We start from the raw sequence: 56,835 nt of genomic DNA on the forward strand, positions 1-56,835 counted from the left end.
CATCTCTGCTGAATGACACTGCGCATTCGCGAGCAAGCCCGCTCCCACATTTGGTTGGTGGTGTTCTTGAGGGGTTAGAAGAATCCAAGCGGATTGATGTCGTAGCTCACCAGCAGGTTCTTGGTCTGCTGATAATGATCGAGCATCATCTTGTGGTTCTCCCGACCGACGCCGGACTTCTTGTAGCCGCCGAACGCGGCATGCGCCGGGTACAGGTGGTAGCAGTTGGTCCAAACACGTCCGGCCTTGATCGCCCGGCCCATGCGATAGGCGCGGTTGATGTCGCGGGTCCACAGGCCGGCGCCGAGACCGAACTCGGTGTCGTTGGCAATCGCCAGGGCTTCGGCTTCGTCCTTGAAGGTGGTGACACCCACCACCGGGCCGAAGATTTCTTCCTGGAACACGCGCATGTTGTTGGTACCCTTGAGCAGGGTCGGCTGGATGTAATAGCCGCTGGACAGGTCACCCTCCAGGCGCTCGGCCGCGCCGCCGGTGAGCAACTGGGCGCCCTCTTCCTGGGCGATGTTCAGGTACGAGAGGATCTTGTCGTATTGCTGCTCCGACGCCTGGGCGCCGACCATGGTGTCGGTGTCCAGCGGGTTGCCGCGCTTGATCTTGACGATCTTCTTCATCACCTCGGCCATGAACGGCTCATAGATCGATTCCTGCACCAGTGCCCGGGACGGACAGGTGCAGACTTCACCCTGGTTGAAGAACGCCAGCACCAGGCCCTCGGCGGCTTTCTCGATGAACGCGGGCTCGGCCTGCATGATGTCTTCGAAGAAGATGTTCGGCGACTTGCCGCCCAGTTCAACGGTGCTCGGGATGATGTTCTCGGCGGCGCAATGCAGGATGTGCGCACCCACCGGAGTCGAGCCGGTGAAGGCGATCTTGGCGATGCGTTTGCTGGTGGCCAGCGCCTCGCCGGCTTCGCGACCGAAACCCTGGACGATGTTCAGCACGCCCGCTGGCAGCAGGTCGGCGATCAGTTCGGCGAAGATCATGATCGACAGCGGCGTCTGCTCCGCCGGCTTGAGTACGATGCAGTTGCCGGCGGCCAGGGCGGGTGCGAGTTTCCAGGCGGCCATCAGCAACGGGAAGTTCCACGGAATGATTTGCCCGACCACGCCCAACGGCTCGTGGAAGTGATAGGCGGTGGTCAGCTCGTTGATTTCGGCGGCGCCGCCTTCCTGGGCGCGGATGCAGCCGGCGAAATAACGGAAATGGTCGGCCGCCAGCGGCACGTCGGCGTTGAGGGTTTCGCGCACGGCCTTGCCGTTGTCCCAAGTCTCGGTGACGGCGAGGATTTCCAGGTTCTGTTCGATGCGGTCGGCGATTTTCAGCAACACCAGGGAGCGATCCTGGGCCGAGGTCTTGCCCCAGGCGTCAGCGGCGGCATGGGCGGCGTCAAGGGCCTTGTCGATGTCGGCGGCGCTGGAGCGCGGGAACTCGGCAATCACTTCGCCGTTCACCGGCGAGGTGTTGGTGAAGTACTCGCCATTGACCGGCGCGACGAATTGACCGCCGATGAAGTTGCCGTAGCGAGGCTTGAAGGAAACGACGGCGCCAGGTGTTCCGGGTTGGGCGTAGATCATGATGAGGCCTCTGTCTGGGTCTGTGCCTGCCGTGGCGACAGGCGATGAACCGATACTAGAGAGCCCCGCGCGCCGCACGAATGCATCGTTGGCAGGAGGGGCTCTCGTTATTTGGTAGTAGGTCCTGCGCAAATCCAAATATGGGAACAATCCTTGTGGGAGCGAGCCTGCTCGCGATGACGGTATGTCAGTCGACAACTTTGTTGACTGTGCCGGCCCCTTCGCGGGCAAGCCACGCTCCCACAGGGTTTGGTGTCGATTGCATGATTCGAGAACGGCACAAGAACCTGTGGGAGCGAGCTTGCTCGCGATGGCGGTGTGTCAGGCGACATCATTGTTGGATGTGCTGGCCTCATCGCGAGCAGGCTCGCTCCCACAGGGGGCAGGTGTTGGGCTCGGGATCAGTGCTTGGCCACCAGATCCTTCGGCAACTTGAAGGTCCAGAGCATGCCGCCCTGGTTGAAGTCCTTCACCCGCTTGGCCACTTCGCCGCCCCACAGCGGTACGGCGCCGCCCCAGCCGGAGAGCACCGAGACGTACTGCTCGCCGTCCATTTCCCAGGTCACGGGCGAGCCCAGTACGCCGGAGCCGGTCTGGAATTCCCAGACCTTCTCGCCGGTCTTGGCATTGAACGCCTGCAGGAAACCTTCCGGCGTGCCGGTGAACACCAGGTTGCCCTTGGTGGTGAGCACCCCGCCCCACAGTGGCGCGAAGTTCTTGTGCCGCCAGACTTCCTTGCCGGTTTTCGGGTCGATGGCGCGCAATACGCCGATGTAGTCTTCATTCAATGGCTTGATGGTGAAGCCCGCACCGAGGAACGCCGCGCCCTTCTTGTAGGCGATGCCCTCGTTCCAGATGTCCATGCCCCACTCGTTGGACGGCACGTAGAACAGGCCGGTGTCCCTGTTGTAGGCCATCGGCATCCAGTTTTTCGCGCCCAGGAACGCCGGCGCCACGAACACCGAACTGCCCTTGGCTTCGGTACCCGGTGCCCCGGGGCGGCTGGCTTCGTTGTAGATCGGACGGCCGTCTTTATCCAGGCCGGTGGCCCAAGTGATTTTGTCCACGAACGGGAAGCCACGGATGAATTTGCCGTTGGTGCGATCCAGCACGTAGAAGAAGCCGTTACGATCGGCGGTGGCCGCCGCTTTGATTTCCTTGCCGCCTTCGCTGTAGTTGAACGACACCAGTTCGTTCACGCCGTCAAAGTCCCAACCGTCGTGGGGTGTGCTCTGGAAGTGCCATTTGATGGTGCCGTCGTCCGGGTTGAGCGCCAGGCGCGACGACGAGTAGAGGTTGTCGCCCGGCCGCAGGTGCGAGTTCCACGGTGCCGGGTTGCCGGTGCCGAACAGCAGCAGGTTGGTTTCCGGGTCGTAGTAGCCGCCCAGCCAGGGCGCCGCACCGCCGGTCTTCCACAGGTCGCCCGGCCAGGTCTTGCCCGCCTCGCCACCGGAGATGCCGTTTTCAACGGCCTTGCCGTCCTTGTACACGTAGCCCATATGGCCTTCGACCGTCGGCCGGGTCCACAGCAGGTCACCGTTTTTCGGGTCGTAGGCCTCGATCTTGCCCACCACGCCGAACTCGCCACCGGCCACGCCGGTAATCAGCTTGCCGTTGATCACCAGCGGCGCGGCGCTGATCGAATAGCCTTCCTTGTGGTCGGCGACTTTCTTGCTCCAGACCACCTTGCCGGTGTCCTTGTTCAGCGCCACGAGCTTGGCGTCGAGGGTGCCGAAGATCACCAGGTCGCCGTACAGCGCGACGCCTCGGTTGATCACGTCGCAGCAAGGGCGAATGTCATCCGGCAGGCGCGCATCGTATTGCCAGAGCTTCTTGCCGGTGCGCGCATCCACGGCGAACACCCGCGAGTAGGAGCCGGTCATGTACATCACGCCGTCCTTGACCATCGGCTGCGCCTGCTGGCCACGCTGCTTTTCGCCGCCGAACGAGAACGCCCACGCCGGGCGCAGCTCCTTGACGTTATCGACGTTGAGAATGTCCAGCGGGCTGTAGCGCTGACCCTGAACGCCCAGGCCGTTGGTCACGACCTGCTCGGGGTTCTTCGGGTCCTGGAGAATGTCCTGGTCGGAAACCCCGGCCAATGCCTGGCCGGACAACAGCATGGCACTGAGCAACAGGCTCAGGACGAAGGGCTGGCGACGTGCGGGTTGAGTCATGACGGCTTCCTCTGCGGTTTTTGTTGTATTCGCGGGAAATTTCCCGGTCTGGTGCAGATTCTTGGGCGCCGGCGCCTGGACAACAATTGGCCGCAATGTGGAGATTTCTAGTTCCTTGGTACAGGGTTGGGTGTGGATCGCGCGACTCCCCCTGTAGGAGCGAGCCTGCTCGCGATGGTGGTCAACGATAACGCTGGAGGCCTGACACCCCGCGGTGTTCTCGGGTTCATCGCGAGCAGGCTCGCTCCTACAGGGGGGCGGTGTTGATTATTGCTGCGCGTTGGAATCGACTCGCGTCATCTGCGCCCGCTCATAGCGCGGATACAAATGGCTCACGCTGCGAATCAGTTCATAGCGACTCAAACTGATCCCGGCGAATCGCTCGGGGATGGGGCTGCGGATCATCTCGGCCATGTCGCTGCCATTGGCCGCGCCCTCGCGCATCAGCTGGTCGAGCCAGCCCAGGTAGTCGCGCATCTGCACCAAGGGCTGCGGGTCGCTTGCGATGGGGCCGTGGCCGGGCACGATCAGCGTCCAGGGCAAAGCCTGCAGGGTCGCAATGTCGGCCAGCCACACCGACAGGCCCGGACTGTTGGGCGTGGTCAGGGCCCGTTGATAAAACACCAGGTCCCCGGCGAACAGCACGCCGGTTTGCTGGTCGAGAATAGCCAGATCCGCGCCCGTATGCCCACCCAGACCTATCAGGCGCAAATCGTGATTCCCAAAACTTTTCACCCCGGGGGCCAGGGTTTCGCTCGGCAACAGCACTTCGGTGCCGCGCATCCAGTCCCCCACCAGCCGGTACATGTTTTCGGCCATGGCATCGCCCTGCTGTTGCAGCAATTCGGCAGTACCGGCCAGTGCGCCAATCGGCACATCGCTGAACGCCTGGTTGCCCAGCACATGGTCGGGGTGATGGTGGGTCAGCAGGACCTCGATCACCGGTTTGTCGGTGGTGGCGGCAATCGCCCGGCGCATGGCCTCGCCATAACGCTTCGACGACCCGGTATCGATCACCACCACGCCGCGCTCGGTGACGATGAACGCGGTGTTGACGATATTGCCGCCGTTGTCCTTGGCGAAATTATCGGTGCTGCCCTCCAGCAGCCAGGTGTCTTCGGCGATCTGCCTGGGCTTGAGCGAGTATTCGAGGTCGGCCATGGCCGGCAGGCCGAGGGCGACGAACAACAGCAGCATCCAGCGCATGTCAGGCTCCTGTTTCAGGAAATGGGGCTCGGAAATGGGGGCTCAGGGAATGGCCGCATCGAATTGATTGCCGCTGTTATCGCGCAACAACAGGTGCGTCTGCCCTGCCCCCTCCAGATCAAAGGCCAGGCTGGGGTTTTCGCTGACGGCGGGGAACAGTTCGAGGCGGGCCAACAGTTGATCCTGCTGATCGCGCAGCTCGGCATGATTGATAAAGAACTCCGGGATGCCACTGACCATGCCGTTGTCCATCGGATGCGCCACCTGCAAGCGCAGGCGACTGAAGTCCTGGCGCGGATAACGGCCGCCCAGCACCTCACCCATGCGCTCCTCCCAACCCGGCTGGGTGCGCACCACGCTCGGCGCGGTGCAGCCGCCGCCCGCCGCATCGATCAGGGTTGAACCGACATGCCACAACCCGTCACGGGTCAGCACCGCCGCGCGCAAGGGTGTGGCCTGCTCGACACGGATGCGGATCGACAGCCACGGCAACACACCGGCCAAGGGTTCGAAATCGACGATTTTCGGCAAGGGGTTGAGTTCCGCCCAAGCGAGGATTCTCACCACGTCGCCCTCGAACGCCCGGGCGTCGATCTCCAGCGGCACTTGCCGCGCGTCTTCGGCGAACGGTGGTGCCAGCAGCTTGACCCGTTCATCGAACACGAACGGCCCATCGCCCAGCATTTGCTTGTGGTAGAACCCCCACATCACCGACGGCACCGGGTCTTTACCCGGATCGACAGCGGCGGCATGGGCCGCCAGGCTCAAGCAGCAGACCAACAGACAATTCCTTTGCCATTTCATCGCCGGCTCCTATTGATACATCTCGGGCACGTCGTAGCGCAGGCCGTAATGGCCGTAGATGGTTTTCACCGCGCCCTCGCGGATCAACCCTTCAAGCGCCTCCTCCACCGCATAGGCCAGTTGCCGGTTGCTCTCGTGCACCGCCATGCCGATCTCCCAGAGCTGCTTGCCCATGTTCGGGTAGGCGTTCTCCGCCAATGCCAGTTGTGGGTCGGCGGCTTCATGCACCTGCCAGTCGATCTCGCCGCGCATGGCCATGACCGCGTCGACTTCGCCGGCCTTCATCGCGGCAAATGCCTGGGACACGCCCGGGTAGTGATGGGTCTTGCCGGCGAGCATGCCGTTGAACACCGACGTCAGGTAGAACGACGGCACGCTGTCGACTTCGACGCCGATCGGGTGCTGCTCGAACACCGCGACGCTGGCGACCTTGTCCAGGCGGCGACGGTCATAGGCGACTTGCCATTGCTCGTTCTGGTACGGGCCGAACATCACCACATGGCCGTTCTCCAGTTCGCCGAATTCATTGCGCTTTTGCGCGTAATCGCGGTCGTAGGGCACGCGCATCATCAGGTCGGCCAGTTGCTGGTTGTGCAAGGCACTGGCGCGCCAGATGTAATCGCGCAGGTCGTCGTCGAGCTTTTCACCGGGCGGCGCCCAGATCAGCGTCAGGCGCACGCCCAACGCCTTGGCCAGGGCCTCGGCCAGCTCCACATCGACGCCCCGGGGCTGACCGGCCTGCTCGAAACTGTAGGGGGCGAAGTCCTTGTAGACCGCCACCTTCAGCTCCCCGGCGGCGATCATCTCGTCGTAGTTGCGCACCTGCGCCTGCACCGACTGGCAGCACAGCCACACCGCGCCGAGCAACATCGCAAGCAGGCGCATGGCGTCACTCCTCGACGTGCACGGTGTCCAGATAAGTGCGAACCGCCCACAACGCTTCCTGACTCAGGTAGTCGGCCATTTTCGGCATGTACACCCGGCCGTCGCGCACTGCGCCATTGCGCACCCGCTCGACGAACCATTCATCGCCGGCGTCAGCGGCATCGAGCATGCGCAAATCGGGGGCGATGCCACCGGACTTGGCTTCCAGGCCATGACAGGCCGCGCAGTTCTGGTTGTAGGCCGACGCGCCGATTTCCACCGCCTTATCGTGTTCCGGGGAGGTACGGTACGGGTTCACCGACGCCCAGCCATCGGCATCGAGCTTCACGCCGGCATCCTTGATGGGCGTCAGGCCTTTGGTTTCCACAGCCTGCGGCACCACATTGCCGTGGGCCCAGGCGGAACCGGCACTGATAAGTCCGGCCAGCAGTGCGGTGACGATCAAGGCGTTGCGTTTGTTTGTCATTGTTATGCCCTCAGGTTGCACGCAAAACCTCTTGGCAGAGGCTATGGCGGCCATCTTAGAAACCCGGGCGCTGCGGCCCCATGCTGCTTTGGTGGCCGGCGTCTAATTCCTTGGTAGTAAGGCGTTTGGCGGGACGCCCGGATCATGTGGGCGCGGACCGTGAAGCCGGTCGACGCCGATCAGGGTCAGGATCAGCAAAAATGGCAAAAGCAGTGCCTTGACGATGCGCATGGTCAGTCCCCCTGGAGTCATGGCCGCAGGAACCCATGCTAGAACCGCGCCGACCGCCCGCAGCTACTACCTTGGTACTGGCTCGTCGGTACTTTCTGCATATTTCCACGATGCCTGGGGCTTCCTATGCTGGCGCTACCTGTAATGGAGTGCCCTATGCGCCAGCTTGCCCCTTACGCCCTGATCTACCTGTTGGCGATTGCCTGTGCCGCCGGGCTGGCGACCCAAAGCCAGGCCGCGGACGCGCCCTTGCAGGTACGGATCGGCTACCTGGGCTATCGCCTCGACCCCGGCCCGCTGCTGTCCAACGTCATTCCCGAACCCACCGACGCCGGACTGCGCGGCGCTGAACTGGCGATCATCGACAGCAACAGCACCGGGCGTTTTCTCAATCACAGCTACAGCCTGGAAAGCGCCAGCGTCGACAGCCCCGAAGCCTTGCTCAGCGCGGCGAAGACCCAACACGAACAGGGCCTGCGCCTGTTCGTGGTGAATGCCCCTGCCAGCAGCCTGCGCCAACTCAGTGCGGCCCTGCCCGACAGCCTGCTGTTCAATGCCGGCAGCGCCGACGACAGCCTGCGCACCACCGATTGCCTGCCGAACGTGCTGCACAGCCTGCCGAGCCGGGCGATGCTGGCCGATGCGCTGGCGCAGTTCCTGGTGGTGCGCAAGTGGCAACGGGCGCTACTGATCGTCGGCCCGACGCCGGACGATCAGGCCTATGCCGCGGCCCTGCGTCGCGCAACCAAGCGCTTCGGCCTGCAACTGGTGGCGGAGAAACCCTGGAGCTTCGATAACGATCAACGGCGCAGCGCCCAGGCCGACATACCGCTGTTCACCCAGACCGCCGAATACGACGTGGTGCTGGTGGCGGACGAGCGCGGCGACTTCGGCGAATACGTGCCCTACCAGACCTGGTACCCGCGCCCGGTCGCCGGCACCCAGGGCCTGACCCCGGTGGGTTGGCACAAGACCGTGGAAACCTACGGCGCTGCCCAGTTGCAAAAGCGCTTCGAGGCCCTCGCCGGACGCTGGATGAACGACCGCGACTTCGCTGCGTGGATCGCCGTGCGCAGCGTCGCCAGCGCCGTGAGCAAACTGCGCCAGACCGATCCGATGGCCATCCGCGCCCTGGAAATCAGCGATCAGTTGCCGCTGGACGGGTTCAAGGGACGCAAGCTCAGTTACCGCCCGTGGAACGGCCAATTGCGCCAGCCGATCCCCATCGTGCAACCCCGGGCACTGGTCAGCACTTCGCCCCAGGACGGTTTTTTGCACCCTTTCAACGAGATGGACAGCCTGGGTTACGACAAGCCCGAGGTCAGCTGCCGCTTTCCCTGAACAACAACGACAACAAGGACACTGCCATGCGCCGCACTCTCTCTTGCCGCAGCCTGCTCACTTGCGCCCTGCTCCTCGCGGCTGGCCACGCCGCCGCCAGCACCGCCTGGGTCTCCAATGAAAAGGACAACAACCTGAGCCTGATCGACATGCAGACCCTGCAAGTCACCGAGACCCTGCCCGTCGGCCAGCGCCCCCGTGGCCTGCTGCTGTCCCATGACAACAAGTTGCTGTACATCTGCGCCAGCGACTCGGACCGGGTCCAGGTGATGGACGTGGCCACCCGCAAGATCATCAAGGAACTGCCGTCGGGCAAAGACCCCGAGCAATTCGCCCTGCACCCCAACAACCGCTGGCTGTACGTCTCCAACGAAGACGATGCGCTGGTGACAGTGATCGACACCGAGACCTCCAAGGTCCTCGGCCAGATCAACGTCGGCGTCGAGCCCGAAGGCATGGCCGTCAGCCCCGACGGCAAATGGGCGGTCAACACCAGTGAAACCACCAACATGCTGCACTGGATCGACACCAGCACCCAGTCCCTGGCCGACAGCACCCTGGTGGATCAGCGCCCGCGTTTCGTCGAGTTCAGCAATGACGGCAAGCAGCTCTGGGCCTCGGCGGAAATCGGCGGCACGGTGACGATCCTCGACGTCGCCAACCGCAACGTCCTCAAGACCCTGAACTTCCAGATCAAGGGCGTGCACCCGGACAAAGTGCAGCCGGTAGGCATCAAGCTCAGCGCCGACGGCAAATACGCCTTCGTGGCCCTGGGCCCGGCCAATCACGTGGCGGTGATCGACGCCAAGACCTTCGAGATACTCGACTACCTGCTGGTGGGCCGGCGCGTCTGGCAACTGGCGTTCACCCCTGACCAGAAACAGCTGCTCGCCACCAATGGGGTCAGCGGCGATGTGTCGGTGATCGACGTCGACAGCCTCAAGGTCAGCAAGTCGGTGAAGGTCGGACGCTATCCATGGGGCGTGGTGGTGACGCCATGAACGCCCTGGAAGTCAGCGACCTGAGTTTCTCCTATGGCGCCCGGGAGGCCTTGCGCCAGGTGAGTTTCAGCCTGGCACCCGGGCGATTTGCTGCGTTGCTGGGACCCAACGGCGCGGGCAAGTCAACGCTGATCGCCCTGCTGACCCGGCTCTATGATCTGCAGCACGGCGATATCCGGGTGGGCGGCTGTTCATTACGCAAAGCGCCGCGCCCGGCGCTCAAACAGCTGGGCGTGGTGTTCCAGCAAAGCACGCTGGACCTGGACCTCAGCGTCGAGCAGAACCTGCGTTATCACGCAGCCCTGCATGGCTTGTCGCGACGTGAGACCGGCCTGCGCGTCGACGCCGAACTGGCCCGCCAGGGCCTGGATGAGCGTCGTGCCGAGCGGGTGCGCAACCTCAATGGCGGCCATCGCCGCAGGGTGGAAATCGCCCGCGCCCTGCTGCATCAACCGCGCCTGTTGTTGCTGGATGAAGCCAGCGCCGGCCTCGATCCGGCCAGTCGCCTGGCGCTCAATCGGCATATTCGCAGCCTGTGCCGCGAACAGCAGATCAGCGTGCTCTGGACCACCCATTTGCTCGATGAAGTACAGCCCAGCGACGACTTGCTGATACTCCATCAGGGCCGGCTGGTCGCCAGCGGGCAGGCCGATGCGCTGAGCCTGGAACACGGCGGCGACCTCGATTCGGCGTTCACTCGCCTGACCACCACCGGAGCTGCCCGATGAACGCTTACTGGCAATGTTTCAGCGGTATCGTCCTGCGCGAGTGGCTGCGCTTTGTGCTGCAACGCACACGGTTTCTCAGCGCCCTGGTGCGGCCGCTGCTGTGGCTGCTGGTGTTCGCCGCCGGTTTTCGCGCAGCCCTGGGCATCGCCATCATCGAGCCCTACGACACCTACATTCCCTACGAGGTCTACATCATTCCGGGCCTGGCCTGCATGATCCTGCTGTTTAACGGCATGCAGGGGTCGCTGTCGATGGTCTACGACCGGGAAATGGGCAGCATGCGCGTGCTGCTGACCAGCCCCCTGCCCCGGACATTCCTGCTCTGCAGCAAACTACTGGCGACGTCGCTGATCTCGCTGCTGCAGGTGTATGCCTTCCTGGCGATTGCCTGGGTCTACGGCGTGCAGCCACCGGCCATGGGCCTGTTGCTGGCCCTGCCCGCCCTGTTGCTGGTGGCATTGATGCTCAGCGCCCTGGGGTTGTTGCTGTCCAACGCCATCCGCCAGCTGGAGAACTTCGCCGGGGTGATGAATTTCGTGATCTTCCCGCTGTTCTTCTTGTCCTCGGCGCTGTATCCGCTATGGAAAATGCGCGAGGCCAGCGAATGGTTGTATTGGCTGTGCGCGGTGAACCCGTTCAGCCATGCGGTGGAGCTGGTGCGTTTTGCCCTGTATGAGCGGTTCAATCCGCTGGCGTTGGGAGTTTGTGCGGGGCTGACGCTGGTATTCGCACTGCTCGCCGTGCTGACCTTCAACCCCCAACATGCGGCGTTACGCAAATCCAGCTAACAACACCAATCCCCTGTAGGAGCGAGCCTGCTCGCGATTGCGATCTGTCAGCCACATCAGTGTTTGATGTGCCACCAAAATCGCGAGCAGGCTCGCTCCTACAGGGGTTCTTCATTGAACGGGGGAAATTTACTACTTTAGTACTGGTTCCACCTGCCTATCGTCGCATTCCCAACGCACCGCCACTGGCATGTAATGGGCGCATAACGATAAGGATCAATCCCCATGCCGCGTGCCCGACGTCGCCTGTTGCGTCCAACTCTCGCTGCGTTGTCGCTCAGCCTGTGGCTGGCGGGCGCGCAGGCGCAAACGCCGTTGTTTTCCCCCGATGGCTATCGCATCGACCTGTACCGCAGCCCCACGCCGGACCTCATGCAGGACGCGACCATCATCGATACACCGGTCCTGCAAACCCTGCTTGAGCAAAACCCGCGCCCGGTGCTGATCGATGTCTATCGCCGCCAATGGCTGCAAGGTCGCTTCATCGAAGACCAGCCCCACGAAAACCTGCCCGGCAGCCATTGGCTGGCCAACACCGGCGACGGCGAGCTGACGCCACAATGGCAGGACTACTTTGCGGGCAACCTGCAAAAGCTGACCGGCGGCGACCTGACGCAACCGCTGGTCTTCTACTGCCGCGCCGACTGCTGGTTGAGCTGGAACGCGGTCAGGCGCGCCGCGCGCCTGGGCTATAAATCACTGTATTGGTACCGCGATGGCCTGGATGCCTGGCAAGCGGCCAACCTGCCGGTGACCCCGGCCCAGCCCGAACCCTTTCCCTGAGCTTTACGCGTGCACGTTGTTGCCACACCATAATCAAAATAATGAGGTGAAAGGCCATGTACAAAATTCTGATTGCCGACGATCACCCGCTGTTTCGCGAAGCCATTCACAACGTCATCAGCGATGGTTTTTCCGGCAGCGAGGTCATGGAAACCGCCGACCTCGACAGCGCCCTGGCGCTGACCCAGGAACACGACGACCTGGACCTGATCCTCCTCGACCTGAACATGCCCGGCATGCACGGGCTCAATGGCCTGATCAACCTGCGTAACGAAGCACCGACCATTCCGGTGGTGATCGTCTCCGCCGAACAGGACAAGCAGATCGTCCTGCAGGCCATCACTTACGGGGCGGTGGGTTTCATCACCAAGTCCTCGCCCCGCACACAGATGACCGATGCGATCCAGCAGATTCTCAACGGCAACGTCTACCTGCCTCCAGACATCATCCGTACGGGCAACAGCAGTTCGCACCGGCGCATGAACGACACCCCGAGCATCCCGCCGGAATTGCTACAGGCCCTGACCCGCAAGCAGTTGCAGGTGCTGGAACGGATGACCAAGGGCGAATCGAACAAACAGATTGCCTACACCCTGGAAATCGCCGAAACCACAGTCAAGGCCCATGTCTCGGCGATCCTGCGCAAGCTCAACGTGCACAACCGCGTGCAGGCGATCCTGAGTGCCGGGGATATTGATTTCGGGTCTTATTTGCGCCGTTGACCGCCCCTGCTGATCGTTCCCACGCTCTGCGTGGGAATGCCTCAACGGACGCTCCGCGTTCGGCTCTGGAAGGGACGCGGAGCGTCCCGGGCTGCATTCCCACGCAGAGCGTGGGAACGATCAGGCTCAAGGCCTGCCGAGCAAGTGACTCATCGCCGTCTTGAGCTTCATCGGCCGCACGGGCTTGTGCATCAGGGTATGGCCCAGTTCGCGGATCTTCTGCTTGAGGTCGTTGCTGTAATTGGCGGTGATCATCATCACCGGAATCGCACTGGCCCGACGGGCATTGATCCGGGCCACGGCATCGACGCCGTTGCGGTCGTTGTCCAAGTGGTAATCGGCAATCAGCAAATCCGCCTCGGCATGGTAATTGTCCACCTGCCGCGCCAGGTCCTCCTCCGACAGCGCCGTCACCACCACGCAACCCCAGCCCTCCAGCAAGGTACGCATGCCGGCGCAGATGGTCGCGTCGTTGTCCAGCACCCAGACCTTCGCACCGCGCAGCCGTTCGAGCATGGGCTCGGTCATCGGCGGGCTCGGCATTGGCTTGGGGGCCGTGGCACTCAACGGCACTTCCACCGAGAACAGCGAGCCCTTGCCCGGCCAGGAACGCACCTGGATGCGGTGCCCAAGAATGCCGGCAATCTTTTCGACGATCGCCAGACCCAGGCCCAGCCCACGATCCTGGTCCGGGCGTTGTACATCACCGCGCTTGAACTCCTGGAAAATTTCTTCCAGGCGATCCTCGGCGATGCCCATGCCGGTGTCCCAGACCTGAATCGACAGGCGCTGGCGATGCCGACGGCACCCCAGCACCACGCGGCCGCTGTAGGTGTAGCGAATGGCGTTGCTCAACAGGTTGCGCAGGATCCGCGCCAGCAACTGGATGTCGCTGCGCACCAGTGCCGAACAGCCGATGAAATGCAGTTGCAGGCCTTCGCTGCGCGCCACCTGGGTGTACTCGGCGGCGAGGTTTTCCAGCAGTTCGCTCAAGGCGAACGGGGCTATGTCGGCCTTGATCACCCCGGCATCGAGCTTGGAAATGTCCACCAGCGTACCCAGCAGGGTCTCCACGTCTTCCAGGGAATTGCTGACATTGCGCACCAGGATGTCGTTGCAGATCGGCTCGCGACGTTCAAGCAAGGCGCTGGTGAACAGTCTCGCGGCGTTCAGCGGCTGCAACAGGTCGTGGCTGACGGCGGCGAGAAACTTGGTCTTCGACAGGTTGGCCTGTTCCGCTTCCAGCTTGGCCTCGCGCAAGCGTGATTCGACCCGGCGACGCTCGTCGATTTCCCGCAGCAGCTGGCCATTGAGGTCGGTCAGTTCGGCGGTGCGTTCGCGCACCCGCAGTTCAAGGTTCTGATAGGCCTGATGCAAGGCTTCGGCGGTACGGCGGCGCTCGGTGATGTCGCGAATCAGCACGAAAATCCCCACCACCTCGCCGCTGGCCAGGCGGTTGGGCACATAGGAACGCAGCATGTAGCGCTCCTGATTGTTGACGTTGGTCTCGGCGAACTCGAAGGTCACGCTCTCCCCGGCCAGCGCCCTGGCCACGTAGGCCTCCAGGCGCTGGTAGTGCTGTTCGCTGTGCACTTCGCGCAGGCTCTGGCCGAGCATCACCCCGCGCGGCCAGCAGTACCATTCTTCGTAGACCTTGTTGGTGAATTCGTAGACCAGATCGGCATTGAGGTAGGCGATCAACGCCGGCACATGGTCGGTGATCAGGCGAATCCAGCGCTCGCTCTCACTCAGGGCTTCGGCGTGCTGGTAGCGTTCGGTGATGTCGGTGAAGGTGTTGACGAAACCGCCGGTAGGTAACGGATGGGTACGGATCTCCAGGACCCGGCCATCTTCCAGGCGCTGTTCGCATTCCTGCACCGGCCGGCCATTGGCGCCACGGCTGGCCGGGGTCAGCAGGGTCAACTCGCTGTCGGCGATCACTTCGGCAAACGGCCGATGGGCCGCCACCGGCGCCAGGCCACTGAGTTCGAGAAACCGCCGGTTCCACAACTCCAGAATGCCTTCGGCGTTGACCATCGCCACCCCCTGGGACAGGTTGTCGACCGCCCGTTGCAACAGGTGCGACTTCTGCGCCAACGCCTGCTCGCGGCGCACGGTTTCGCTGAGCTTGACGTCGGTAATGTCGGTGAACAGGATCACCCGCCCGCCTTCCTGGGTCGGCCGTTCGCTGACTTGCAGCCAGCGACCGTCCTGCAGGCGGTACAGCAGGTTTTCCTCGGCATGCCCGCGGGGTTCTTCGGCAAACATCCCGTTGTTGAGCATCAGGCGCTTGACCTCGACCAGGCGCATACCGGCGTGGATCCGCACCCGGCTGTTGCTCCAGAACGCCTTGAAGCGACTGTTGAACAGGACAATGCGCTGCTCGGCGTCGAACAGCACGAAGGCATCGGAAATGCTTTCGATGGCGTCGATCAGGTGTTGATGGGCCGTTTCGGCGCGCAGGCGGGCTTCGCTGAGCAGATGGTTGCCGGCCTTGAGTTCGGCCATGGCCTGGTTCAAGGCATCGGTGCGCTCACGCACCTGCTCGGCCAGCACCACCGAATGCTGGAAGGCCGCATAAGGATCGTTGCCACGGGTGACGCCGGACTCGATACGTTCGATCAGCGCTGCGTTGATGCGTTGCAGCTTTTGATTGTCATGTTGCAGGGCGGCGATCTGCGCCTGCAGCTCAGCGTTTTCCGAGGGACCGGCCCCGGGCAATGGCAACGCCGGTGAAGGTCTGGTTGATGTGCATGCCATTGAACTGTTCTCCGTAGGAGTTGAACCCCATCACGCGCTGCTCGCGCAAAAACGCCCCGACCTGCTCCAGGCTGCCGTGGTCTTCCAGTTCCAGGCGCCGCAGGAAACAGTCGCAGCCGATGGTCAGCAACAAATCGCCGAGCCGCTCCTGCAAGCCATCGAACAGGCTTTGCAGATTCGGCAACAACGGGCCCGGGGTCATGGCGGTGAGGACAATGCCGTTCTCCACCGCGCAGTAGAAACTCAGGCTCAAATCCGGATGAACCTGCTGGATGGCGCGCACGTAATACTGTTCGTTGATGCGCACGGCCAAGGGATGCGCGGCGAAGATCCGGTGGTCGAGCTCGGCCACCGGCACACCGATGTGCCGGGCATACTCGGCGGCGGCCGGCTCGGCGTTGAGTTCGAAGACCCGTCGCGAGGCGCTGTCGGCCCCGGTGACCACCAGCTTCTGCGCCTGAGGCTGCAGGTGATGGGTGGTGAACACTTCGAAGTCCAGCCAGGTATTGACCAGCACCACCACCGCCGCGCCACTGTGGAAGCCGCCGTCGAAGTAAACGTGGGTGTGAGTCAGGTAGTTGTCGTCCCCGGCCGAGCCGCCGAAATGCGGAATGGCACCGAGCGCCGCACTCAAGGCGGCCAATACCATCTCTTCGCGGCTGGACAGGCCATCGAGCAGGGTCAGGGCAAAGCTGTTGCCCTTGATCGGGGCCAGGGTGTTGCTGCGACAGCCACCCACCAGACGCTCGACCATCTGCTGTGCGTCGATCAGGCTGAAGTGCTCCATTTCATCGATCAGTTCCAGGGCGATGGAAAAGTGCCGATGATCGAAGCCCATCGCCGTCACGCAATTGCGTCCATAGCCCAGCGGGGTGATTTCCCCGGCGCTGGTGCAACCGGCCAGGCGGATCCCGCCGAAACTTTGCTGCAAGGCGTGGCCCAGCGCCGGCAAATCGTATTCGGCGGAACAGAAGAACAGCACGAAACCCAGATTCGGATGCAGCAACTGCCGCGCCAGTTCCTGCGCCGCCTGCTGCGGGTCGGTGGCGAGCGACATGGCGCTGACGACACCTTCGTTATGGACCTGCTGCATCGCCACCCCCGCAGGTGCGTGTATATGAGGCACGAGTGTACGAAGGCTGAGGGGCGGGACGAATGCTACTTGGGTAGCGGGTAGCCGCTTCGATGGGATGAGAACCGGGCGATATCTGCAGAACAACTCAAGTTCCCTTGTGGGAGCGAGCCTGCTCGCGATGGTGTGTCAGCTACGACGATGCCGGCTGATACACCATCGCGAGCAGGCTCGCTCCCACAGGGAATGGTCGTGATGCCGACTTCTCTGTTACCAGGTCAACACCGCTCCCACCGCGAAGGTATCGGTATCTTCGTTCTGGGCACTGGTGTCATGGCCGTTGATTTCGAACTGGTTGTACTCGGCCACCAGTTTCAGGTTGTCGTTGACGTCATGGAACAGCGCAATGCCCCGGGTTTCGTAGTCTGCGCCGCTGCCGACCACGCCGTTGCCATCGTCATTGGTCTTGCCGTAGGACAGCGCCAGGCGGTTCTTGCCCAGTTTGTAGGAGCCCTGCAACAGGTAACCGTCGCTGTCGACGTTACGCAGGGTCGGCTCGCCGGCGTTGTTGGTGAAAAACGGGTTGATACCCTTGGCCTGGAAACCGGAGCCGGTCAGGGACAGGCCGCCCATTTTCGCCTGCACGCCGTAACCGACGCCTTTGGACGTCACGGTCTCCACGCTGGAATCAGTATTGTCCGAGGTCTGGTAGCTGCCGTTGATCCAGCTGTAGATCTTCGCCCCGGCGACGTCGAACTGGTACGTGATCTCGCTCTCGGTACGCGGGTTTTCCTGGTAGGCCTTGCCGGTCGGGCTGCTGTCGTTGGTGTCCACCGGGTCCATGATCCCCACCGCTACGCGCAGACCGTCCATCACCGGGGTGCGGTAGGTGATTTGCGAGGTCGGGAAAGGGTACGGATAACCGGTGCCGATGTTGCCGAACGACACCCCGCCGCCATCCACCAGGCCCAGGGTATCGCTGACCTGACCGTAACCGGCGAGCAGCTCATCGAGCAGGATGTTGGAGCGGGCAAACAGGCCGAAGTCCTTGCCGATCAACACTTCACCCCACTGCGGGTTGGCGACGGTGCCGTAGAACTGCCGCACATCGATGGCGGTGTCGGTGCCATTGGTTTCGCTGTCGTTGATCGTCACCCAGAACGAGGCGCGGGCACCGAGCTTGAGGTCATCGACCTGCTTTCCCATGTTGAAACCCAGGTAGTTGGGCAGAAAGCCCATTTTCACCCGTGACTGGCGGCGGTCGAACTGGTCGCCGGCACGGTCGACATCGCTGTTGACGTAGAAGGCATTGATGTATCCGTCGGTGGAGAACGTGGTCTGGTCCTTGTCGTACAGCATGATGTCGGCCTCGGCGGTGGCACTCAGGCCGAAGGTGGACAGGCTCGCAATCAAGGCCGGCAGGAAATGATGCGTGAAGTTCTTATTGTTGTGCATGGCGCGCTCCGCGACTGGGGACGAGTTGTCGGAGGCGATTATCGAAAGCGGGCAGGCGGCGCCATACGCTGCCTTGGGGGCGGTTTTCAGGTGCTTTGGAATGGCCGGTGATGCGCGACAGTTACGGCGTAAGACCGCCTGTCGGCAGGGCTCGCCACCAAGGGTGTAAGCCCGATGGCGGATGTCACTCCTGTAGGAGCGAGCTTGCTCGCGATGGACGACAACGATAACGCTGGGTACCTGATGCCCCGCTGTGTTCTCGGGTGCATCGCGAGCAAGCTCGCTCCTACAGGAGGGCAAATATCCGGATTAGAGCGCCGCGTTTATGAGCATATAGGCGGCAACCACCATGCAGACGCTGGCGAACCCCACCTGCAACACCCGCGCCGGCACCCGTGCGCAGAGTTTGCGGCCGACGATCATGCCGACGATGCTGGAAGCAATGAACGCCGCGCCAAGGCCGTCGATGCGTACTCCGGCGTGCAGAGCGCCGACCACGCCGATGGCCGAGATCAGGCTGATCACCATCAGCGACGTGGCGATGATCCCGCGCATTTGCACGTCGGTCAGTTGCTTGAAGGCCGGCACGATCAGAAACCCGCCCCCCACGCCAAGCAACCCCGAGACCACGCCCGTCACCGCACCGAGGGCCGCGAGGGTCGCGGTGCATTTGGCGGTCCAGGATAAACGCCCGGTGTGCTGGTCGAGCATGCAGTTTTTCTGCCCCCAGTTGGCATGCCCGTGATCGCTGGGCCCTTCGTCCTTGCGCTCACGGCGCAACATCCGCGCGGCAACCATGACCATCAGCAGGCTGAACAGGATCATCAGGATCTTTTCCGGCAACTGATGGGCGAAGTAGATGCCCACCGGCGAGAACACCGCGCCGAGCGCGGCAATCAGCAGCGCCGCGCGGTAGCGCACCAGTCCATGCCGCAATCCATCGATCGCCCCGACCGCCGCCGAACTGCCCACCGCGAACAGCGCGACCGGCGCCGCGTGGGTCATGCTCCATCCCAGGCCCAGCACCAGCGCCGGTACGGCCAGAATGCCGCCGCCGGCTCCAGTCAGGCCCAGTACCAACCCCATCACCACACCAAAAAAACTCGCCAGCAACATAAAACGCTCGTAATCCATGACAAAGGCCGGGAACGCCCGGTATCGATAGATGACAGGATAGAGCCCGCACGCTGTTTTTCGTAACTGGATTTGACTCAAGGACTGGTCAGCGCAGGGAAAATGAAACTAACCTCATGGCTTGTCCACGACAGAATCCACCCCATGCCTGCCCAGATTGAAGCGTTTTTCGACGATGCCTCGTCCACCTACAGCTACGTGATCTTTGATACCGATGGCGGGCAATGCGCGATCGTCGATCCGGTGCTCGACTACAACCCCGCCGCCGGGCGTACCACCACTGTGCAGGCCGACCGGATCATCACGTTCGTGCGCGAACACCGGTTGCAGGTGCAGTGGCTGCTGGAAACCCACGCCCATGCCGATCACCTGTCCGCCGCGCCGTACCTGCGCCGGGAACTGGGCGGCAAGATCGCCATCGGCCAATCGATCTGCAAGGTGCAGAACGTGTTCAAGGCGCTGTTCAATCTTGAGCCGCAATTCTGCATTGACGGTTCGCAGTTCGATCATCTGTTCGCCCCCGACGAATCCTTCATGATCGGCAACCTCAGGGCGACCGCCCTGCACGTCCCCGGGCACACCCCGGCGGACATGGCTTACCTGATCGACGGCGAGCAGATCCTGGTGGGCGACACGCTGTTCATGCCGGACGTGGGCACCGCGCGCTGCGACTTTCCCGGCGGCAACGCCAACCAGATGTTCGCCTCTATCCAGAAACTGCTGGCCTTCCCCGCTGGCGTACGCCTTTACGTCTGCCACGACTACCCGCCCGCGGGCCGCGAGCCGCGTTGCATGACCACGGTGGGCGAGCAGCGTAAAAGCAACATCCATGTGCGCGACGGCATCGACGAAGCAGCCTTTGTCACCATGCGCACGACGCGCGATGCCGGGTTGGGCATGCCGACGCTGTTGCTGCCGGCGATTCAGGTCAATGTGCGGGCGGGGAATATGCCACCGGCTGAAGATAACGGCGTGACCTATCTGAAAATCCCCCTCAATAAATTCTGACCTGTGGGAGCGAGCCTGCTCGCGATGGCGGACTGTCAGTCAACTTTGTTGTTGAATCTGATGGCCCAATCGCGAGCAGGCTCGCTCCCACAGGGGTTGGGGTATTTCAGATATCCAGCGTCAAGCCGTTGGCCGGCAACGGTAGCGCGGTCTTGTAGCGCACCTGCTTGAGCGCAAAGCTCGAACGGATGTTCGCCACCCCCGGCACCTTGGTCAGAAAGTCCATCATGAAACGCTCCAGCGACTGGATGCTCGGCACCAGTACCCGGATCAGGTAGTCCGGGTCGCCGGCCATCAGGTAGCACTCCATCACTTCAGGGCGATCGGAAATCGCGTCCTCGAAATGCTGCAACGCCCTCTCCACCTGCTTTTCCAGGCTGACATGGATGAACACGTTCACGTGCAGCCCCAGCATGTCGGCATCGAGCAGCGTGACTTGCTCGCGAATGACACCCAGCTCCTCCATTGCCTTGACCCGGTTGAAACAAGGCGTCGGCGACAGGTTCACCGAACGCGCCAGGTCGGCGTTGGTGATGCGCGCGTTCTCCTGGAGGCTGTTGAGAATGCCGATGTCGGTACGGTCCAGTTTGCGCATGAGACAAAACCACCTGTTTTTTATTCGTATATGGATTTTTTATCTGCAAATAGTCTCCAGTGCAACGAAACAGAGAGAAATATTCTTCTTGGCCGGGCCTATGATTGTTGTAGGACAAGATTTCTTCTACAGAACGAAATCTGTCAGCTCACTACAAGAAATTCACAAGATCGAGCGTAGAAGCCATGAACCAAGCGTACGAACCGCTGCGCCTGCACGTCCCCGAACCCTCGGGCCGCCCCGGCTGCAAAACCGACTTCTCCTACCTGCATCTGACCGATGCCGGTACGGTGCGCAAACCCCCAATCGACGTTGAACCCTCCGACACGGCCGACCTGGCCCGCGGCCTGATTCGCGTGCTCGACGATCAGGGCAACGCCCTGGGCCCATGGGCCGAAGGCGTGCCGGTGGAGATTCTGCGCAAAGGCATGCGCGCCATGCTCAAGACGCGGATCTACGACAACCGCATGGTGGTTGCCCAGCGTCAGAAGAAGATGTCCTTCTACATGCAGAGCCTTGGCGAAGAAGCCATCGGCAGCGCCCAGGCCCTGGCGTTGAACATCGACGACATGTGCTTCCCGACTTACCGCCAGCAAAGCATCCTCATGGCCCGCGACGTGCCGCTGGTGGACCTGATCTGCCAGCTGTTGTCCAACGAGCGCGATCCGCTCAAGGGCCGTCAGTTGCCGATCATGTACTCGGTCAAGGAAGCCGGCTTCTTCACCATTTCCGGCAACCTCGCCACTCAATTCGTCCAGGCGGTCGGCTGGGGCATGGCGTCGGCGATCAAGGGCGACACCAAGATCGCCTCGGCCTGGATCGGCGACGGCGCCACCGCCGAGTCGGACTTCCACACTGCCCTGACCTTCGCCCACGTGTACCGCGCGCCGGTGATCCTCAACGTGGTCAACAACCAGTGGGCCATCTCCACCTTCCAGGCGATTGCCGGTGGTGAAGCCACCACCTTCGCCGGTCGTGGCGTCGGTTGCGGCATCGCGTCCCTGCGCGTCGATGGCAACGATTTCTACGCGGTCTACGCCGCTTCCGCCTGGGCCGCCGAACGCGCCCGCCGGGGCCTGGGCCCGACCATGATCGAGTGGGTCACCTACCGCGCCGGCCCGCACTCCACCTCCGACGATCCGTCCAAATACCGTCCGGCCGACGACTGGAGCCACTTCCCGCTGGGCGATCCGATCGCGCGCCTCAAGCAGCACCTGATCAAGGTCGGCCAGTGGTCCGAAGAGGAACACGCTGCCGTCAGCGCCGAGCTGGAAGCCGAAGTGATCGCCGCGCAGAAGCAGGCCGAACAGTTCGGCACCCTCGCCGGTGGCCAGATTCCAAGCGCCGCGACCATGTTCGAAGACGTCTACAAAGAGATGCCGGAGCACTTGAAGCGCCAGCGTCAGCAGCTGGGGATCTGACATGAACGATCACAACAACAATATTGCGCTGGAAACCGCCATGACCACGACCACCATGACCATGATCCAGGCCCTGCGCTCGGCCATGGACGTGATGCTTGAGCGCGACGACAACGTGGTGGTGTTCGGCCAGGACGTCGGTTACTTCGGCGGCGTGTTCCGTTGCACCGAAGGCCTGCAGAGCAAGTACGGCACTTCCCGGGTGTTCGACGCGCCGATCTCCGAAAGCGGCATCGTCGGCACCGCCGTGGGCATGGGTGCCTACGGCCTGCGCCCGGTGGTGGAAATCCAGTTCGCCGACTACGTGTACCCGGCCTACGACCAGATCATCTCCGAAGCCGCGCGCCTGCGTTATCGCTCGGCCGGCGAGTTCACCGCGCCGATGACCCTGCGCATGCCTTGCGGCGGCGGCATCTACGGCGGCCAGACCCACAGCCAGAGCATCGAGGCGCTGTTCACCCAGGTGTGCGGCCTGCGCACGGTCATGCCGTCCAACCCCTACGACGCCAAGGGCCTGCTGATCGCCTCCATCGAAAACGATGACCCGGTAATCTTCCTGGAGCCCAAGCGCCTGTACAACGGCCCGTTCGACGGCCACCACGAGCGCCCGGTGACCCCGTGGTCGAAACACCCCGCCGCACAGGTTCCGGACGGCTACTACACCGTGCCGCTGGACGTTGCCGCCATCGCCCGTCCGGGCAAGGACGTCACCGTGCTGACCTACGGCACCACCGTCTACGTGTCGCAAGTGGCTGCTGAAGAAAGCGGAGTGGACGCTGAAGTCATCGACCTGCGCAGCCTGTGGCCGCTGGATCTGGAAACCATCACCAAGTCGGTGAAGAAAACCGGCCGCTGCGTGATCGTGCACGAAGCGACCCGCACCTGCGGTTTCGGCGCTGAACTGGCCGCACTGGTGCAAGAGCACTGCTTCCACCACCTGGAAGCGCCGATCGAACGCGTCACCGGCTGGGACACCCCCTACCCGCACGCGCAAGAGTGGGCGTATTTCCCAGGGCCGTCCCGTGTGGGCGCGGCGTTGAAACGGGTCATGGAGGTCTGAATGGGCACGCACGTTATCAAGATGCCGGACATTGGCGAAGGCATCGCAGAAGTTGAATTGTCGGTATGGCACGTGAAGGTTGGCGACATGGTCGTCGAGGATCAGGTGCTGGCCGATGTCATGACCGACAAGGCGATGGTGGATATTCCCTCGCCGGTGCATGGCAAGGTCATCGCCCTTGGCGGCCAGCCGGGCGAAGTCATGGCGGTCGGCAGTGTGCTGATCAGCATTGAAGTCGAAGGCGCGGGCAACGTTAAAGAGTCCGCGGCTCCAGCGCCGGCTGCCGTGAAAGAAGCGCCAGCAGTGGCCGCGGCGAAAGTTGAAGCGGTGGCTGAAAGCAAACCGGCCCCGGCGGCACCTCGCCCGGCAGCCGTTTGCCAGGGCCCGATGGTCGCTCGCGAAGCCGATGAGCGCCCGCTGGCCTCCCCGGCCGTGCGCAAACATGCGCTGGACCTCGGTATTCAGCTGCGCCTGGTGCGCGGCACCGGCCCCGCCGGTCGCGTGCTGCACGAAGACCTCGATGCCTATCTGGCCCAAGGTCAATCCAACGCTTCGTCCGTCAGCAGCGCTTACGCCCAGCGTAACGACGAAGAGCAGATCCAGGTGATCGGCATGCGCCGCAAGATTGCCCAGCGCATGCAGGACGCCACCCAACGCGCCGCCCACTTCAGTTATGTCGAGGAAATCGACGTGACCGCCGTGGAAGAGTTGCGCGCGCACTTGAACGAAAAACACGGCGCGACCCGCGGCAAGCTGACCCTGCTGCCGTTCCTGGTCCGCGCGCTGGTCGTCGCCCTGCGCGACTTCCCGCAGATCAACGCCCGCTACGACGACGAAGCCCAGGTCATCACCCGCCTCGGCGCGGTGCATGTGGGCATCGCCACCCAGGCGGATATCGGCTTGATGGTGCCGGTGGTGCGTCACGCCGAAGCGCGCAGCCTGTGGGACAACGCAGCGGAGATTTCGCGCCTGGCTACCGCCGCGCGCAACGGCAAGGCCAGCCGCGATGAGCTGTCCGGTTCCAGCATTACCCTGACCAGCCTCGGTGCGTTGGGCGGCATTGTCAGTACGCCGGTGCTGAACCTGCCGGAAGTGGCGATTGTCGGCGTGAACAAGATCGTCGAACGGCCGATGGTGATCAAAGGCCAGGTGGTGATCCGCAAGATGATGAACCTCTCCAGCTCCTTCGATCATCGCGTGGTCGACGGCATGGATGCGGCACTCTTCATCCAGGCCGTGCGCGGCCTGCTCGAACAACCTGCCACTTTGTTTGTGGACTGATTTCTGGTGGAGAGCTGCATGCAAACTTTGAACACCACGCTGCTGATCATCGGCGGCGGCCCCGGCGGTTATGTGACGGCGATCCGTGCCGGCCAGTTGGGCATTGCGACCATTCTGGTAGAAGGCGAATCGTTGGGCGGTACTTGCCTGAACATCGGCTGCATTCCGTCCAAGGCGCTAATTCACGTCGCCGAACAGTTCCATCAGACCCGGCACCACAACCAGCATTCGGCGCTGGGCATCAACGTGTCGGCGCCGACCCTGGACATCGGCAAGAGCGTCGAATGGAAGGACGGCATCGTTGATCGCCTGACCACTGGCGTCGCCGCGCTGCTGAAAAAGAACAAGGTCCAGGTCGTGCAGGGCTGGGCCAAGGTCGTCGACGGGAAAACCGTCGATGTCGGCGAAACCCGCATCCACTGCGAGCACCTGGTGCTGGCCACCGGTTCCAAGAGCGTGAACCTGCCGATGCTGCCGATTGGCGGGCCGATCATCTCTTCCACCGAAGCCTTGGCGCCGACTGCCGTGCCGAAACGCTTGATCGTGGTGGGTGGCGGTTACATCGGCCTGGAGCTGGGGATTGCCTATCGCAAGCTCGGCGCCGAAGTCAGTGTGGTCGAAGCCCAGGAGCGCATCCTGCCGGCTTACGACGCCGAACTGACCCAGCCGGTGCACGAAGAATTGAAGAAGCTCGGCGTGAAGCTTTACTTGAAGCATAGCGTGCAAGACTTTGATTCAACTGCAAATACTCTGCAAGTTCTGGACCCGGAAGGCAGTACCCTGAACCTGGAAACCGATCAGGTGCTGGTGGCCGTGGGTCGCAAACCGAACACCCAGGGCTGGAACCTCGAAGCACTGAACCTGGACATGAACGGTTCGTCGATCAAGATCGACAACCGTTGCCAGACCAGCATGTGCAACGTCTATGCCATCGGTGACCTGAGCGGCGAACCGATGCTCGCCCACCGGGCCATGGCTCAGGGCGAAATGGTGGCCGAGCTGATCAGCGGCAAAACCCGCGAGTTCAACCCCACCGCCATTGCCGCCGTGTGCTTTACCGACCCGGAACTGGTGGTGGTCGGCAAGACCCCGGACGAAGCCAAGGCTGCCGGCCTTGACTGCATCGTTTCCAGCTTCCCGTTCGCCGCCAATGGCCGGGCCATGACACTGGAGTCCAAAAGCGGCTTCGTACGCGTGGTCGCCCGTCGCGACAACCACGTGATCCTCGGCTGGCAGGCGGTGGGTGTCGGGGTGTCCGAGTTGTCGACGGCCTTTGCACAAAGCCTGGAAATGGGCGCGCGGCTGGAAGACATCGGCGGCACCATCCATGCCCATCCGACGCTGGGCGAGGCGGTGCAGGAAGCGGCGTTGCGCGCACTGGGGCATGCGTTGCACCTCTGAAGGGTGGCGCGCCCATCGCGAGCAGGCTCGCTCCCACATTTGGAATGCATTCCCCTGTGGGAGCGAGCCTGCTCGCGATTTCTTGAGGACAATACGATTTATCTGCCCGTCATCCGATAGTCCGGGCTGCGAAACAGCCCAAGAATGAAGTATTGTTGTCCCCATCCAAAAAAACGTCAGAAGCCTTGTACCGTTTCGGCGGTTGTTAAGTGATAGAGGGTGTCATGGGTAACGAAAGCATCAATTGGGACAAGCTGGGTTTTGACTACATCAAGACTGACAAGCGCTATCTGTCGTACTTTCGCAATGGCGAGTGGGACAAAGGCACCCTGACCGAAGATAACGTGCTGCACATCAGCGAAGGCTCCACTGCCCTTCACTACGGCCAGCAATGCTTCGAAGGCCTGAAGGCCTATCGTTGCAAGGATGGCTCGATCAACCTGTTCCGTCCGGACCAGAACGCCGCGCGCATGCAGCGCAGCTGCGCCCGCCTGCTGATGCCGCACGTGTCCACCGAGCAGTTCATCGAAGCGTGCAAGGACGTGGTCCGTGCCAACGAGCGCTTCATCCCGCCTTACGGCACCGGCGGCGCGCTGTACCTGCGTCCGTTCGTGATCGGCGTGGGCGACAACATTGGCGTGCGCACTGCCCCCGAGTTCATCTTCTCGGTGTTCGCGATCCCGGTCGGCGCCTACTTCAAGGGCGGCCTGACCCCGCATAACTTCCAGATCTCCAGCTTCGACCGCGCCGCGCCACAAGGCACCGGTGCCGCCAAGGTGGGTGGCAACTACGCCGCCAGCCTGATGCCGGGCTCCCAGGCCAAGAAAGCGCATTTCGCCGACGCTATCTACCTGGACCCGATGACTCACAAGAAAATCGAGGAAGTCGGCTCGGCCAACTTCTTCGGGATCACCCACGACAACAAGTTCGTGACCCCGAACTCGCCGTCGGTACTGCCGGGCATCACCCGTCTGTCGCTGATCGAACTGGCAAAAACCCGCCTGGGCCTGGAAGTGATCGAAGGCGACGTGTTCATCGACAAGCTGTCGGACTTCAAGGAAGCCGGCGCCTGCGGTACCGCCGCTGTCATCACCCCGATCGGTGGTATCAGCTACAACGATCACCTGCACGTGTTCCACAGCGAAACCGAAGTCGGCCCGATCACCCAGAAGCTCTACAAAGAGCTGACCGGTGTGCAAACCGGCGACATCGAAGCGCCAGCCGGCTGGATCGTCAAGGTTTGACCTGACGCCCATCCGCAATGAAAAATCGCCGTCTTCGGTATTCGAAGGCGGCGATTTTTTTTGCCTGGGCGCCCACCATTTGCTTTTTGTAGGAGCGAGCTCTGCTCGCGATGGTGGATCAGCAACATCGGTGCCGGCTGACACTCCATCGCGAGCATGCTCGCTCCTACAGGACCACGTCAAAAAGACCATAACGCAGTCTTAATGACCAAGTTTGACCTGTGTCAAAATAACCACAGCCAACCTGGAACGCCCGTACTTGAAGGCCCCTCACATTGGCCTGATTTTTGGTAGGTGTCCTGCAAAAGTTCACTGACCAAAAGGAAACCTCTGTATGAACAACGCTTTTCAAGATCGTCTGGCGGTGGTCACCGGCGCCAGTTCCGGCATCGGCCTGGCCGTCACCGAGCGGCTGCTGGGCCAGGGTGCCCGCGTGCTGGCGATGTCTCGCCAGATCGGCGGCCTGGGGGAATTGGCGGAACGCTTCAAGACCCAACTGTCATGGGTCGCGGGGGATGTGACCCAGCCGGCTGATCTGGAGCGCCTGGCAAAACAGGCCGCGTCCATGGGCCCGGTGAGTTTCCTGGTACCGAACGCAGGAATCGCACAACTGGCCGACGGCCTGGACCTGGCGGCTTTCGATCGGCAATGGGCGGTCAACGGTGCCGGAGCGCTGAACACCCTGGCCTGCCTGCGCGGACATCTGGCGGCATCCGCCTCGGTGGTGTTCATCGGCACCTTCCTGGCGCAAGTGACCTTTCCGGGCCTGGCCGCCTACATCGCCTCCAAGGCCGCATTGATCCACCATGCCCGCACCCTGGCGGTGGAACTGGCGCCCCACGGCATCCGCATCAACACCGTGTCTCCGGGCCCAACCGCCACGCCTATCTGGTCGACGCTCGGCTTGAAGAACGAAGAGCTGACCGCCGTGGCCAGCACGGTCAACCAGCGTTTGCTCGATGGGCAGTTTCTGGAGCCGGGTGCTGTCGCCGATGTGATCCTGTTCCAGCTGGGTAATGGCGCACGTAACGTGTTCGGCCAGGATTGGGTGGTGGATAGCGGATACACCTTGCGCTGATAAACGGCTGCCCCCTGTAGGAGCTGTCGAGTGCAACGAGGCTGCGATCTTTTGATCCTGCTCTTTAAAAAATCAAAAGATCGCAGCCTTCGGCAGCTCCTACAGGGACTGTCGCTGACTGCGATCTTTTGCTTTTGCCATCGAAACAGGCGTCTGGACCGTGACTATCAACCCGAACCGCGCACTGATCTCCCTGCGCCCCTGCGCAGTCAAGGCCAAGGCCCGACTGTCCAGATCCTGGGTCACCCATTTGCGCCGGATCGCCACTTGCAGCAACGCGGCCCCCAACGCCCCGCCCAAGTGCGGCCGGCGCATGCTCCAGTCCAGACACGGGCAGGCAAAACGCCGACGTGCCGTGGCCAGATCCCTGACCTCGATGCCCAGGCCCTCAAGCAAGGCTTCGCCGCTGTCGCTCAGCCGGTAAAGCTGATCGTCCACTTCCTGCAGCCATCCTGCCTCGATCATCCGGTCGTGCAGTAGCACGGCCAGGGTGCCGGCCATGTGGTCGTAACAGGTGCGGGCAAACTGCAGGCGGCCAGGGGTTCGTGACTCAAAGGCAGGCACGGCGTTCTGGCCGATCACCATCAAGGCTTCCAGGGCCTGGGCGACCCGTTTGTCCGCCAGGCTGTAATAGCGATGGCGACCCTGGACATGCAGACGCACCAGCGCCAGCTCCTTGAGCTTGGCCAGATGTGCGCTGGCGGTGGAGGCGCTGACCTCGGCAATCGCCGCCAGCTCGGTGCTGGTGCGGGCATGGCCGTCCATCAGCGAACAGAGGATTTTGGTGCGCGCCGGCTCCGCAATCGCTGCCGCGACCTGCGACACGCCAAAGTCAGAGTGTTCTTCGTTCATATTTCGCTCCCGGACGAATCAACGCCAGTTCGGACTGGAGATAGTAGCAACACTTTCCGACAACAAAAGGCTGTGACCATGGACCCGATCATCGCGGCAACCCACGCCGATCCCTATCCCTACTACGCGCAATTGCGCGCTGAAGGCGGGCTGACCTTTCACTCGGGCCTGAAGCTGTGGCTGGCCAGCAGCGCCCGCGCGGTCGCCGCGGTCCTGGCGCACCCGGCCTGTCACGTCCGTCCCACCCAGGAGCCTGTTCCCGGGGCGATAGCCGGCGGCATGGCCGGCGAGGTGTTTGGCCGGTTGATGCGAATGAACGAAGGCGAACGCCAGCGCTGCCCGCGCTCGGCCATCGAGCCGGGGTTGCAATTGTTCGATCCGCAGGACGTCGAGGCGCTGGTGGCTGCACGCCTGATCGCGCAGGGGGCCGAAGGACTGCACGCCGCGATGTTCCGTGGCCCGGTGTGCGTGGTCGCGGCACTGCTGGGGTTTACACCGGCGCAGGGGCGCATCGTCAGTGAACTGACCGCCGACTTCGTCGCCTGCCTGTCGCCCCTGAGCACCCCGCAGCAACTGGATGCGGCCCATGTCGCGGCCGAACAGTTGAACGGCTACTGCCTGGAGCTGCTGGACGATCAGGTGCCACGCACTGCCCTGCTCTCGGGCATTTGCCAGCGCTTCGCCACGCAATCGGCCGATTCGCGAACCCTTACGGCCAACCTTGTCGGCTTGCTGTCCCAGACGTTCGAGGCCACGGCGGGCCTCATCGGCAACAGCGTGCTGGCCCTGAAGCGGCAGCCGGCACTGCGCAAGGAATCAATGTCTATCGACGATCTGCTGGACGAAGTGCAGCGCTTCGACCCGTCGGTGCAGAACACCCGACGTTTCGTCAGCGCGGCATGCGAAATCGAAGGTGTCAGCCTGAACCCCGGCGATACGATCCTGGTGCTGCTGGCCTCGGCCAACCGCGACCCGCAGCTCAACGTCGATCCCGACAATTTTCTGCTGAAGCGTCCGGATCGGCGCAGCTTTACCTTTGGCGCCGGTCGCCATCAATGTCCGGGGCAAAGGCTGGCCTTGAGCATCGCCAGCGCCAGCCTTGCGCGGATTCTGGTGGTCAATCCCGAACTGGATGATTTGAAGTGGCACTACCGGCCTTCGCTGAACGGGCGGATACCGGTGTTTGTCGAGTGATGCAAATCACCTGTAGGAGCTGCCGAAGGCTGTGATCTTTTGATCTTGCTTTTAAAAAAACAAAAGATCGCAGCCTAGTTGCACTCGACAGCTCCTACACGGCTCCTACAGGGGTGTGGTGGTGTTCAGGAGTCAATCATCCCGCGTCAGCACTTCCAGCAATTCAATCTCGAAAATCAGATTCGAATTCGGCGGGATCTTGCCCATGGTGCGTTCGCCGTAGGCCAGGTGCGCCGGCACCAGCAGTTTGCGCTTGCCGCCCACCTGCATCCCCATGAGGCCCTGGTCCCAGCCCTTGATCACGCGGCCGGTGCCGATCACGCACTGGAAGGGTTTGCCCCGGCTCCAGGAAGAGTCGAATTCGCTGCCGTCTTCCAGCCAGCCACGGTATTGGGTGGTGATCAGCGCGCCTTTGACGGCAGCTTTGCCGTCGCCTTGCGCAAGATCGATGATTTGCAGTTCTTCATTCATGACGATGGTTGGCCTACTGGCGGTATTTGGAGGGGCGTGTTTTTCCCAGAAAATCATCCGGCTGGCAACACTTCAGGTGCCTTTTTCCGGGTGAGTCAGTTGTTCCTGGACTCGCTTGTCCTCCTTTTGCTTGGCGTCGACGGCGAAGTCCTTGCCGAAGATGGCTTCGGGCAGAATCCACTCACCCAGGCTGCTTTTCTTGTCCGTGACGATGCCGATCTGGTCGCCCTTGTTGTAATCGAACCAATGAAGATCCGGAAACTGTTTCAAGTCGAGGATCTTGACGGTACTGCCTTCCATGACCCGGATTTTCTTGTCTTTGGGGTCCACGCTCACCACTTCCAGCGGTGAACGGGTAATGAGCGGTTGCGCGTCCGCATGGATAACCGTGCTATCGGCGCAACGTTGGCTGGTCGGTTGAATCCTGCCGTCCGCCGAGCTGTGCGGGCGCTTGTCGCAATCGACAAAGATGCCCGAATGATCCACCGTCTGGTTGCCCAGGTACTGTTCGCCACTGGGCATGATCAATATCTGCTCGCCTTGTGCTGCGCTGGCGCCAACCAGCAGCGTCAGGGCAATCAGGGATCTGTTCATAGCGCACCTGCCATAGGTCCGGTAGGGAGCACGTCCTTAGCGGAAATCGTCGAACGTCAGGGTCCCGGTCTTGCGTGACATGTTGGGCACATCGACTTCAACGTAGGTCACCTGTTTCTTCGGCACTTGATAGACCGTGCCGAACGAGTCGTAACGTTGCTCTTGCTTGTCGGTTTTCATCAGCACTTTCTGCACCAGCACGTAATAGGTCTCGGCCGTTTCGAACAGCAGTACCGGCTCCTTTACCCCGCCATCCTTGCTGGTTGTGGCCGCGGTCAACTGCGGCGGAAAGTCATTGGCGTGCTTGTCATCGAAGTGCAGGCGGATCGGGCGCAGCACACCGCCGTCGCGCACTTGCTGTGCCTGAAGCGTGCCGTAGTGCTCGGCCATGACCGATGTGCCCCACAGGCCGAGGATCAGGAAAATCGCAAACATCGCCTTATGCACAAAATAGGGAAAACCCCTGTTGTCCGAGGACCAGGTCCCGTTCAGCGCGACAAAGATCAATGCGCCAACGCCCAGCACAAACAAGGTGTGGACACCCAATTGTTTGGCCACCGTCCAGGCAAAGGCGAGATAGAAATAGAGCGAGATATCCAGCGATACCAGCGGTATGCCGAAGGTCTTGAAGTAATAAAACAGATGCAGCCAGGAATAGAAAAACAGGTAGGCAGCAAACAACAAGGCGGGGCCCCCGTAATGCGCCGACAGTTGCGAGTTCTCTGGCGCGGGCGCGGGGGTGGCAGAACCGGTTGTCATATTGATGACCTCCTGCCGGGCGGATGATCACGATGCGGGCAAGCTGCCCAATCAAGTCTAGCGCCCGCGCAAGAGAAAGCGACTGCAATGGCGCAACGCGGTGAACTAACATGAACAGGACCCCAACGCCGGTTTACCACGCCATGAGTGCCCTTCCTGCATGAAGTTGCTTTGGACCTGCGCAGCCCTCGGCTCGGTGATGCTCATCCTGATCGTCGTGTTGATCCTGCGCGAGCGCGGGTTGCGCCGGCAACTGGCCGAATACCGCGCGATCATCAATGACCTGGCCGAGGGCCTGAACATCCATCAGGACGGTGACGCCGAGCGCTTCAAGCGCAGCCAGTACTTCGCCCGCATCGGCACCTGGGACTGGGATGTCGACACCGACCGGCTCTACTGGTCGGAGGCGATCTACGGCATGTTCGGGTTCAAGATCGGCGAAGTGACGCCCTCCTACGCCCTGTTTTGCTCCTGCGTACATCCCGACGACCGCGCCAAGGTCCGCGCCGGCGAATTGCGCTGCCTGGCCACCGGCGAAAACCACGACGAGGAATACCGGGTCATCTGGCCCGACGGTACCATCCGCTGGCTGCGGGAAACCGGCAACGTGGTCAAGAACGAGCAGGACCAAACCCTGAAGATGATGGGCGTGGTGCGCGACATCACCGAGGAAAAGGCCTCGGCCAGTTACCTGCAGCACCTGGCCCATTTCGATCCGTTGACCGGCCTGCCCAATCGCCTGGTGCTGGAAGAGCGTCTGTCCGAAGCACTGGAACAGGCGCGGGCCAGTGCGACTCGGGTGGCGCTGGTGTTTGTCGACCTCAACGGCTTCAAGGCAATCAACGATCACTACGGGCACGCCGCCGGCGACCGCGTGCTGATTGCCACCGCTACCCGCCTCAAGCGCATCCTCAATACCAGCGACACGGTCGCGCGCATCGGCGGTGACGAATTCGTGGTCATCCTGCGCGACCTGCCTCAAGGCATCAACCTGCCCGACGAAGCCCGCAGCATCTGCCAGAAAATCTTCGTCGAACTCTCCCCGCCCGTGACCCTCGGCAACGACCAGCGCCACATCGGCACCAGCCTCGGCGTCGCGGTGTTCCCCGACCATGCGCCGAGCATGGACCGGTTGATCCACATTGCCGACCTGGCGATGTATGAGGCCAAGCGCAGCGGGAATAATCAGTATCGGCTGGGGGAGCAGGTGGTGTTTCATCCGACATGATGCTGGCTGACAACCCCTGTGGGAGCGAGCCTGCTCGCGAAAAACCAACAGGCGCCGTTGGACATCTGGTTTCACGCGTTATCGTTTACGACCATCGCGAGCAGGCTCGCTCCCACAGGGTGTCGCCACAAATGCATTGATCCACCTGACGCATCAATGCATGCCAACTATGCAATTAACATATCGGTCCCTCTACGCCACTATCCGCCCCAATAAGAACCGTGCGCCGCAACCTGTCGGCGCACGTCATAAAAGCGGTGGAGTACTTACCTATGACAGCCACAATCGCGCGCGGACGCTCCCGGGCCAGCGCCATTTTCCGGGTCACCTCGGGCAACTTCCTCGAACAGTTCGACTTCTTTCTTTTCGGCTTCTACGCCACGCAGATCGCTGCCGTGTTCTTTCCCGCCAGCAGCGAGTTCGCCTCGCTGATGATGACCTTTGCCGTGTTTGGCGCAGGCTTCCTGATGCGCCCGCTCGGCGCGGTGGTGCTGGGTGCGTACATCGATGACGTCGGCCGGCGCAAAGGCCTGATCGTCACCCTGTCGATCATGGCCAGCGGCACGATCCTGATTGTGCTGGTGCCCGGCTACGAAACCATCGGCCTGTTCGCCCCGGCCCTGGTCCTGATCGGCCGACTGCTGCAAGGCTTCTCGGCAGGCGCGGAACTGGGCGGGGTTTCGGTGTATCTCTCGGAGATCGCCACCCCGGGCCACAAGGGCTTTTTCACCAGTTGGCAGTCCGGCAGCCAGCAAGTGGCGATCATTGTCGCCGCCGCCCTGGGTTATGCCCTGAACCAATGGATGGCACCTGCGGCGATTGCCGACTGGGGCTGGCGGATTCCGTTTTTCGTCGGCTGCATGATCGTGCCGTTCATCTTCCTGTTGCGGCGCAACCTGGAAGAAACCGAGGAGTTCGCCACCCGCAAGCACCGCCCGAGCATGGGTGAGGTGTTCCGCACCCTGGCGCAGAACTGGGTCATCGTGTTCGCCGGCATGCTGATGGTCGCCCTGACCACCACCGCGTTTTACCTGATCACCGTGTATGCACCGACCTTCGGCAAGACCGTGCTGCACCTGAGCACGTCCGATGCGCTGCTGGTGACCTTGTTGGTGGGCGTGTCGAATTTCTTCTGGCTGCCCATCGGTGGCGCGCTGTCGGACCGCATCGGCCGTCGCCCGGTGCTGATCGCCATGGCCCTGCTGGCGCTGGCGTCGACCTACCCTGCCCTGTCTTATCTGGTGCAGGCACCGAGTTTCATCCACATGCTGCTGGTGCTGCTGTGGCTGTCGTTCATTTACGGCCTGTACAACGGCGCAATGATCCCGGCGCTGACGGAAATCATGCCGGTCGAGGTGCGGGTCGCCGGTTTCTCCCTGGCCTACAGCCTGGCCACTGCAGTGTTTGGCGGCTTCACCCCGGCGATGTCGACGTTCCTGATCCAGTACACCGGCGATAAAGCAGCGCCCGGCTACTGGATGAGTGTCGCCGCGCTCTGTGCCCTGGGCGCGACGCTGTACCTCTATCGCCGCGCCAGCGGTCGCCTGCAACCTGCTGTGTCGTGAAACCAGCGCTGATCGAGAACCTGTCCATGAAAAAACTGTTCAATGTCGCGGCCCTGGCGCTGCTGGTCAGCCTGGGGGCAAGCGCTGTCGCCCAGGCCGAAGAGATCCGTGTGATGACCTCCGGTGGTTTCACCGCTGCCTATAAGATCCTCGGCCCGAAATTCGCCGCATCCACCGGCAACACCCTCGACACGGCCCTCGGGCCGTCGATGGGCAAGGCACCGGAAGCGATCCCCAATCGCCTGGCCCGGGGTGAGAAAGCCGATGTGGTGATCATGGTCGGTTACGCCCTGGATGACCTGATCAAGCAAGGCAAGGTTGACCCGGCGTCACGGGTCGAACTGGCGGACTCGCGGATCGGCCTGGTGGTGCGTGAAGGGGCGCCGAAGCCGGACATCAGCTCGGTCGACGGCCTGAAGAAGACCCTGCTCGACGCCAAATCCGTGGCCTATTCCGATAGCGCCAGCGGCGTCTACATCGAGCAGCAGCTGTTCAAGCGCCTGGGCATCGAAGACCAGCTCAAGGGCAAATCGACCATGGTGCCGAAAATCCCTGTGGGCTCGGTGGTTGCCAGCGGCGATTATCAACTGGGCTTCCAGCAGGTCAGCGAACTGCTGCCGGTGCCGGGGGTGAGTTTCGTGGCGAAGATTCCGGAATCGGTGCAGTCGGTGACCCGTTTCGCCGCCGGCATTCCAGTGGGCGCGCAACACCCGGCCGAGGCCAAGGCGCTGCTGGAATACCTGGCCTCCACCGCCGCGCAACCGGATGTAAAGGCCACCGGCCTGGATTCGGTCAGTCGCTGAGTTTCGGCGGCAGGACTTTCATTTCTACCACCAGGCGTTCCAGTTCAAGCGCAGCCGGGGTCAGGGTCCGACCCCGGCGCTTGATCAGGCCGACGCTGCGCATCACCTGCGGGTCGGTGAGCGGCACCCGGGTAAGAATCGGGTGATCTGCCGCCGGCATCGCCATCAATGGCACCGCCGCCACCCCCAACCCAGCTTCCACCAAACCGATCATGGTCGTCACATGCAGGGTTTCGCAGATACTCGGCCGCTTGGGCACCACGCGAGTCAGGGCCTGATCCAGCAAAAAGCGGTTGCCGGAGGTTTTATCCAGCGAGATGTAGTCCTGCTGATAAAACTCGTCCCAGGTCACACTGCTGCGCCCGGCCAAGGGGTGATCGCGCCGGCAAGCCACCACATAGCTTTCCTGCACCAGCGGCTCGAAATCCACTTCGGCTTCCAGAGTGCCCATGAAGCTCAGGCCGAAATCCGCCTCGCCATTGACCACCGCGCTCAGCACTTCATGGGCGCTGGAGTCCAGCACCTTGACCTTGATCCTGGGAAATTGCCGGTGATAGTGGGCAATCACCCGCGGCATGAAGTAGTACGCCGCCGAAGGAACACAGGCGACGGTGACATGGCCCAAGCGGTTTGAGGCGACCTCGCTGATGCCCAGCAACGCTACATCCAGGTCATCCAGCAGGCGCTCGACACTGGGCATGAAACCGCGTCCGGCCTGGGTCAGGCTGACCTTGCGCGTGGTGCGCTCGAACAGCTTCACGCCAAGGGCGTCTTCGAGCTTTTCGATGCGCCGGCTCAGGGCTGGCTGGGAGATGCGCACGGTATCGGCGGCCTTGCGAAAGCTTCCCTGCTCGACCACTGCGCGAAAGGCTTGCAGGTCGTTGAGGTCGAAGTTGATGGCCATGGGGGTGCTCGGAGGGAAACGGACTGATCCGGTTATTCTATAAATGTAACTAATTGATGCAAGAATTAACCGGAATTTTCAGCCATTCACTGAAAATCGTCGTCACCACCCAGGCATGGGCCGGGCATTGGCTCAATGCGTCTAGGACATCAGCGGTGACTCCGTCATGCCGACGCCCCTTCGCCCCAGCTGCTTGACGCCATACATGGCCTGATCCGCCGCCTTAAGCAATGCATCGAGACTCTGGCCGTGAACAGGACACAGAGAAACGCCGACACTGCAGGAGACTGATAGCTCTCCTGCACTTGTCACAACGGTCTGCGCGATGGTGTCGAATAGCCTCGACGCCTGCGACTCGGCACTCTCGGGGTCGGAAAGATTGGAGATCAGCATCACGAATTCGTCGCCGCCGTACCGGGCGACGGTGTCACAGGCGCGGGTGGCTTGCAGCATGCGGCGTGCAACCGCTCGCAGAACCTGGTCACCTACATCATGGCCATGCTGGTCGTTGATTTCCTTGAAATGATCCAGGTCGATCAAAAGCATGGCAAACGGCGTCCCGTTCTCTTCCCAATCCGAGAAGGCCTGGGCAAAACGCTCGGCGAACAGGTAGCGGTTGGGCAGTTGCGTGAGCACGTCGTGGGTTGCGAGCCAGGTTGCGCGTTCGTGCTCGACTTCAGCCTTTTCTATCGACCTGAAATGCCTGATCAACACCATCGGCATCAACACCAGTGCCCCGGCGAGTACTGAAAGGATCATCAACATTTCTTCGGTCAGGACATCCCCGAAACGAAGCTGCCGCTCGAATATCAACGTCATCGGCTGCGACGAATTGAGGAGTTCTACACGGTCGTTCAATTGCGGCAAAAACAGGCGATCGAGCACGCCGGCCTGCTGAACCTGGGTTGAAAAAACATCGCTTTCAGATCCGGCAGCCGTCTTCAGCACGGCGGCTATGTGGACCAGCGGATCGACGTTGGCGTCATTGACGGCATCGAGCAGCGCGCCCGTCTTGATCAGCAACAACGACACCATGGTGCTACCAAAAAAATTAGGTCTGGCGCTCCCTTGCTCTTGCTCGGGCCGACTGACCGACTGCATCAGAATGTAAGCGCTACCGCCCTCGTACATGGAAAACACGGGGGAAACCACGGGTTTCTGACTGCTGTGGGTTCGTGCCAGCGCGTAGGAAAGGTAAGCGACCGTTTCCAGCCTGACACCGTAGATCGAGCTGGATTCAGGGAGCACCGGGTACATGAACAACACGGGCCAGGTCTCATTGAGAAAGGCCTGGGGTTGGGCTGGCTGGTGAGTGAGACTGGGGAAATCCTTGAGCTTGAAGTCTGGCCGCCATGTGCGTCGCAGCAAATCCTCAAAGGCGGACTGCTCGGTGACAGGTACGGCGCGTGCGGCCTCGAGCATGTAGATATGTGGATAGGCTGACAATACGACTGCCGCATATCGGGCTGTGGCTTCGGTATCACTCTGATCCACGGCTTGCAGGAATGCCGAGAAGCCCGAGAGTACGGCTTCATTGGTGTCGAGCTGATTGCGCACAACCCCGGAAATATTTTGCACGTACTCGGAAAAATAGGTTTCCCTGCGCTGAGTCTCGGACTTGAGCAATAACAAGGCCGAAAAAAGAACCAGGCCGACAGCTAAAAAAATGAAACCCAGCAGGGAATTGCGCCGTTTTGTCCAAATCATCCTGATTTCCGAATACGCAAAGCGTCCAATTCACCGTCACTATCCGCCAGAATTCAACCTTGTGGCGGAACACGTCGTATCTTCACATGCCCCTGACTCATGCGCCTGCTTCGCTAGGTGCTTTCTTGATCAAGTTGGCAAAAAGCTTAAAGCACGGTCATGGATTCCGATTCCGCAAGCATCCTCCGATACTGTTCATGGTTAAGCTGCTGACATTCGTCCTGGGCTTCAACTCGGGTCTGATAGGCCTTCTTCAGACGACATTTCTCTTCGTTGTCGTAAATGTTGAAACCGATGGGTGCCGTCTCGCAGTAAAAGCGCGTTCCGTCACGCATTGATCCGGTCACTGTGGGGATTGCAGGGACAACAACAAATCTCGAATTCATTTTCTTCCCTCTCCATAAACCTCATCACTTTTAGCGGCTATACGCCATCACAGCAAGCGATCTTCATAAGTTCCCGATGACAAGCACGGCCAGCCAAGAATGGTTCGTATCTCGCAATAACCAGGCAGGTTTCTGGCTGACGCACGAAGCCTCAGCCATTATTCTTGTCACCCCCGCCGTACCGTGTTGATGGAGTTCCCCCATGCCCCATGAAGGCTATCTGTTACAAGCCGCTGTCGTGTTTCTGCTCGCGGCAGTCCTCACCGTCCCCCTGGCCAAGCGCCTGCAGCTGGGCGCGGTGCTGGGTTATCTGTTCGCGGGGGTGATCATTGGCCCGTCGGTGTTGGGCCTGATCGGCAACCCGGAAAGCGTCGCGCACATCTCGGAACTGGGCGTGGTGTTGCTGCTGTTCATCATCGGCCTGGAGCTTTCGCCACGACGCCTGTGGGTGATGCGCAGGTCCGTGTTCGGCGTCGGCCTGGCGCAGGTGCTGCTGACGGGAGGGGTGCTGGGCGTACTGGCGCTGTTCGTCTTCGGGCAACCGTTGAACAGCTCTATCGTGCTGGGCCTGGGCCTGGCCCTGTCGTCGACCGCATTCGGCCTGCAAAGCCTGGCCGAGCGCAAGGAACTGACCAGCCACCACGGGCGCCTGGCGTTCGCGATCCTGCTGTTCCAGGACATCGCCGCGATCCCTTTGATCGCCATGGTGCCGTTGCTGTCCGGCGTCGACCACAACACCAGCACGGCAGAGGACGTGAACCACGGGCTGCGGGTACTGGCCAGCATCGCCATCGTCGTGATCGGCGGCCGTTACCTGCTGCGACCGGTGTTCCGGATCGTCGCCAAGAGCAATTTGCCTGAGGTCTCTACCGCCACCGCGCTGCTGGTGGTGATCGGTACGGCATGGCTGATGGGCATTGCCGGTATTTCCATGGCCCTGGGCGCCTTCCTCGCCGGCCTGCTGCTGGCGGACTCCGAATACCGTCACGAACTGGAAGCGCAGATCGAGCCGTTCAAGGGGCTGTTGCTGGGGCTGTTTTTCATGAGTGTCGGGATGGGCGCGAACCTCGGCCTGCTGCTGCGCGAGCCTATCGTGGTGCTGGGGCTGACCGTGCTGCTGATCGTCGTCAAGTTTCCCCTGCTGTTCGTCCTGGGCCGACTGGCCGGCGGCTTGAACAAGGTCAGCGCGATTCGCCTGGGTATCGTGCTGGCGGCCGGCGGTGAATTTGCCTTCGTGGTGTTCAAGATCGGTCGCGACCAGAGCCTGTTCGACCCGCGCCTGTATGACCTGCTGGTGCTGGCGATCACCCTGTCGATGGCCATGACGCCGCTGTTGATCCTGCTGTGCTCGCGCCTGGTCAGCCCGAAAGTGAAACCTGTGGAGGTGCCGGAGAAATTCCGCGCAATCGACACCGATGAGCCCCGCGTGGTGATCGCCGGCATGGGCCGCATGGGCCAGATCGTGGCGCGTATCCTGCGGGCCCAGAACATCAAGTTCGTCGCCCTCGACACCTCGGTGGAAACCATCGAGCTGTCGCGCAGCTTCGGCGGCGTCCCGGTGTTCTACGGCGACCCGATGCGCCCGGAAATCCTCAGCGCGGCCAAGGTCGAGCAGGCCGAGTACTTCGTGATCGCCACCGATGACCCGGACACCAACATCAAGACCGCGGAGCTGGTGCGCAAGCTTTATCCGCATATGAAGATCATCGCCCGTGCCCGCAACCGCCAGCATGTGCATCGCTTGATGGACGTGGGCGCCCACCCCATTCGCGAAACCTTCCATTCGAGCCTGGAGATGAGCCGCCAGACGCTGATCGGCCTTGGCTTGACCCAGGCCCAGGCGGATGCGCGGATCAAGCGCTTCAAGCATCACGACGAACAGGTGCTCGAAGCCCAGCACGCGGTGTACGACGATGCGGCGAAGGTCATGCAGACCGCGCAGGAAGCCCGGGCGGAACTGGCGCGGCTGTTTGAGTCGGATCAGTTGGAGGAGCAGGCAGGGAAGAAATGAGGCGGCTGTAATGGCCTCATCGCGGGCAAGCCCGCTCCCACAGGGTGAGCGGGTGTAAGCAAACTGAGTGTTCTCCAACAATCACTGTGGGAGCAAGGCTTGCCCGCGATGAACGATCACGCGGTAGATCAGACAACCCCCGAATATTAAGGACACTGCATTGGCCGACCAATCCTCCCCCGCCCTCAAGGAAATCTTCAACGCCGAGCGCCTCCAGCACATCGCCACCGAGATGACGGCGGTCTACCCGGCGTTCGATGGCAAGACATTCCTGACGCTCGCAACAAAAGACCTGGCCGATCTATCGATCATGCAGCGCCTGGCCCGCGTCAGCGAGTCCCTGCATGCCGTGCTGCCGCTGGATTTCGAGGCATCTCTGGAGGTCTTGCGCGCCCTCGCCCCGCGCCTCAACAGCGCGTTCGTCAGCATGTGCCTGCCACACTACGTGGCGACTTATGGCGCCGACCGCTTCGAGCTATCCATGGACGCGCTCAAGTACTTCACCGCCTTCGGCTCCTCGGAATTTGCGATCCGGCCATTTCTGCGCAGCGATCTGGCGCGCTCGCTGCAACGCATGCACGACTGGTCGCTGGACGCCAACGAACACGTGCGGCGCCTGGCCAGTGAAGGCTGCCGCCCTCGCCTGCCGTGGTCATTTCGCATGGAACAGATCCAGGCCGACCCGCGCCTGGCCGCTGGCATCCTCGACAACCTCAAGGCCGACCCCAGCCTTTATGTGCGCAAGTCCGTGGCCAATCACCTCAACGACATCACCAAGGATCATCCCGACTGGGTACTGGACCTGATCGAAGGTTGGTCGCTGGACAACAAACACACCGCGTGGATCGCCAAACATGCCCTGCGCAGCCTGATCAAGCAGGGTAATACGCGGGCACTGGCGATCATCGGTGCCGGTGGCAAACCGGAAGTGGAAATCGTCGACGTGCAGGTCAACCCGCCGGTGATCGGCCTGGGCGAGAAAATCACCCTGTCCTTCGCCGTCAAATCCACGGTCAAGGACAGCCAGCGCCTGGTGATCGACTACGCCATCGACTATGTCAAAGCCAACGGCGGCACCTCGGCCAAGGTTTTCAAACTCAAGGCCCTGACCCTGCCCGGCCACGCCACCGAAGCCATCGCCCGCGGCCAGCACATCAAGGAACTCACCACCCGCCGGCACTACGCCGGACGGCATGCGGTGCACATCATGGTCAACGGCGAGCGGCTGGCGAGCACGGCCTTCGAGATCCTGGCTTGAATGACACCCATTCCTTGGGGGTGAGGTATACCTGTAGGAGCGAGCTTGCTCGCGAAAAACCCAAGGGCACCGCTGGGCATCTGGTTCTACGCGTAATCGTTCACGACCATCGCGAGCAAGCTCGCTCCTACAAGGGTTGTGAGCCCAGCAACAGGTCCTGCTCACGCTCACACAACTCCACCACATAATCCCACATCACCCGCAGCCGCACGGACTTGTGCAGTTCGCGACGGGTGCTGATCCAGTAGCTGCGCAGGATGCTTTCCTCGGCGAACAACGGCACCAGGGCGGGATCGGCGCTGGCCATGTAGCAAGGCAGCACGGCAATGCCGAGGCCTGCGCGGGCGGCTTGTTGCTGGGCGATCACGCTGGTGCTGTGGAAGACCACCTGCGGGTTGCGGCAGAAGCTGTTGAGGAACATCAGTTCCTGGCTGAACAGCAGGTCGTCGACGTAGCCGATCCAGGCATGCCGCCCCAGGTCTTCGCGACTGCGCAGCGGCGGCGCCTTGTCGAGGTAGTCCTGGCTGGCATAGAGCGCCAGGCGATAGTCCGTGAGCTTGCGCGTGACCAGCATGTCGGCGGCCGGGCGCTCCAGGTGAATGCTGATTTCCGCCTCGCGGTTGAGGATGCTGACGAAACGCGGCACCGCCACCAACTCCACTTCCAACCCTGGATAACGCTCGAACAACCCGTTCATGCGACTGGCCAGGAACATGATGCCCAGGCCTTCCGTGACCCCGACGCGAATCTTGCCCAGCGGTGCGGTGGACTGGGTGATTTCTTCCTGGGCCAGCAGCGCGACGTTTTCCATGGCCTCGGCATGCTTGAGCAGGGCCTCGCCCGCCGGCGTCATTTCATAGCCCTGGGCGTGCTGCACGAAGAGCGCGGTGCCGAGGCTCTTTTCGATGGCTTCGATGTGCCTTGCGACCGTCGCGTGGGTGGTGTTCAGGCGGCGGGCCGCGGTGAGCAAACGCCCGCTGCGCTGTAGTTCGAGAAAAAACCGCAGGTCATTCCAGTCGAACATGACTCATCCTTGGGGTCTGGCTATGGGACGCGCTGTTTAAAAACAAACAGCAGCTGCGCAAAAACTAACATTTTTTAAACGAAAGCTAACAACTAGGATGGACCCAACAAGAAAAACAATACGAGGTCAGGGATGCAAGCTACCCAGGATGCATACGACTACATCGTCGTCGGGGCCGGACCGGCAGGCTGCCTGCTGGCCAATCGGCTGTCGGCCAACCCGCAACACCGGGTGCTGCTGCTCGAAGCCGGTGGCCGCGATAACTATGCGTGGATTCATATCCCGGTCGGCTACCTGTTCTGCATCGGCAATCCGCGCACCGACTGGTGCTTCAAGACCGAAGCGCAACCCGGCCTGCAAGGGCGCACCCTGAGCTACCCGCGCGGCAAAGTGCTGGGGGGCTGTTCCTCCATCAACGGCATGATCTACATGCGCGGCCAGGCTGGCGACTACGATCGCTGGGCCGCCGAGGGCAACCCCGGCTGGCGCTGGCAGGATGTGCTGCCGCTGTTCAAGAAAAGCGAAAACCACTTTGCCGGCGACTCCGAGTTCCACGGCGCCAGTGGTGACTGGCGTGTCGAGCGCCAGCGCCTGTCGTGGCCGATTCTCGATGCCTTTCGCAGCGCCGCCGAACAAAGCGGCATCGCCAGCATCGATGACTTCAACCAGGGCGACAACGAAGGTTGTGGCTACTTCCAGGTCAACCAGAAGGCCGGCATTCGCTGGAACGCGGCCAAGGCCTTTCTCAAACCGATTCGCAACCGCGCCAACCTGACCGTGCTGACCGGGGTCGAGGTCGACCGCGTGCTGCTGGAAAACGCCCGCGCCTCGGCGGTGAGCGTGCGCTGGCAAGGCCAGTCGCAGACCTTCAAGGCGCGCAAGGAAATCATCCTGTGCGCAGGCTCCGTGGGCTCGCCGAGCATCCTGCAACGTTCCGGGATTGGCCCTCGCCCGCTGTTGCAACGCCTGGGCATCGGCGTCATTCATGAACTGTCGGGCGTCGGCGGCAATTTGCAGGATCACCTGCAACTGCGGCTGATCTACAAATTGGAGAACGCGCGCACCCTCAACCAGATTGCCGGCAGCCTGTGGGGCAAGATGGGCATGGGCCTGCGTTATCTGTATGACCGCAGCGGTCCGCTGTCCATGGCGCCGAGCCAGCTGGGTGCCTTCGCTCGCTCGGGGCCGGAACAGACCTCGGCCAATCTCGAATACCACGTGCAACCGTTGTCGCTGGAGCGCTTCGGCGAACCGTTGCATGCCTTCCCGGCCTTTACCGCGTCGGTCTGCGACCTTCGTCCGCGCAGCCGTGGCAAGGTGGAAATCCGCTCCGTCGATCCACAACAGGCGCCGCTGATTCAACCCAACTACCTGAGCCATCCGGAAGACTTGCGCGTCGCCGCCGACGCCATTCGCCTGACCCGGCGCATCGTCGCAGCAAAGGCCCTGGAGGCGTTCAAGCCTGTCGAGTACCTGCCCGGCGACAGCCTGCAAAGCGAAGAACAACTGCACGAAGCCGCCGCGCGTATCGGTACGACCATTTTCCATCCGGTGGGCACGTGCCGGATGGGCAACGACGCCGATGCGGTGGTCGATGCCCAACTGCGTGTACACGGCATCCCCGGCCTGCGCATCGCCGACGCCTCGATCATGCCGAACATCACCTCGGGCAATACCTGTTCGCCTACGCTGATGATCGCCGAGAAGGCTGCGGAACTGATCCTCAACCCCGACGCAAGGAGCATCACCCCGACAATGGAACTGGTCGCACATCCCTGAATTCTGCACACCCCCTGTAGGAGCGAGCCTGCTCGCGATGAACCTGAGAGCGCACGTGGGTGTCAGGTTTATAGCGTTATCGTTGACGGCCATCGCGAGCAGGCTCGCTCCCACAAGTAACGAGTACACCCGATACATCGAAGTAGCGGCGTCGGCCCACAAGGCCTGCGCCGACAGTGGAACAACAAAAACAATCACTGTGAGGGATACCGATATGTCAGAACATGTTCAGCCCCTGGAAGCCGTGCGCAGCGCGGGCACCAGCCAGGAAACCCAGAAAGTCATCTTCGCCTCGTCACTCGGCACGGTGTTCGAGTGGTATGACTTTTTCCTCTACGGCGCCCTCGCGGCGGTGATCAGCAAGCAGTTCTTCGCCGGGGTCAACGACACCACGGCGTTCATCTTTGCGCTGATGGCCTTTGCCGCCGGCTTTATCGTCAGGCCGTTCGGCGCATTGGTGTTCGGTCGGCTGGGGGACATGATCGGACGCAAGTACACCTTCCTCGCCACCATCATTCTCATGGGCCTGGCGACCTTCTGCGTCGGCTTGCTGCCGACCTACGCCAGCATCGGCATTGCCGCGCCGATCATCCTCGTAGTGCTGCGCATGCTTCAGGGCCTGGCGCTGGGCGGCGAGTACGGCGGCGCCGCCACCTATGTCGCGGAACACGCGCCGGTTGGCAAACGCGGTTTCCACACCAGCTGGATTCAGTCCACCGCCACCCTTGGCCTGTTGCTGTCGTTGCTGGTGGTGCTGGGTTGCCGTTACTTCACCGGCGATCAGTTCGAAGTCTGGGGCTGGCGCATTCCGTTCCTGTTTTCGATCATTCTGCTGGGCATCTCGACCTGGATTCGCCTGAGCCTGCACGAGTCGCCGGCCTTCGTGAAAATGAAAGAGGAAGGCAAGCTCTGCAAGTCGCCGATCCGCGACTCCTTCGGCAAATGGGAAAACCTCAAGGTCGTGCTGATTGCCCTGTTCAGCATCAACGCCGGGCAAGCCGTGACCTTCTACGCCGCTCAATTCTATGTGCTGTTCTTCCTCACCCAGTTCCTGAAAATGGACCCCGCCGTGGCCAACGGCCTGCTGATCGTGAGCGTGACCATTGGCGCGCCGTTCTTCATTTTCTTCGGCTGGCTGTCGGACAAGGTCGGGCGTAAACCGGTACTGATGCTCGGCCTGCTGCTGGCCACCGCGCTGTACTTCCCGATCTTCAAGACCCTGGCCCACTACGCCAATCCGGCCATCGACCAGGCCAGCCGCCAGGCACCGATCACCGTGACTGCCGACCCGGCCACCTGCACCTTCCAGTTCGACCCGGTGGGCAAGGCCAAATTCGATAGCCCATGCGACAAGGTCAAGACCTTCCTGGTCAAACAGGGCCTGCCGTACCAGAGCGAAGCGGCACCGGCTGGCAGTGGTGTGCAAGTGAGTGTGGGCGACGCGAAGATCGACGGTTTCGACGAAGCCGCCCTGCGTGGCGCGGTGACGCTCGCCGGTTATCCGCAACAGGCCGACATGCAGCAGATCAACAAGCCGATGATCGTGGCGCTGATTGTCGCGCTGATCATCATCTCCGCCATGTGCTACGGCCCGCTGGCGGCGCTGATGGTCGAACTGTTCCCGACCCGCATCCGCTACACCTCCATGTCCCTGCCCTATCACATCGGCAATGGCTGGTTCGGCGGTTTCCTGCCTACCGTGTCGTTCGCGCTGGTGGTGTACACCGGGGATATTTTCTACGGGCTGTGGTACCCGGTGTTGATTACCGGGGTCAGCCTGGTGGTGGGGATGCTGTGTCTGCGTGAGACGCGCAATGTGGATTTGAACAAGAACTGAAAAACCTGTGGGAGCGAGCCTGCTCGCGATAGCGTTGGATCAGTCACCATCGTTGGTGACTGGGCCTCTCTCATCGCGAGCAGGCTCGCTCCCACAGTGGTTGGGTGGTGGGTGGCTTACTCGTCCAGCTCGACGACCTCGAACTTCACCTGATCCGGATAGAACGCCATGTATTCGCGGATCTGCTCGACGGATATTTTAGGCGTCTCGTAACTCCACACCGCGTTCGCGCCCTCATGCCCCGGCACCTGCAAACTGAAATAACTGGCATCGCCCTTGTAGGGGCAATAGCTGGTGTGATCCGTGCGGGCGTAATACTTCTCGTCGATGTCCTCGCGCGGCACGTAATACACCGGCGGGTAATTGGCTTCCAGCAGCACCAGCGCGCGCGAGGACGCGGCCACCTGGATACCGTGGAACTTCACCAGCAGGCAGCCGGGTTGCTCGGCGATAGTGATGACAGGACTGGGACCGGTGCTTTTCATGGAATTCGTTCCTCATGCGGTGATTGACCTGTGGGAGCCTGACGTACCCGCAACGGGCGGCGCAGCAACCCCGAAACCTGAGACCACGATGTATCAGGTATAACCCAAGTTTGACCTTCGCGACGGCCTCACAGCCGAACGGGTCCCGCACAAGACCTCACACATGAGCTGTACATCCATACAGATAAAGATTGATCCAACGCTCGGCAAGCGCCATTCTGTGCACCCCTGCGGTTCTTGATCGACGATGGTGGTTATGCGGCTGTACCTCTGTGAAAAACCCTCCCAGGCCAAAGACATTGCGGCCGTGCTCGGCGCCAGGCGCCGTGGCGATGGCTGCTGGCTGGGAACAGACGTCACGGTGACCTGGTGCATCGGCCATCTGCTGGAAACCGCACCGCCGGACGCGTACGACGCACGCTACAAGCGCTGGGTGCTGGCCGACCTGCCGATCATCCCGGACAAATGGAAAATGACCGTCAAACCGCGCACTGCCAGCCAGTACAAGGCGGTCAAGCGCCTGCTCGGCGAAGCGTCCGAGTTGATCATTGCCACTGACGCCGACCGTGAGGGCGAGATGATCGCCCGGGAACTGGTGGAACATTGCCGCTATCGCGGGCCGATCCGCCGCCTGTGGCTGTCGGCACTGGACGATGCCTCGATCCGCAAGGCCCTCGCCGCGCTCAAGCCGGGTGCCGAAACCTTCAGCCTTTACCACTCGGCGCTGGGCCGCAGCCGGGCCGACTGGCTGATCGGCATGAACATGAGCCGGCTGTTCACCCTGCTGGGGCGCCAGTCGGGCTATCAGGGGGTGTTGCCGGTGGGCCGCGTGCAAACCCCGACCCTGCGCCTGGTAGTGGATCGCGACCGCAGCATCGCCGATTTCATCCCTGTGCCTTACTGGGCCATTGATGTACGGCTGCTGCACGATGGCACCGCGTTCAGCGCACAATGGCGCGCGCCTTCCGAACTTTGTGACGATCAGGATCGCTGCCTGAATCAAGCGCTGGCGCAACAGGCCGCAGCGGCGATGACGGGCGCCGCGAGTGCCCGGGTGATCAAGTTGCGCACCGAGCGCATGCGCGAAGTGGCACCGCTGCCGTTCGACCTGGGCACCCTGCAGGAGATCTGCTCGAAGAAGTTCGGACTGGGCGCCCAGGAAACCCTCGATATCGCCCAGGCGCTGTACGAGACCCACAAGGTCATCACCTACCCGCGCAGCGACTGCGGCTACCTGCCGTTGAGCCAGCACAGTGAAGCGCCAGCCATTCTGGCGGCGCTGCGCCAGGCAGATCCCGCGCTCGACGCCCTGCGCGATCACCTGGACCCGCAACGTCGCTCACGGGCCTGGAACGATGCCAAGGTCAGTGCCCACCACGGCATCATTCCCACCGCGGCGGCAAGGAACCTTGAGCGCCTGACCGGCAAACACCGTGCGGTCTACACGCTGATCCGCGCCCGCTATCTGGCGCAGTTCCTGCCCAATCACGAATACGACCGCACCCAGGCCGACTTCGACTGCGCAGGCCAGGCCTTGCGCGCGGTGGGCAAGCAGATCGTCGAGCCTGGCTGGAAGCGTGCCATGCCCGAAGCGCTTGCACCCGCCAAAGGTCGCGAAGCTCCCGCCCCGCAAACCCTGCCCAACCTCAGGGAAGGCATCGATTGCGCGGTAGACAGCGTGCAGCTCAAGGATCTGTGGACCCAGCCGCCCAAACCCTTCACCGAAGGCGACCTGATCAAGGCGATGAAGAACGTCGCCAAACTGGTGGAGGATCCGCTGCTCAAACAGAAGCTCAAGGACACCACCGGCATCGGCACCGAGGCGACTCGCGCCTCGATCATCCAGGGCCTGCTCGACCGTGGCTATCTGATCAAGAACGGCAAGGCGCTTTCTGCCACTGCCGCCGCTTTTAGCCTGATCGATGCCGTGCCAAGGGCGATTGCCGATCCAGGCACCACCGCGATCTGGGAGCAGGCACTGGACATGGTGCAGAGCGGGGAAATGAGCCTTGAAGAATTCGTCACCAAACAGGCGGCGTGGATGAGCAAACAGGTGGCCCGCTGCGCCGGCCTGAACCTGACCATCAGCGGCCCGGCCAGCCCTGCCGGACGCGGGGCCACACCCTGGAAAAACAAGCGCAAGCCGACCAAGCGCAAGACGCCAAATAACGGCAAGCGCACGGCTAAACCGACAAGCAAGGCCTGAAGCAAATCACGCCGAACTTGTGGCGAGGAAGCTTGCTCCCTCGCCACAGGTTCTTCGTGGTTCGATCTATCATTGGCTGGCTGGTATCGCGTCTCAGGAACCACTTCCTATGTCGTCAATAGAGTTGCACGCCGCACAGCGCGACGAACTGGAAACCATCGAAAACCTGATGCAGTTCTACACCTACGACTTCAGCGAGTGGTTGCCGCTGGAACTGGGTGAGCACGGTTTCTTCAGCCTGCTGCCCCTGACGGACTATTGGCGAGACCCCGCAACCCAACCCTGGCTGATCCGCGTCGATGGCGAACTCGCCGGCTTCGTGACCCTGGACAACGACACGCACCTGCCCGGCGCCGAGCACAACATCGGCTACCTGTTCGTCGCTCGACGCTTTCGTGGCCAGGGCGTCGCGAAGTTTGTCGTTTCCACCCTCTTGAGCCGGTTTCCCGGGCAATGGCAGATTTTCCATCTCGATGCGAATCTTCCCGCGCGGGCGTTTTGGGCCAAGGTGATGCCAGGCCTTTGCCCACAGGGTTTCAACCTGCATCAGCAGTCGATCAAGGGGCATCCCTGCACCCTTTACCGATTTTCGGTTTAGCCGTCACCACCCTGAATGGGTGCTTTTCCACCCCGCTTTTCTAATTCCGCCCAGCTTTGTCCGACAATATGTAGTGACTAAAAATAATCACTACAAAACCGTTGACGCCTTCGATTTGCCCTTGCATGATGCAGACGTCTCCCCGATCGGGAGTACAGGCAACACGTTTGAGCAAGCTCGTCTGACCGCCGAGCTGTTTTTTCCGGATGCACGCTGCCCACAAGGCAGATTGAAGAAGCTGACCTGGCCTGAACGTCCAGTACAAGGGCGAGAAGCGCTGGCGATCCATCCTCATGAAGCTTGTGCCCAACCCTTCAAAAGGTTGGCGGTGGCCTGAAGGTAATCGCTGCTTCTCTTCGTTGTGACGCTATTGCGTAGCAGTTATTCAACACGACTACATGCAACAGACGCAGGACCCCGCCACTGATGGCGGACGACTGCTGACGTCCTGGTTTCGGTGCCAGGGATCAACTAACCGATGGGCTACATGTATTTAGCGAATCAACTTTGAAAGATCACCAAATGGTCAAGGGGGCTCTACCATGAATCTGAACAATCAACCGACTATCGAAGAACTGGCTCGTATGTTCGCGGCGAAAAAAGATACGCTCGACAGCCATATTCTCTGGATCAGCAAATCGGGCAGCGTTCATATCGACTGCCTTTCTCCCCACAGCCACGAAGCGGAGTTCGACCAGAACAACCAGAACCTGCTGGCCCGCCTGAAGATGTACCGTCGCGGCCATGGCTATGTCGGCAAGAAAGCCGCGGCCGACAAGGACTTCATCGGTAATGTTCTGCAAACGCTGAAACAGGCCTGGGGATCGATGCAGGGTCAGAATGAAGTTCGGGTGATTGACCGGTTCTGCTAATTGAAATAAGTCTTCACTGACTTATAAATAAAGAAGGCCTGCTCCTGACAAGAGCAGGCCTTTTTTATTGCCTGTAACTCCAAATTGCCCACCTTTAATACTGTAGGAGCGAGCCTGCTCGCGATGGACGTGAACGATGGCGCGGGATACCTGAATACCCGTGTTGTTCAATCGTTCATCGCGAGCAGGCTCGCTCCTACAGAAAGATAGCCGGGATGCCAAACTATAGGCAGCACTTATGCCTTGCATTGGATATGGGTCTTGGACGCTATGAGCTGATCAGAAGAAGATGAGCCCACACCAAGCCACTACCCCACTGCAACAGGAGATCCACCATGCAACAGTCCCACGCTTACAACGACACCAGCCTCGAACTGACCGCCAAGATCCTGGACGCCAAGGCACGCAAAAATCTGTCCTTCGAGCAAGTTACCGAAGGCACCGGCCTTGGCCTGGCTTACGTCACCGCAGCCCTGCTCGGTCAGCACCCACTGCCTGAAGCCGCAGCCAAAGTGATCGGCGAAAAACTCGAGCTGGATGCCGACTCGGTGGCCCGCCTGCAAATCATCCCGCTGCGCGGCAGCCTGTCGGGTGTGCCAACCGATCCGACCATCTACCGCTTCTACGAAATGATCCAGATCTACGGCACCACCCTCAAAGCCCTGGTTCATGAGCAGTTCGGCGACGGCATCATCAGCGCGATCAACTTCAAGCTGGACATGAAGAAAGTCGAAGACCCGGAAGGCGGTCACCGCGCCGTGATCACTCTCGATGGCAAGTTCCTGCCGCTGCGTCCTTTCTGATTCGAGTCCGGCCCGCGCCACGGTGCGGGCCAATCCCTACATCCATGAGGACGCAACCATGAAAGCGCTCATCGACGGTTTTCTGAAGTTCCAGAAAGAAGTCTTTCCACAACGTACCGACCTGTTTAAACACCTGGCCACCACGCAACACCCAGGCACCCTGTTCATCACCTGTTCCGACAGCCGTGTCGTACCGGAACTGCTGACCCAGCAAGAACCCGGTGAACTGTTCGTGATCCGTAACGCCGGCAACATCGTGCCCTCCTACAGCCCCCATCCCGGTGGTGTGTCGGCCACGGTCGAATACGCCGTCGCGGTGTTGGGCGTGACCGATATCGTGATCTGCGGCCATTCCGATTGCGGCGCCATGACCGCTGTCGCCAAGTGCACCTGCATGGATCACCTGCCTGCGGTCGGTAGCTGGTTGCAACACGCCGAGTCGGCAAAAGTCATCAACGAATCACGGCCTCACGCCAATGAAGCGGCAAAAGTCAGCTCGATGGTGCGGGAAAACGTGATCGCACAACTGGCGAACATCCAGACTCACCCGAGCGTGCGCCTGGCTCAGGAAAAAGGCCTGTTGAATTTGCATGGTTGGGTTTACGACATCGAAACCGGCTCAATCGACGCCCTGGATGCCCGCAGCAACCGTTTCGTCGCGCTCGCCGAGCATCCGGCCACCTGCGCCTTTCAAGCAGGATCCGCAGATGCAGCAGCCTGAGGATTGATCCATTGACAGCGAGACGGCCGACGCAGCGTTCCCTGCTCAGGGGAGCGCTGCACCGACAGATCGACAGGGTTATTTATCGTCCATCCTTATTGACGATTGTGACCGGTTCTCAGGGGTCTCTTCAGCGTTGGGGGCTTCTGGAATGCTGCCCGGCGTGAACACATGAGTCAGCAAGTCCCGGGCATCGACTTCGACCACCCCTTGAACCGAACGAGCCAAGCCAACAGCCTGCTCACACTGTTTATGGGTGTTGACACGACCGCTCAACGCAACCGTGCCCCCTTGGGTTTTGACATGGATTTGCAGGCCAAGGCTAGGTTTGGCCATAGCCAGGGCTGACTTCACCCTGGCAGTAATCCACGTGTCGTGAACGCCCCTTTCCAGATCGTGGGAGTAATGTTGAAACGAATGCAGTTTCATGATGCAACCCTCTGCCTTTCAGGCGAGCGTGTGGGACATCTGATTCGTTTTACAGTGCTCGCCTGCCAATACAGACACACATGAAAAGTATAGTGCGGCCGGCGCCCGGGGTCGGGCTGCCGACTCAACGCTTGACCGATAGATCCATCTGGGTCATGCGGCTGCGAACGGTGAATACGCCATCGCCCGAAAGAATCGCGCTGCGCGCAAACAGGCGCCCGCTCTCCCAGTTCGACAGGCCCAGTTCCGGCTTGTTGAGCGCGTACTGGCCATCGACCCAACGGGTAATGCCGTTACCGACAAAGGGCGCGTTGACCGCGTTGTAGAAGCGTTCGTGGCTCGCCGCGTCTTCGCTGATCAACGACACGGTGAATTGCGGGCTGTAGCGATTGAACAAGGCGATGGCGTTGTCCAGGTCGTCGACGATTTTCAGGCTGACTTCCGGGGTTTCTTCCCACTCCCACTCGCGCCCCAATTGCTCTTCGGGCAGCGGCTCAGCCAGTGCTTCGGTCTGGTAGCCCTCGGCGCGGTACACCTCGACGGTTGCGCTCTGCCAGTCTGCCGGCAAAAACGCCTCGCTGCCTTCGACGATATGCAGTTTGCAGCCCTGGCCCCGGGCCTTGCCGGCCTGTTGCAAGGCATCGAGAAACAGCGGCACCAGTTCGGCGGCACGGTCGCGATGGATCAGGCACACGTTGAGGGTGTTGCAGACCTTGCGGTCGAGGGAGTTGCGCACCACGGCGGCAAAGCGCGTGGCATCGGCGTCCGCATGCGCGATCAGCCACGCGCCACCGGTGCCGTGCAGGCTGACGGCGGTGCCGGCCTGTTGCGCGATGCTGCCCAACTGGCTGACGGCGCGACCCGAACCACGGGCCACGGCCAGCGACAGACGACGATCGGCGAACATCGCCCAGCCGGCGGCATGATTGACGCTTTCCACCAACGACACCGCACCGCCCGGCAATCCGGCATCGGCGAGCGCGGGGTTCAGTGCATGGGTGACGATGGCCTGGGCAGTGCCCAACGCATCGCTGCCAATGCGCAGTACGGCAGTGTTGCCAGTGCGCAACACGCCGGCGGCATCGGCGAAGACATTCGGCCGACCTTCGAAGACGAAGGCGACGATGCCCAACGGCGACACTACCTGCTCAACCTTCCAGCCATCGTGCTCGACGCAACTGATCACCTTGCCCCGGGAAGCCGGCGCATCGCGCCAGGCCCGCAGGCCAGCAATCATGTCGCGGCGCATGCGCTCATCGGCCAGCAGGCGCGTGGTGGAGCGACCGCGAGCCTTGGCCCGTTCGATGTCGGCCTGGTTGGCCGCCTCGATCAGGGCCCAGCAATCGGGGTTTTCCAGGCGCTGCGCGAAGAGGTCGAAGAAGGCGCTGATGGCCTGATCGGACACCGCCGACATCGCGGCAAACGCCGCTTGTGCGCGTTCGATCGCCACCGCTGCCGCCTGTTGGTCAGCCACCGGAATCAACAACAGTTCACCGCTGACCTGCTCCACCAACAGGTGATCTCCGGGCTGGAAGCGTGCCGCCAGTTCGGGGCTGACCACAGTGACACGATTACCGGCGAAAGGGATCGGCGTGCCAGCGACTAGACGTTCGAGCGCAAGAGACATGAAGCAGTTACACCATGCAATGGGCGGGCGGAAAATGTATAGCAAAAGTCTCCAAGCGTCACCCGCCCGGCGCTGCCCGCGTCAGGCCAGCCGGGAACGCAGCAGCCCCTTGACCGTGCGCATCACCGCGGCATTGGCCTCTTCCATCTGCCCGACCTGCTTGAGCGCCTCTTCCAGCTCGCCACGTGCATGGGCCTCAAGCGCCGCCTGACCGCTGCTGTGCACCAGGCGATGGGGGACTTCCATGCGTCGGAAATCGGCATCGCGCTGCTGGCTCTGGTTTTCTTCGCCGTAATACCACTGACCGAACAGACATTCGGTTTCATCCGGCAAGGTCAGGGGTGAATGGGGCTTGGGATTGAGCAGGCGATCGTAGACCGCCACCTTGAGCGTGAGCTCCTGCAGGTTGGCCAGTTCGACGTTGGACAGCAGGTGCGACTGATCGATTTCCCGCTGCATCTGTTGCGCTTCGCCGTACATCCCGGCCATGGCCTCGGCGGTTTTGTCGATCACCGCGCCAAAGGCGTGGGAGATCTGGCTCTGCTGCGAAATCGCTTGTTTGGCCTCGCTGATTTCCTGCTGGATCGCCGAAGTTTCCTTGACGATCTCCCGGGTCGCCTCGGCGGTTTTTTCCGCCAGCAGGCGCACCTCGCCCGCCACCACCGCAAACCCGCGACCGGTGTCGCCGGCACGCGCCGCTTCGATGGCGGCATTGAGGGCCAGCAGGTTGGTCTTGCGCGCGATATCGCTGATCAGGTCGACGATGCGGTCGATTTCGCTGGCGCGGCCAACCAGGTGCGTGATCACGCCTTCCAGCGCATCCAGCCCGGCGGCCATGACCCGCGATTGCTCCTGCAGATGAGTGACCTGTTCGCGGTTATCGATGGCCGCGCGGGCCACGGTTTCGGCCCGCTGGTGGTTGAGCTTGAGCCGCTGGTTGAGCATCGAGAACGACTCGCTGACCGGCGACAAGGAGTTACCGCAGGTCAGCAGGTGCTGTGCCAGGCCGCGAAAAAAATCCCGGTCGCGCTGCTCGGCCTTTCGGGCTTCGTGCGCTGCCTCGTCCACCGTGTTGACGTGCACCGGGGCGGGCATCGGCTTGGCCGGCTCGCTGGTGTCCCCGGCAGTTTTCCTGCGCCACGTGAAATTCATCCCCACTCCCCCACCCCGGACGCAACGCGCCAAAAAGCCCGGACGATACGAAGCATCCGGGCGGGGTAAAAGAGCCAATCTGACGAATTAACAACACACCACGCCCCCTGCAGGAGCAATGGCTCCCGCAGGGGTTGAGACATTACGGGTTGCGGCGCCAGAAAAACCGCGACAACAGCGCGTCAAGACTGAGCTTGCCGGGACCCGAGAGCACCAACGGCACCAGCGCTGCGATGTAGATCAGCGGCAGCTTGAAGTTGCCATAACCTTTGTTGGTGATGGAGTACCCCTGCGCCAGCTCGCTGAGGCTCGACCAGTCGGCGGGCCAGTGCACGGCGGCGGTCGCGACCAGGGTGACGACGATCAGGCTGATCGCCGAAAACCGTGTGGCCAGCCCCACCAGCAGCGCCAGGGCGCAGATCAGCTCCACCCACATCGACATTTCCCAGTTCAGCGTGGCCGAAAGGTGGTCGAACGGAAACGGGAAGCGGTTCTGAATGTCGGCGAACCAGTTCTCGCCGTTGAATTTCTCCAGGCCCGACTCGAAGAACTCCCAGGCCAGGAATATCCGCAGGGTCAGCGGTGCAATCCAGCCGCCAGCACGGTCAAGGTTCAGGTGCAGGCCTTTGACGGCCGATGAAATGGAAGTGCTCATGGACTCAGGTCTCCTTCAAATCAGGGATGTCGGGCCGTGGCGGCCCGCTTGGCGCAAGGATCGGCATGACCAATCGATGAGTGAATTTCATCAGGCCGGTGTATCTGCGATGTGTCGCATGCGCTGGGATTTGAAGGTTTGATGTGTCAAGGGCGGGGCTGTACACACTTTGATACGTAGCCCCACCCATAACGGTAGGAGCGAGCTTGCTCGCGAAGGTCGTCAACGATGACGCGGAGAACCTGACACCCCGCGTCGTTTTCAAGTGCATCGCGAGCGTGCTCGCTCCTACAGGGCCTCAACTTCATACACATCCCGCTCACGCACATGAGCATGGGGCGTACGGTCGATCAGCAGGCTCAGCAATTCCGGACGGCTGTAGTGCCCGCGCGAATCCATCATGCGTTTGCGCCTGTCGATCAGGCTCATGTCGAGGTCGACGATCACCTCGCCTTCCCCTTCGGTCAACACACCCTGCACCACGCCGTCCGGGCTGATGATCGCGGTGTAGCAACCACCGGAAATCGGACCGATCGCACAGCCAGTGTCGGCCATGATCTGCGCTTGCTGCTCCGGGTACAGCCACGCCGTGGAATTGACCACGAAGCACGCCGCCTCCAGCGCATGCTGGCGGATGCTGACTTCCATTTGCGAGGCGAACAGCGGGCCGGCGAAGGAA

Annotated in this window: 51 protein-coding genes and 1 pseudogene (1 of these 52 cut by a window edge); 27 read left to right on the forward strand and 25 right to left on the reverse strand. The window is 61.8% G+C overall.

The genetic code is table 11. The features are described 5' to 3' along the window. Positions 1–74 precede the first annotated feature (74 nt). From exaC to pedF, 6 genes are all read right to left on the reverse strand, one after another. On the reverse strand, positions 75–1,595 hold the full coding sequence (gene exaC / locus ABTV29_RS17530; protein ID WP_433765815.1) for an acetaldehyde dehydrogenase ExaC: 1,521 nt from the start codon (positions 1,593–1,595) through the stop codon (positions 75–77). Between the two features lie 401 nt (positions 1,596–1,996). Further along, positions 1,997–3,772, reverse strand: a complete 1,776-nt coding sequence (locus tag ABTV29_RS17535) for a PQQ-dependent methanol/ethanol family dehydrogenase (protein WP_433765817.1) — start codon at positions 3,770–3,772, stop codon at positions 1,997–1,999. 267 nt (positions 3,773–4,039) lie between these two features. Next, positions 4,040–4,978, reverse strand: a complete 939-nt coding sequence (locus ABTV29_RS17540) for a quinoprotein relay system zinc metallohydrolase 1 (RefSeq protein WP_433765819.1) — start codon at positions 4,976–4,978, stop codon at positions 4,040–4,042. A 42-nt stretch (positions 4,979–5,020) separates the two neighbouring features. Further along, a complete protein-coding gene (locus ABTV29_RS17545; protein ID WP_433765820.1) occupies positions 5,021–5,782 on the reverse strand; it encodes a quinoprotein dehydrogenase-associated SoxYZ-like carrier in 762 nt (253 codons plus the stop codon). Between the two features lie 9 nt (positions 5,783–5,791). Then, positions 5,792–6,667: a substrate-binding periplasmic protein gene (locus tag ABTV29_RS17550; RefSeq protein WP_433765822.1), complete on the reverse strand. Its 876-nt coding sequence runs from the start codon at positions 6,665–6,667 to the stop codon at positions 5,792–5,794. 4 nt (positions 6,668–6,671) lie between these two features. After that, positions 6,672–7,133, reverse strand: a complete 462-nt coding sequence (gene pedF, locus ABTV29_RS17555; RefSeq protein ID WP_433765824.1) for a cytochrome c-550 PedF — start codon at positions 7,131–7,133, stop codon at positions 6,672–6,674. Between the two features lie 387 nt (positions 7,134–7,520). Between pedF and ABTV29_RS17560 the strand changes: the two genes are divergently transcribed. From ABTV29_RS17560 to ABTV29_RS17585, 6 genes are all read left to right on the forward strand, one after another. Further along, positions 7,521–8,705, forward strand: coding sequence for an ABC transporter substrate-binding protein (locus ABTV29_RS17560; protein ID WP_433765826.1), 1,185 nt, complete (start codon positions 7,521–7,523; stop codon positions 8,703–8,705). 26 nt (positions 8,706–8,731) lie between these two features. Continuing rightward, entirely contained in the window at positions 8,732–9,706 is a 975-nt protein-coding gene (locus tag ABTV29_RS17565) for a YVTN family beta-propeller repeat protein (protein ID WP_433765827.1), read from the forward strand. Further along, positions 9,703–10,434 (forward strand): ABC transporter ATP-binding protein, encoded by a 732-nt coding sequence (locus ABTV29_RS17570; protein WP_433765829.1) that lies wholly within the window; start codon positions 9,703–9,705, stop codon positions 10,432–10,434. The genes ABTV29_RS17565 and ABTV29_RS17570 overlap by 4 nt, the downstream gene beginning before the upstream one ends. After that, the gene (locus ABTV29_RS17575) at positions 10,431–11,222 is read left to right on the forward strand and encodes an ABC transporter permease (protein WP_433765831.1); all 792 of its coding nucleotides are present in this window, start codon (positions 10,431–10,433) and stop codon (positions 11,220–11,222) included. Before ABTV29_RS17570 ends, ABTV29_RS17575 begins: the two co-directional genes overlap by 4 nt. Before the next feature lie 225 nt (positions 11,223–11,447). Then, complete coding sequence (locus tag ABTV29_RS17580) at positions 11,448–12,005, forward strand: PQQ-dependent catabolism-associated CXXCW motif protein (RefSeq protein ID WP_433765833.1); 558 nt, start codon at positions 11,448–11,450, stop codon at positions 12,003–12,005. Between the two features lie 56 nt (positions 12,006–12,061). Further along, entirely contained in the window at positions 12,062–12,727 is a 666-nt protein-coding gene (locus tag ABTV29_RS17585) for a response regulator (protein ID WP_433765835.1), read from the forward strand. A 126-nt stretch (positions 12,728–12,853) separates the two neighbouring features. Here ABTV29_RS17585 and nahK read toward each other — a convergent pair whose 3' ends face one another. The 4 genes from nahK to ABTV29_RS17605 all read right to left on the reverse strand — a co-directional run bounded on the left by nahK (position 12,854) and on the right by ABTV29_RS17605 (position 19,130). Next, a complete protein-coding gene (gene nahK / locus ABTV29_RS17590) occupies positions 12,854–15,448 on the reverse strand; it encodes a hybrid sensor histidine kinase/response regulator NahK/ErcS' (protein WP_433771920.1) in 2,595 nt (864 codons plus the stop codon). Further along, on the reverse strand, positions 15,417–16,580 hold the full coding sequence (nosP, locus tag ABTV29_RS17595; protein WP_433765836.1) for a nitric oxide-sensing protein NosP: 1,164 nt from the start codon (positions 16,578–16,580) through the stop codon (positions 15,417–15,419). Before nosP ends, nahK begins: the two co-directional genes overlap by 32 nt. Positions 16,581–16,829: 249 nt before the next feature. Further along, entirely contained in the window at positions 16,830–18,014 is a 1,185-nt protein-coding gene (locus tag ABTV29_RS17600) for a porin (RefSeq protein ID WP_433765838.1), read from the reverse strand. A 309-nt stretch (positions 18,015–18,323) separates the two neighbouring features. Continuing rightward, positions 18,324–19,130, reverse strand: a complete 807-nt coding sequence (locus ABTV29_RS17605) for a sulfite exporter TauE/SafE family protein (protein WP_433765840.1) — start codon at positions 19,128–19,130, stop codon at positions 18,324–18,326. Between the two features lie 162 nt (positions 19,131–19,292). Here ABTV29_RS17605 and ABTV29_RS17610 point away from each other — a divergent pair, with 162 nt between their 5' ends. Continuing rightward, on the forward strand, positions 19,293–20,156 hold the full coding sequence (locus ABTV29_RS17610) for an MBL fold metallo-hydrolase (protein ID WP_433765842.1): 864 nt from the start codon (positions 19,293–19,295) through the stop codon (positions 20,154–20,156). Positions 20,157–20,262: 106 nt separating this feature from the next. On the opposite strand, the gene bkdR is transcribed toward ABTV29_RS17610, so the two are convergent. Beyond that, entirely contained in the window at positions 20,263–20,751 is a 489-nt protein-coding gene (gene bkdR / locus ABTV29_RS17615) for a Bkd operon transcriptional regulator BkdR (RefSeq protein ID WP_175391116.1), read from the reverse strand. A gap of 185 nt (positions 20,752–20,936) precedes the next feature. Here bkdR and ABTV29_RS17620 point away from each other — a divergent pair, with 185 nt between their 5' ends. From ABTV29_RS17620 to ABTV29_RS17645, 6 genes are all read left to right on the forward strand, one after another. Next, positions 20,937–22,172 carry a 3-methyl-2-oxobutanoate dehydrogenase (2-methylpropanoyl-transferring) subunit alpha gene (locus ABTV29_RS17620; protein ID WP_433765844.1) on the forward strand — a complete coding sequence of 412 codons (1,236 nt, stop codon included), beginning with the start codon at positions 20,937–20,939 and terminating at the stop codon, positions 22,170–22,172. Position 22,173: 1 nt separating this feature from the next. After that, positions 22,174–23,232 (forward strand): alpha-ketoacid dehydrogenase subunit beta, encoded by a 1,059-nt coding sequence (locus ABTV29_RS17625; protein ID WP_433765846.1) that lies wholly within the window; start codon positions 22,174–22,176, stop codon positions 23,230–23,232. Continuing rightward, complete coding sequence (locus ABTV29_RS17630; RefSeq protein ID WP_433765848.1) at positions 23,233–24,513, forward strand: dihydrolipoamide acetyltransferase family protein; 1,281 nt, start codon at positions 23,233–23,235, stop codon at positions 24,511–24,513. Positions 24,514–24,531: 18 nt separating this feature from the next. Then, on the forward strand, positions 24,532–25,914 hold the full coding sequence (gene lpdA, locus ABTV29_RS17635) for a dihydrolipoyl dehydrogenase (RefSeq protein WP_433765849.1): 1,383 nt from the start codon (positions 24,532–24,534) through the stop codon (positions 25,912–25,914). A 224-nt stretch (positions 25,915–26,138) separates the two neighbouring features. Beyond that, positions 26,139–27,158, forward strand: a complete 1,020-nt coding sequence (locus ABTV29_RS17640; protein ID WP_433765850.1) for a branched-chain amino acid aminotransferase — start codon at positions 26,139–26,141, stop codon at positions 27,156–27,158. A 334-nt stretch (positions 27,159–27,492) separates the two neighbouring features. Continuing rightward, positions 27,493–28,236: an SDR family NAD(P)-dependent oxidoreductase gene (locus ABTV29_RS17645; protein WP_433765852.1), complete on the forward strand. Its 744-nt coding sequence runs from the start codon at positions 27,493–27,495 to the stop codon at positions 28,234–28,236. Positions 28,237–28,335: 99 nt separating this feature from the next. Here the strand turns inward: ABTV29_RS17645 and ABTV29_RS17650 are convergent, their stop codons facing one another. Next, positions 28,336–29,088, reverse strand: coding sequence for an ArsR/SmtB family transcription factor (locus tag ABTV29_RS17650; RefSeq protein ID WP_433765854.1), 753 nt, complete (start codon positions 29,086–29,088; stop codon positions 28,336–28,338). Between the two features lie 78 nt (positions 29,089–29,166). Between ABTV29_RS17650 and ABTV29_RS17655 the strand changes: the two genes are divergently transcribed. Beyond that, positions 29,167–30,282 carry a cytochrome P450 gene (locus ABTV29_RS17655; protein WP_433765856.1) on the forward strand — a complete coding sequence of 372 codons (1,116 nt, stop codon included), beginning with the start codon at positions 29,167–29,169 and terminating at the stop codon, positions 30,280–30,282. Between the two features lie 132 nt (positions 30,283–30,414). Here the strand turns inward: ABTV29_RS17655 and ABTV29_RS17660 are convergent, their stop codons facing one another. From ABTV29_RS17660 to ABTV29_RS17670, 3 genes are all read right to left on the reverse strand, one after another. Beyond that, complete coding sequence (locus tag ABTV29_RS17660; RefSeq protein ID WP_433765858.1) at positions 30,415–30,753, reverse strand: FKBP-type peptidyl-prolyl cis-trans isomerase; 339 nt, start codon at positions 30,751–30,753, stop codon at positions 30,415–30,417. 72 nt (positions 30,754–30,825) lie between these two features. Next, positions 30,826–31,347 carry a hypothetical protein gene (locus ABTV29_RS17665; RefSeq protein WP_433765860.1) on the reverse strand — a complete coding sequence of 174 codons (522 nt, stop codon included), beginning with the start codon at positions 31,345–31,347 and terminating at the stop codon, positions 30,826–30,828. Positions 31,348–31,383: 36 nt separating this feature from the next. Beyond that, positions 31,384–32,106, reverse strand: coding sequence for a hypothetical protein (locus ABTV29_RS17670; RefSeq protein WP_433765862.1), 723 nt, complete (start codon positions 32,104–32,106; stop codon positions 31,384–31,386). A gap of 160 nt (positions 32,107–32,266) precedes the next feature. Between ABTV29_RS17670 and ABTV29_RS17675 the strand changes: the two genes are divergently transcribed. The 3 genes from ABTV29_RS17675 (at position 32,267) to ABTV29_RS17685 (ending at position 35,702) form a co-directional block, all read left to right on the forward strand. Then, entirely contained in the window at positions 32,267–33,334 is a 1,068-nt protein-coding gene (locus ABTV29_RS17675; protein WP_433765863.1) for a diguanylate cyclase domain-containing protein, read from the forward strand. A gap of 272 nt (positions 33,335–33,606) precedes the next feature. Continuing rightward, positions 33,607–34,899 carry an MFS transporter gene (locus tag ABTV29_RS17680; protein WP_433765865.1) on the forward strand — a complete coding sequence of 431 codons (1,293 nt, stop codon included), beginning with the start codon at positions 33,607–33,609 and terminating at the stop codon, positions 34,897–34,899. Positions 34,900–34,925: 26 nt separating this feature from the next. Further along, positions 34,926–35,702 (forward strand): substrate-binding domain-containing protein, encoded by a 777-nt coding sequence (locus ABTV29_RS17685; RefSeq protein ID WP_433765867.1) that lies wholly within the window; start codon positions 34,926–34,928, stop codon positions 35,700–35,702. Here the strand turns inward: ABTV29_RS17685 and ABTV29_RS17690 are convergent. Further along, on the reverse strand, positions 35,692–36,606 hold the full coding sequence (locus ABTV29_RS17690) for a LysR family transcriptional regulator (protein ID WP_433765869.1): 915 nt from the start codon (positions 36,604–36,606) through the stop codon (positions 35,692–35,694). The genes ABTV29_RS17685 and ABTV29_RS17690 overlap by 11 nt on opposite strands. 141 nt (positions 36,607–36,747) lie before the next feature. Then, positions 36,748–38,313 carry a diguanylate cyclase domain-containing protein gene (locus ABTV29_RS17695; RefSeq protein WP_433765871.1) on the reverse strand — a complete coding sequence of 522 codons (1,566 nt, stop codon included), beginning with the start codon at positions 38,311–38,313 and terminating at the stop codon, positions 36,748–36,750. Positions 38,314–38,901: 588 nt separating this feature from the next. Between ABTV29_RS17695 and ABTV29_RS17700 the strand changes: the two genes are divergently transcribed. Both ABTV29_RS17700 and ABTV29_RS17705 read left to right on the forward strand, forming a co-directional pair. After that, positions 38,902–40,710, forward strand: coding sequence for a monovalent cation:proton antiporter-2 (CPA2) family protein (locus ABTV29_RS17700; protein WP_433765873.1), 1,809 nt, complete (start codon positions 38,902–38,904; stop codon positions 40,708–40,710). Positions 40,711–40,870: 160 nt separating this feature from the next. Continuing rightward, complete coding sequence (locus ABTV29_RS17705; RefSeq protein ID WP_433765875.1) at positions 40,871–41,968, forward strand: DNA alkylation repair protein; 1,098 nt, start codon at positions 40,871–40,873, stop codon at positions 41,966–41,968. Between the two features lie 127 nt (positions 41,969–42,095). Here the strand turns inward: ABTV29_RS17705 and ABTV29_RS17710 are convergent, their stop codons facing one another. Next, positions 42,096–42,992, reverse strand: a complete 897-nt coding sequence (locus tag ABTV29_RS17710) for a LysR family transcriptional regulator (RefSeq protein WP_433765877.1) — start codon at positions 42,990–42,992, stop codon at positions 42,096–42,098. A 132-nt stretch (positions 42,993–43,124) separates the two neighbouring features. Here ABTV29_RS17710 and ABTV29_RS17715 point away from each other — a divergent pair, with 132 nt between their 5' ends. Together ABTV29_RS17715 and ABTV29_RS17720 are read left to right on the forward strand one after the other, a co-directional pair. Next, complete coding sequence (locus ABTV29_RS17715) at positions 43,125–44,771, forward strand: GMC family oxidoreductase (protein WP_433765879.1); 1,647 nt, start codon at positions 43,125–43,127, stop codon at positions 44,769–44,771. Between the two features lie 214 nt (positions 44,772–44,985). Continuing rightward, a complete protein-coding gene (locus ABTV29_RS17720) occupies positions 44,986–46,608 on the forward strand; it encodes an MFS transporter (protein ID WP_433765881.1) in 1,623 nt (540 codons plus the stop codon). 116 nt (positions 46,609–46,724) lie between these two features. Here the strand turns inward: ABTV29_RS17720 and ABTV29_RS17725 are convergent, their stop codons facing one another. Continuing rightward, positions 46,725–47,093 carry a DUF427 domain-containing protein gene (locus tag ABTV29_RS17725; RefSeq protein WP_433765883.1) on the reverse strand — a complete coding sequence of 123 codons (369 nt, stop codon included), beginning with the start codon at positions 47,091–47,093 and terminating at the stop codon, positions 46,725–46,727. Positions 47,094–47,349: 256 nt separating this feature from the next. Here ABTV29_RS17725 and ABTV29_RS17730 point away from each other — a divergent pair, with 256 nt between their 5' ends. The 6 genes from ABTV29_RS17730 (at position 47,350) to ABTV29_RS17755 (ending at position 52,293) form a co-directional block, all read left to right on the forward strand. Beyond that, positions 47,350–49,299: a DNA topoisomerase III gene (locus ABTV29_RS17730; RefSeq protein ID WP_433765885.1), complete on the forward strand. Its 1,950-nt coding sequence runs from the start codon at positions 47,350–47,352 to the stop codon at positions 49,297–49,299. 109 nt (positions 49,300–49,408) lie between these two features. Next, positions 49,409–49,897, forward strand: a complete 489-nt coding sequence (locus ABTV29_RS17735; RefSeq protein ID WP_433765887.1) for a GNAT family N-acetyltransferase — start codon at positions 49,409–49,411, stop codon at positions 49,895–49,897. A gap of 73 nt (positions 49,898–49,970) precedes the next feature. Next, on the forward strand, positions 49,971–50,234 hold the full coding sequence (locus ABTV29_RS17740) for a hypothetical protein (RefSeq protein ID WP_433765889.1): 264 nt from the start codon (positions 49,971–49,973) through the stop codon (positions 50,232–50,234). Positions 50,235–50,439: 205 nt separating this feature from the next. Then, a complete protein-coding gene (locus ABTV29_RS17745; protein WP_110962440.1) occupies positions 50,440–50,769 on the forward strand; it encodes a hypothetical protein in 330 nt (109 codons plus the stop codon). Between the two features lie 335 nt (positions 50,770–51,104). Next, a complete protein-coding gene (cynS, locus tag ABTV29_RS17750; RefSeq protein WP_433765891.1) occupies positions 51,105–51,572 on the forward strand; it encodes a cyanase in 468 nt (155 codons plus the stop codon). Between the two features lie 58 nt (positions 51,573–51,630). Then, positions 51,631–52,293, forward strand: a complete 663-nt coding sequence (locus ABTV29_RS17755; RefSeq protein ID WP_433765893.1) for a carbonic anhydrase — start codon at positions 51,631–51,633, stop codon at positions 52,291–52,293. Positions 52,294–52,371: 78 nt separating this feature from the next. Here the strand turns inward: ABTV29_RS17755 and ABTV29_RS17760 are convergent, their stop codons facing one another. The 6 genes and pseudogenes from ABTV29_RS17760 to ABTV29_RS17785 form a co-directional block, all read right to left on the reverse strand. Then, a complete protein-coding gene (locus tag ABTV29_RS17760; RefSeq protein WP_433765894.1) occupies positions 52,372–52,722 on the reverse strand; it encodes a BON domain-containing protein in 351 nt (116 codons plus the stop codon). Positions 52,723–52,846: 124 nt separating this feature from the next. Beyond that, a complete protein-coding gene (locus ABTV29_RS17765) occupies positions 52,847–54,349 on the reverse strand; it encodes an aldehyde dehydrogenase family protein (protein ID WP_433765896.1) in 1,503 nt (500 codons plus the stop codon). A gap of 81 nt (positions 54,350–54,430) precedes the next feature. Beyond that, positions 54,431–54,838, reverse strand: coding sequence for a CZB domain-containing protein (locus ABTV29_RS17770; RefSeq protein ID WP_433771922.1), 408 nt, complete (start codon positions 54,836–54,838; stop codon positions 54,431–54,433). 3 nt (positions 54,839–54,841) lie between these two features. Next, a pseudogene (locus ABTV29_RS17775) lies at positions 54,842–55,501 on the reverse strand (methyl-accepting chemotaxis protein); the annotation flags it as partial. 142 nt (positions 55,502–55,643) lie between these two features. Next, a complete protein-coding gene (locus tag ABTV29_RS17780) occupies positions 55,644–56,156 on the reverse strand; it encodes an HvfX family Cu-binding RiPP maturation protein (RefSeq protein ID WP_433765898.1) in 513 nt (170 codons plus the stop codon). Positions 56,157–56,444: 288 nt separating this feature from the next. Then, positions 56,445–56,835: the final stretch of a nitrilase-related carbon-nitrogen hydrolase gene (locus ABTV29_RS17785; RefSeq protein WP_433765900.1), read on the reverse strand. The gene runs 557 nt beyond the window's last position; 391 of the gene's 948 nt are visible here — the last part of the coding sequence; the start codon falls outside the window, past its right edge; the stop codon is at positions 56,445–56,447.

This window comes from Pseudomonas putida (genome assembly GCF_050989985.1).
In the GTDB taxonomy this organism is placed as follows: Bacteria; Pseudomonadota; Gammaproteobacteria; order Pseudomonadales; family Pseudomonadaceae; genus Aquipseudomonas; species Aquipseudomonas putida_AI.

What these genes read in the sequence shown, in the direction of transcription:
- exaC (WP_433765815.1), bottom strand. Translation starts at nt 1,595, where the DNA reads ATGATCTACGCCCAACCCGGAACACCTGGCGCCGTCGTTTCCTTCAAG.
- ABTV29_RS17535 (WP_433765817.1), bottom strand. Translation starts at nt 3,772, where the DNA reads ATGACTCAACCCGCACGTCGCCAGCCCTTCGTCCTGAGCCTGTTGCTC.
- ABTV29_RS17540 (WP_433765819.1), bottom strand. Translation starts at nt 4,978, where the DNA reads ATGCGCTGGATGCTGCTGTTGTTCGTCGCCCTCGGCCTGCCGGCCATG.
- ABTV29_RS17545 (WP_433765820.1), bottom strand. Translation starts at nt 5,782, where the DNA reads ATGAAATGGCAAAGGAATTGTCTGTTGGTCTGCTGCTTGAGCCTGGCG.
- ABTV29_RS17550 (WP_433765822.1), bottom strand. Translation starts at nt 6,667, where the DNA reads ATGCGCCTGCTTGCGATGTTGCTCGGCGCGGTGTGGCTGTGCTGCCAG.
- pedF (WP_433765824.1), bottom strand. Translation starts at nt 7,133, where the DNA reads ATGACAAACAAACGCAACGCCTTGATCGTCACCGCACTGCTGGCCGGA.
- ABTV29_RS17560 (WP_433765826.1), top strand. Translation starts at nt 7,521, where the DNA reads ATGCGCCAGCTTGCCCCTTACGCCCTGATCTACCTGTTGGCGATTGCC.
- ABTV29_RS17565 (WP_433765827.1), top strand. Translation starts at nt 8,732, where the DNA reads ATGCGCCGCACTCTCTCTTGCCGCAGCCTGCTCACTTGCGCCCTGCTC.
- ABTV29_RS17570 (WP_433765829.1), top strand. Translation starts at nt 9,703, where the DNA reads ATGAACGCCCTGGAAGTCAGCGACCTGAGTTTCTCCTATGGCGCCCGG.
- ABTV29_RS17575 (WP_433765831.1), top strand. Translation starts at nt 10,431, where the DNA reads ATGAACGCTTACTGGCAATGTTTCAGCGGTATCGTCCTGCGCGAGTGG.
- ABTV29_RS17580 (WP_433765833.1), top strand. Translation starts at nt 11,448, where the DNA reads ATGCCGCGTGCCCGACGTCGCCTGTTGCGTCCAACTCTCGCTGCGTTG.
- ABTV29_RS17585 (WP_433765835.1), top strand. Translation starts at nt 12,062, where the DNA reads ATGTACAAAATTCTGATTGCCGACGATCACCCGCTGTTTCGCGAAGCC.
- nosP (WP_433765836.1), bottom strand. Translation starts at nt 16,580, where the DNA reads ATGCAGCAGGTCCATAACGAAGGTGTCGTCAGCGCCATGTCGCTCGCC.
- ABTV29_RS17600 (WP_433765838.1), bottom strand. Translation starts at nt 18,014, where the DNA reads ATGCACAACAATAAGAACTTCACGCATCATTTCCTGCCGGCCTTGATT.
- ABTV29_RS17605 (WP_433765840.1), bottom strand. Translation starts at nt 19,130, where the DNA reads ATGTTGCTGGCGAGTTTTTTTGGTGTGGTGATGGGGTTGGTACTGGGC.
- ABTV29_RS17610 (WP_433765842.1), top strand. Translation starts at nt 19,293, where the DNA reads ATGCCTGCCCAGATTGAAGCGTTTTTCGACGATGCCTCGTCCACCTAC.
- bkdR (WP_175391116.1), bottom strand. Translation starts at nt 20,751, where the DNA reads ATGCGCAAACTGGACCGTACCGACATCGGCATTCTCAACAGCCTCCAG.
- ABTV29_RS17620 (WP_433765844.1), top strand. Translation starts at nt 20,937, where the DNA reads ATGAACCAAGCGTACGAACCGCTGCGCCTGCACGTCCCCGAACCCTCG.
- ABTV29_RS17625 (WP_433765846.1), top strand. Translation starts at nt 22,174, where the DNA reads ATGAACGATCACAACAACAATATTGCGCTGGAAACCGCCATGACCACG.
- ABTV29_RS17630 (WP_433765848.1), top strand. Translation starts at nt 23,233, where the DNA reads ATGGGCACGCACGTTATCAAGATGCCGGACATTGGCGAAGGCATCGCA.
- lpdA (WP_433765849.1), top strand. Translation starts at nt 24,532, where the DNA reads ATGCAAACTTTGAACACCACGCTGCTGATCATCGGCGGCGGCCCCGGC.
- ABTV29_RS17640 (WP_433765850.1), top strand. Translation starts at nt 26,139, where the DNA reads ATGGGTAACGAAAGCATCAATTGGGACAAGCTGGGTTTTGACTACATC.
- ABTV29_RS17645 (WP_433765852.1), top strand. Translation starts at nt 27,493, where the DNA reads ATGAACAACGCTTTTCAAGATCGTCTGGCGGTGGTCACCGGCGCCAGT.
- ABTV29_RS17650 (WP_433765854.1), bottom strand. Translation starts at nt 29,088, where the DNA reads ATGAACGAAGAACACTCTGACTTTGGCGTGTCGCAGGTCGCGGCAGCG.
- ABTV29_RS17655 (WP_433765856.1), top strand. Translation starts at nt 29,167, where the DNA reads ATGGACCCGATCATCGCGGCAACCCACGCCGATCCCTATCCCTACTAC.
- ABTV29_RS17660 (WP_433765858.1), bottom strand. Translation starts at nt 30,753, where the DNA reads ATGAATGAAGAACTGCAAATCATCGATCTTGCGCAAGGCGACGGCAAA.
- ABTV29_RS17665 (WP_433765860.1), bottom strand. Translation starts at nt 31,347, where the DNA reads ATGAACAGATCCCTGATTGCCCTGACGCTGCTGGTTGGCGCCAGCGCA.
- ABTV29_RS17670 (WP_433765862.1), bottom strand. Translation starts at nt 32,106, where the DNA reads ATGACAACCGGTTCTGCCACCCCCGCGCCCGCGCCAGAGAACTCGCAA.
- ABTV29_RS17675 (WP_433765863.1), top strand. Translation starts at nt 32,267, where the DNA reads ATGAAGTTGCTTTGGACCTGCGCAGCCCTCGGCTCGGTGATGCTCATC.
- ABTV29_RS17680 (WP_433765865.1), top strand. Translation starts at nt 33,607, where the DNA reads ATGACAGCCACAATCGCGCGCGGACGCTCCCGGGCCAGCGCCATTTTC.
- ABTV29_RS17685 (WP_433765867.1), top strand. Translation starts at nt 34,926, where the DNA reads ATGAAAAAACTGTTCAATGTCGCGGCCCTGGCGCTGCTGGTCAGCCTG.
- ABTV29_RS17690 (WP_433765869.1), bottom strand. Translation starts at nt 36,606, where the DNA reads ATGGCCATCAACTTCGACCTCAACGACCTGCAAGCCTTTCGCGCAGTG.
- ABTV29_RS17695 (WP_433765871.1), bottom strand. Translation starts at nt 38,313, where the DNA reads ATGATTTGGACAAAACGGCGCAATTCCCTGCTGGGTTTCATTTTTTTA.
- ABTV29_RS17700 (WP_433765873.1), top strand. Translation starts at nt 38,902, where the DNA reads ATGCCCCATGAAGGCTATCTGTTACAAGCCGCTGTCGTGTTTCTGCTC.
- ABTV29_RS17710 (WP_433765877.1), bottom strand. Translation starts at nt 42,992, where the DNA reads ATGTTCGACTGGAATGACCTGCGGTTTTTTCTCGAACTACAGCGCAGC.
- ABTV29_RS17715 (WP_433765879.1), top strand. Translation starts at nt 43,125, where the DNA reads ATGCAAGCTACCCAGGATGCATACGACTACATCGTCGTCGGGGCCGGA.
- ABTV29_RS17720 (WP_433765881.1), top strand. Translation starts at nt 44,986, where the DNA reads ATGTCAGAACATGTTCAGCCCCTGGAAGCCGTGCGCAGCGCGGGCACC.
- ABTV29_RS17725 (WP_433765883.1), bottom strand. Translation starts at nt 47,093, where the DNA reads ATGAAAAGCACCGGTCCCAGTCCTGTCATCACTATCGCCGAGCAACCC.
- ABTV29_RS17730 (WP_433765885.1), top strand. Translation starts at nt 47,350, where the DNA reads ATGCGGCTGTACCTCTGTGAAAAACCCTCCCAGGCCAAAGACATTGCG.
- ABTV29_RS17735 (WP_433765887.1), top strand. Translation starts at nt 49,409, where the DNA reads ATGTCGTCAATAGAGTTGCACGCCGCACAGCGCGACGAACTGGAAACC.
- ABTV29_RS17745 (WP_110962440.1), top strand. Translation starts at nt 50,440, where the DNA reads ATGAATCTGAACAATCAACCGACTATCGAAGAACTGGCTCGTATGTTC.
- cynS (WP_433765891.1), top strand. Translation starts at nt 51,105, where the DNA reads ATGCAACAGTCCCACGCTTACAACGACACCAGCCTCGAACTGACCGCC.
- ABTV29_RS17755 (WP_433765893.1), top strand. Translation starts at nt 51,631, where the DNA reads ATGAAAGCGCTCATCGACGGTTTTCTGAAGTTCCAGAAAGAAGTCTTT.
- ABTV29_RS17760 (WP_433765894.1), bottom strand. Translation starts at nt 52,722, where the DNA reads ATGAAACTGCATTCGTTTCAACATTACTCCCACGATCTGGAAAGGGGC.
- ABTV29_RS17765 (WP_433765896.1), bottom strand. Translation starts at nt 54,349, where the DNA reads ATGTCTCTTGCGCTCGAACGTCTAGTCGCTGGCACGCCGATCCCTTTC.
- ABTV29_RS17770 (WP_433771922.1), bottom strand. Translation starts at nt 54,838, where the DNA reads ATGGCCGGGATGTACGGCGAAGCGCAACAGATGCAGCGGGAAATCGAT.
- ABTV29_RS17780 (WP_433765898.1), bottom strand. Translation starts at nt 56,156, where the DNA reads ATGAGCACTTCCATTTCATCGGCCGTCAAAGGCCTGCACCTGAACCTT.